55 protein-coding genes, 1 tRNA gene and 6 pseudogenes (2 of these 62 running past the window's edge) are annotated in these 56,850 nt (G+C 58.5%); 35 read left to right on the forward strand and 27 right to left on the reverse strand.

Features of this window, described 5'->3' with window-relative positions:
- From ACM561_RS17485 to ACM561_RS17495, 3 genes and pseudogenes are all read left to right on the forward strand, one after another.
- A protein-coding gene (locus tag ACM561_RS17485; protein WP_425906748.1) for a hypothetical protein crosses the window boundary here: on the forward strand, positions 1-20 show its final stretch. 346 nt of this gene lie to the left of the window's left edge; the window shows 20 of its 366 coding nt (coding positions 347-366); its start codon lies beyond the left edge, outside the window; its stop codon occupies positions 18-20.
- A 162-nt stretch (positions 21-182) separates the two neighbouring features.
- Positions 183-404, forward strand: a pseudogene (locus ACM561_RS17490) (DUF3597 domain-containing protein); the annotation flags it as partial.
- Positions 405-461: 57 nt separating this feature from the next.
- Positions 462-540, forward strand: a pseudogene (locus ACM561_RS17495) (cold-shock protein); the annotation flags it as partial.
- Between the two features lie 254 nt (positions 541-794).
- Here the strand turns inward: ACM561_RS17495 and ACM561_RS17500 are convergent.
- Positions 795-1,511 (reverse strand): DUF488 family protein, encoded by a 717-nt coding sequence (locus ACM561_RS17500; protein WP_425906750.1) that lies wholly within the window; start codon positions 1,509-1,511, stop codon positions 795-797.
- Positions 1,512-1,636: 125 nt separating this feature from the next.
- Here ACM561_RS17500 and ACM561_RS17505 point away from each other — a divergent pair, with 125 nt between their 5' ends.
- Positions 1,637-1,834: a hypothetical protein gene (locus tag ACM561_RS17505; RefSeq protein WP_425906752.1), complete on the forward strand. Its 198-nt coding sequence runs from the start codon at positions 1,637-1,639 to the stop codon at positions 1,832-1,834.
- Between the two features lie 789 nt (positions 1,835-2,623).
- On the opposite strand, the gene ACM561_RS17510 is transcribed toward ACM561_RS17505, so the two are convergent.
- From ACM561_RS17510 to ACM561_RS17530, 5 genes and pseudogenes are all read right to left on the reverse strand, one after another.
- The gene (locus ACM561_RS17510; protein WP_425906753.1) at positions 2,624-2,956 is read right to left on the reverse strand and encodes a hypothetical protein; all 333 of its coding nucleotides are present in this window, start codon (positions 2,954-2,956) and stop codon (positions 2,624-2,626) included.
- 233 nt (positions 2,957-3,189) lie between these two features.
- Positions 3,190-3,450, reverse strand: coding sequence for a hypothetical protein (locus tag ACM561_RS17515; RefSeq protein ID WP_309776039.1), 261 nt, complete (start codon positions 3,448-3,450; stop codon positions 3,190-3,192).
- 20 nt (positions 3,451-3,470) lie between these two features.
- Positions 3,471-3,713, reverse strand: a complete 243-nt coding sequence (locus tag ACM561_RS17520) for a hypothetical protein (protein WP_425906755.1) — start codon at positions 3,711-3,713, stop codon at positions 3,471-3,473.
- 396 nt (positions 3,714-4,109) lie between these two features.
- A pseudogene (locus ACM561_RS17525) lies at positions 4,110-4,325 on the reverse strand (IS21 family transposase); the annotation flags it as partial.
- A 629-nt stretch (positions 4,326-4,954) separates the two neighbouring features.
- The gene (locus ACM561_RS17530; protein WP_425906757.1) at positions 4,955-5,197 is read right to left on the reverse strand and encodes a hypothetical protein; all 243 of its coding nucleotides are present in this window, start codon (positions 5,195-5,197) and stop codon (positions 4,955-4,957) included.
- A gap of 174 nt (positions 5,198-5,371) precedes the next feature.
- On the opposite strand from ACM561_RS17530, the gene ACM561_RS17535 reads away from it, so the two are divergent.
- The 4 genes from ACM561_RS17535 (at position 5,372) to ACM561_RS17550 (ending at position 9,345) form a co-directional block, all read left to right on the forward strand.
- Complete coding sequence (locus ACM561_RS17535; protein ID WP_425906759.1) at positions 5,372-6,835, forward strand: RES family NAD+ phosphorylase; 1,464 nt, start codon at positions 5,372-5,374, stop codon at positions 6,833-6,835.
- 79 nt (positions 6,836-6,914) lie between these two features.
- Positions 6,915-7,847, forward strand: a complete 933-nt coding sequence (locus tag ACM561_RS17540) for a restriction endonuclease (protein ID WP_425906761.1) — start codon at positions 6,915-6,917, stop codon at positions 7,845-7,847.
- Positions 7,848-7,892: 45 nt separating this feature from the next.
- Positions 7,893-8,995 (forward strand): IS3 family transposase gene (locus ACM561_RS17545; RefSeq protein WP_425905403.1). Its coding sequence is split into 2 segments (ribosomal slippage): positions 7,893-8,154 and positions 8,154-8,995, totalling 1,104 coding nucleotides; the frame shifts between segments, so codons are not numbered across the junction.
- A gap of 77 nt (positions 8,996-9,072) precedes the next feature.
- A complete protein-coding gene (locus ACM561_RS17550) occupies positions 9,073-9,345 on the forward strand; it encodes a hypothetical protein (RefSeq protein ID WP_425906763.1) in 273 nt (90 codons plus the stop codon).
- 222 nt (positions 9,346-9,567) lie between these two features.
- On the opposite strand, the gene ACM561_RS17555 is transcribed toward ACM561_RS17550, so the two are convergent.
- From ACM561_RS17555 to ACM561_RS17565, 3 genes are all read right to left on the reverse strand, one after another.
- The gene (locus ACM561_RS17555) at positions 9,568-10,332 is read right to left on the reverse strand and encodes a hypothetical protein (RefSeq protein ID WP_425906764.1); all 765 of its coding nucleotides are present in this window, start codon (positions 10,330-10,332) and stop codon (positions 9,568-9,570) included.
- Positions 10,333-10,349: 17 nt separating this feature from the next.
- Positions 10,350-13,427 (reverse strand): HsdM family class I SAM-dependent methyltransferase, encoded by a 3,078-nt coding sequence (locus tag ACM561_RS17560; protein ID WP_425906766.1) that lies wholly within the window; start codon positions 13,425-13,427, stop codon positions 10,350-10,352.
- A 63-nt stretch (positions 13,428-13,490) separates the two neighbouring features.
- Positions 13,491-13,943, reverse strand: coding sequence for a MerR family transcriptional regulator (locus ACM561_RS17565; protein WP_425909817.1), 453 nt, complete (start codon positions 13,941-13,943; stop codon positions 13,491-13,493).
- A 787-nt stretch (positions 13,944-14,730) separates the two neighbouring features.
- Between ACM561_RS17565 and ACM561_RS17570 the strand changes: the two genes are divergently transcribed.
- The 3 genes from ACM561_RS17570 (at position 14,731) to ACM561_RS17580 (ending at position 17,169) form a co-directional block, all read left to right on the forward strand.
- On the forward strand, positions 14,731-14,997 hold the full coding sequence (locus tag ACM561_RS17570) for a DUF3489 domain-containing protein (RefSeq protein ID WP_425906768.1): 267 nt from the start codon (positions 14,731-14,733) through the stop codon (positions 14,995-14,997).
- Between the two features lie 61 nt (positions 14,998-15,058).
- Positions 15,059-15,514, forward strand: a complete 456-nt coding sequence (locus tag ACM561_RS17575; RefSeq protein ID WP_425906770.1) for a DUF2924 domain-containing protein — start codon at positions 15,059-15,061, stop codon at positions 15,512-15,514.
- On the forward strand, positions 15,511-17,169 hold the full coding sequence (locus ACM561_RS17580; RefSeq protein ID WP_425906772.1) for a recombinase family protein: 1,659 nt from the start codon (positions 15,511-15,513) through the stop codon (positions 17,167-17,169). The genes ACM561_RS17575 and ACM561_RS17580 overlap by 4 nt, the downstream gene beginning before the upstream one ends.
- 422 nt (positions 17,170-17,591) lie before the next feature.
- On the opposite strand, the gene ACM561_RS17585 is transcribed toward ACM561_RS17580, so the two are convergent.
- The 3 genes from ACM561_RS17585 to ACM561_RS17595 are packed head-to-tail and all read right to left on the reverse strand — an operon-like array spanning position 17,592 to position 20,996.
- Positions 17,592-18,533 carry a plasmid partitioning protein RepB C-terminal domain-containing protein gene (locus tag ACM561_RS17585; protein WP_425906774.1) on the reverse strand — a complete coding sequence of 314 codons (942 nt, stop codon included), beginning with the start codon at positions 18,531-18,533 and terminating at the stop codon, positions 17,592-17,594.
- Positions 18,526-19,425, reverse strand: coding sequence for a plasmid partitioning protein RepB C-terminal domain-containing protein (locus ACM561_RS17590; RefSeq protein ID WP_425906776.1), 900 nt, complete (start codon positions 19,423-19,425; stop codon positions 18,526-18,528). The genes ACM561_RS17585 and ACM561_RS17590 overlap by 8 nt, the downstream gene beginning before the upstream one ends.
- Positions 19,425-20,996 carry a recombinase family protein gene (locus tag ACM561_RS17595; protein WP_425906778.1) on the reverse strand — a complete coding sequence of 524 codons (1,572 nt, stop codon included), beginning with the start codon at positions 20,994-20,996 and terminating at the stop codon, positions 19,425-19,427. The genes ACM561_RS17590 and ACM561_RS17595 overlap by 1 nt, the downstream gene beginning before the upstream one ends.
- 114 nt (positions 20,997-21,110) lie before the next feature.
- Between ACM561_RS17595 and ACM561_RS17600 the strand changes: the two genes are divergently transcribed.
- Complete coding sequence (locus ACM561_RS17600; protein WP_425906780.1) at positions 21,111-21,743, forward strand: hypothetical protein; 633 nt, start codon at positions 21,111-21,113, stop codon at positions 21,741-21,743.
- Positions 21,744-22,246: 503 nt separating this feature from the next.
- On the opposite strand, the gene ACM561_RS17605 is transcribed toward ACM561_RS17600, so the two are convergent.
- Both ACM561_RS17605 and ACM561_RS17610 read right to left on the reverse strand, forming a co-directional pair.
- A complete protein-coding gene (locus ACM561_RS17605; RefSeq protein WP_425906782.1) occupies positions 22,247-23,233 on the reverse strand; it encodes a DUF5996 family protein in 987 nt (328 codons plus the stop codon).
- Positions 23,234-23,336: 103 nt separating this feature from the next.
- Complete coding sequence (locus ACM561_RS17610) at positions 23,337-23,540, reverse strand: DUF2171 domain-containing protein (protein WP_425906784.1); 204 nt, start codon at positions 23,538-23,540, stop codon at positions 23,337-23,339.
- An 811-nt stretch (positions 23,541-24,351) separates the two neighbouring features.
- On the opposite strand from ACM561_RS17610, the pseudogene ACM561_RS17615 reads away from it, so the two are divergent.
- Positions 24,352-24,693 (forward strand): annotated as a pseudogene (locus ACM561_RS17615) (integrase core domain-containing protein); the annotation flags it as partial.
- A gap of 43 nt (positions 24,694-24,736) precedes the next feature.
- Here the strand turns inward: ACM561_RS17615 and ACM561_RS17620 are convergent.
- Positions 24,737-24,844, reverse strand: a pseudogene (locus ACM561_RS17620) (IS630-like element ISWpi10 family transposase); the annotation flags it as partial.
- 26 nt (positions 24,845-24,870) lie between these two features.
- On the opposite strand from ACM561_RS17620, the gene ACM561_RS17625 reads away from it, so the two are divergent.
- Positions 24,871-26,205: a hypothetical protein gene (locus ACM561_RS17625; RefSeq protein ID WP_425906786.1), complete on the forward strand. Its 1,335-nt coding sequence runs from the start codon at positions 24,871-24,873 to the stop codon at positions 26,203-26,205.
- Between the two features lie 43 nt (positions 26,206-26,248).
- On the forward strand, positions 26,249-27,286 hold the full coding sequence (locus tag ACM561_RS17630; protein WP_425906787.1) for an NAD-dependent epimerase/dehydratase family protein: 1,038 nt from the start codon (positions 26,249-26,251) through the stop codon (positions 27,284-27,286).
- Between the two features lie 266 nt (positions 27,287-27,552).
- On the opposite strand, the gene ACM561_RS17635 is transcribed toward ACM561_RS17630, so the two are convergent.
- Positions 27,553-28,398, reverse strand: a complete 846-nt coding sequence (locus tag ACM561_RS17635) for a DUF3050 domain-containing protein (RefSeq protein WP_425906788.1) — start codon at positions 28,396-28,398, stop codon at positions 27,553-27,555.
- Between the two features lie 535 nt (positions 28,399-28,933).
- Here ACM561_RS17635 and ACM561_RS17640 point away from each other — a divergent pair.
- Positions 28,934-29,080, forward strand: a complete 147-nt coding sequence (locus ACM561_RS17640; protein ID WP_425906790.1) for a hypothetical protein — start codon at positions 28,934-28,936, stop codon at positions 29,078-29,080.
- A gap of 369 nt (positions 29,081-29,449) precedes the next feature.
- Here the strand turns inward: ACM561_RS17640 and ACM561_RS17645 are convergent, their stop codons facing one another.
- The 5 genes from ACM561_RS17645 to ACM561_RS17665 all read right to left on the reverse strand — a co-directional run bounded on the left by ACM561_RS17645 (position 29,450) and on the right by ACM561_RS17665 (position 34,721).
- Entirely contained in the window at positions 29,450-29,869 is a 420-nt protein-coding gene (locus ACM561_RS17645) for a hypothetical protein (protein ID WP_425906792.1), read from the reverse strand.
- Between the two features lie 109 nt (positions 29,870-29,978).
- A protein-coding gene (locus ACM561_RS17650; RefSeq protein ID WP_425906793.1) for an IS5 family transposase occupies positions 29,979-30,709 on the reverse strand; the annotation gives its coding sequence in 2 pieces (ribosomal slippage) (positions 29,979-30,400 and positions 30,400-30,709; 732 coding nt in all).
- Positions 30,710-30,788: 79 nt separating this feature from the next.
- The gene (locus tag ACM561_RS17655) at positions 30,789-32,270 is read right to left on the reverse strand and encodes an NAD-dependent succinate-semialdehyde dehydrogenase (protein WP_425906794.1); all 1,482 of its coding nucleotides are present in this window, start codon (positions 32,268-32,270) and stop codon (positions 30,789-30,791) included.
- A gap of 1,074 nt (positions 32,271-33,344) precedes the next feature.
- The gene (locus tag ACM561_RS17660) at positions 33,345-34,238 is read right to left on the reverse strand and encodes a complex I NDUFA9 subunit family protein (RefSeq protein ID WP_425905407.1); all 894 of its coding nucleotides are present in this window, start codon (positions 34,236-34,238) and stop codon (positions 33,345-33,347) included.
- A 114-nt stretch (positions 34,239-34,352) separates the two neighbouring features.
- Positions 34,353-34,721 carry a VOC family protein gene (locus ACM561_RS17665; protein WP_425905408.1) on the reverse strand — a complete coding sequence of 123 codons (369 nt, stop codon included), beginning with the start codon at positions 34,719-34,721 and terminating at the stop codon, positions 34,353-34,355.
- Between the two features lie 531 nt (positions 34,722-35,252).
- Between ACM561_RS17665 and ACM561_RS17670 the strand changes: the two are divergent.
- Positions 35,253-35,398: pseudogene (locus ACM561_RS17670) on the forward strand (recombinase family protein); the annotation flags it as partial.
- An 82-nt stretch (positions 35,399-35,480) separates the two neighbouring features.
- A protein-coding gene (locus tag ACM561_RS17675; protein WP_425905397.1) for an IS3 family transposase occupies positions 35,481-36,832 on the forward strand; the annotation gives its coding sequence in 2 pieces (ribosomal slippage) (positions 35,481-35,817 and positions 35,817-36,832; 1,353 coding nt in all).
- 2 nt (positions 36,833-36,834) lie between these two features.
- On the opposite strand, the gene ACM561_RS17680 is transcribed toward ACM561_RS17675, so the two are convergent.
- Positions 36,835-37,224: a recombinase family protein gene (locus ACM561_RS17680; RefSeq protein ID WP_425906796.1), complete on the reverse strand. Its 390-nt coding sequence runs from the start codon at positions 37,222-37,224 to the stop codon at positions 36,835-36,837.
- Positions 37,225-37,338: 114 nt separating this feature from the next.
- On the opposite strand from ACM561_RS17680, the gene ACM561_RS17685 reads away from it, so the two are divergent.
- From ACM561_RS17685 to ACM561_RS17740, 12 genes are all read left to right on the forward strand, one after another.
- A complete protein-coding gene (locus tag ACM561_RS17685) occupies positions 37,339-37,971 on the forward strand; it encodes a hypothetical protein (RefSeq protein ID WP_425906780.1) in 633 nt (210 codons plus the stop codon).
- 537 nt (positions 37,972-38,508) lie between these two features.
- The gene (locus tag ACM561_RS17690; protein WP_425906797.1) at positions 38,509-39,843 is read left to right on the forward strand and encodes a tyrosine-type recombinase/integrase; all 1,335 of its coding nucleotides are present in this window, start codon (positions 38,509-38,511) and stop codon (positions 39,841-39,843) included.
- A complete protein-coding gene (locus ACM561_RS17695; protein ID WP_425906799.1) occupies positions 39,840-40,370 on the forward strand; it encodes a hypothetical protein in 531 nt (176 codons plus the stop codon). Before ACM561_RS17690 ends, ACM561_RS17695 begins: the two co-directional genes overlap by 4 nt.
- 78 nt (positions 40,371-40,448) lie before the next feature.
- Positions 40,449-40,694 carry a helix-turn-helix transcriptional regulator gene (locus ACM561_RS17700; protein ID WP_425906800.1) on the forward strand — a complete coding sequence of 82 codons (246 nt, stop codon included), beginning with the start codon at positions 40,449-40,451 and terminating at the stop codon, positions 40,692-40,694.
- 122 nt (positions 40,695-40,816) lie between these two features.
- Positions 40,817-41,356 carry a hypothetical protein gene (locus ACM561_RS17705; protein WP_425906802.1) on the forward strand — a complete coding sequence of 180 codons (540 nt, stop codon included), beginning with the start codon at positions 40,817-40,819 and terminating at the stop codon, positions 41,354-41,356.
- Complete coding sequence (locus tag ACM561_RS17710) at positions 41,356-42,633, forward strand: helicase RepA family protein (RefSeq protein WP_425906804.1); 1,278 nt, start codon at positions 41,356-41,358, stop codon at positions 42,631-42,633. Before ACM561_RS17705 ends, ACM561_RS17710 begins: the two co-directional genes overlap by 1 nt.
- Before the next feature lie 182 nt (positions 42,634-42,815).
- The gene (locus tag ACM561_RS17715) at positions 42,816-43,244 is read left to right on the forward strand and encodes a hypothetical protein (protein WP_425906806.1); all 429 of its coding nucleotides are present in this window, start codon (positions 42,816-42,818) and stop codon (positions 43,242-43,244) included.
- 177 nt (positions 43,245-43,421) lie between these two features.
- Positions 43,422-44,093, forward strand: a complete 672-nt coding sequence (locus ACM561_RS17720; RefSeq protein WP_425906807.1) for a hypothetical protein — start codon at positions 43,422-43,424, stop codon at positions 44,091-44,093.
- Between the two features lie 69 nt (positions 44,094-44,162).
- Positions 44,163-44,378, forward strand: coding sequence for a hypothetical protein (locus ACM561_RS17725; protein WP_425906809.1), 216 nt, complete (start codon positions 44,163-44,165; stop codon positions 44,376-44,378).
- A gap of 1 nt (position 44,379) precedes the next feature.
- Entirely contained in the window at positions 44,380-44,961 is a 582-nt protein-coding gene (locus ACM561_RS17730) for a hypothetical protein (protein ID WP_425906811.1), read from the forward strand.
- Positions 44,954-45,643, forward strand: coding sequence for a hypothetical protein (locus ACM561_RS17735; protein ID WP_425906813.1), 690 nt, complete (start codon positions 44,954-44,956; stop codon positions 45,641-45,643). Before ACM561_RS17730 ends, ACM561_RS17735 begins: the two co-directional genes overlap by 8 nt.
- Complete coding sequence (locus ACM561_RS17740) at positions 45,640-46,065, forward strand: hypothetical protein (protein WP_425906815.1); 426 nt, start codon at positions 45,640-45,642, stop codon at positions 46,063-46,065. The genes ACM561_RS17735 and ACM561_RS17740 overlap by 4 nt, the downstream gene beginning before the upstream one ends.
- Positions 46,066-46,217: 152 nt before the next feature.
- On the opposite strand, the gene ACM561_RS17745 is transcribed toward ACM561_RS17740, so the two are convergent.
- Together ACM561_RS17745 and ACM561_RS17750 are read right to left on the reverse strand one after the other, a co-directional pair.
- The gene (locus tag ACM561_RS17745; protein ID WP_425906817.1) at positions 46,218-46,721 is read right to left on the reverse strand and encodes a DUF4411 family protein; all 504 of its coding nucleotides are present in this window, start codon (positions 46,719-46,721) and stop codon (positions 46,218-46,220) included.
- Positions 46,718-47,911, reverse strand: coding sequence for an ImmA/IrrE family metallo-endopeptidase (locus ACM561_RS17750; RefSeq protein ID WP_425906818.1), 1,194 nt, complete (start codon positions 47,909-47,911; stop codon positions 46,718-46,720). Before ACM561_RS17750 ends, ACM561_RS17745 begins: the two co-directional genes overlap by 4 nt.
- Before the next feature lie 477 nt (positions 47,912-48,388).
- On the opposite strand from ACM561_RS17750, the gene ACM561_RS17755 reads away from it, so the two are divergent.
- On the forward strand, positions 48,389-48,682 hold the full coding sequence (locus tag ACM561_RS17755; RefSeq protein ID WP_425906820.1) for a hypothetical protein: 294 nt from the start codon (positions 48,389-48,391) through the stop codon (positions 48,680-48,682).
- Between the two features lie 453 nt (positions 48,683-49,135).
- Here ACM561_RS17755 and ACM561_RS17760 read toward each other — a convergent pair.
- A tRNA-Val gene (locus tag ACM561_RS17760) sits at positions 49,136-49,210 on the reverse strand.
- A 76-nt stretch (positions 49,211-49,286) separates the two neighbouring features.
- Positions 49,287-49,649 (reverse strand): cell cycle two-component system response regulator CpdR, encoded by a 363-nt coding sequence (gene cpdR / locus ACM561_RS17765; protein ID WP_425909818.1) that lies wholly within the window; start codon positions 49,647-49,649, stop codon positions 49,287-49,289.
- A 171-nt stretch (positions 49,650-49,820) separates the two neighbouring features.
- Between cpdR and ACM561_RS17770 the strand changes: the two genes are divergently transcribed.
- Both ACM561_RS17770 and hisN read left to right on the forward strand, forming a co-directional pair.
- Positions 49,821-50,705, forward strand: coding sequence for an N-formylglutamate amidohydrolase (locus ACM561_RS17770; RefSeq protein ID WP_425906822.1), 885 nt, complete (start codon positions 49,821-49,823; stop codon positions 50,703-50,705).
- A gap of 616 nt (positions 50,706-51,321) precedes the next feature.
- Positions 51,322-52,107, forward strand: a complete 786-nt coding sequence (gene hisN / locus ACM561_RS17775; RefSeq protein WP_425906824.1) for a histidinol-phosphatase — start codon at positions 51,322-51,324, stop codon at positions 52,105-52,107.
- Positions 52,108-52,141: 34 nt separating this feature from the next.
- Here hisN and ACM561_RS17780 read toward each other — a convergent pair whose 3' ends face one another.
- A complete protein-coding gene (locus ACM561_RS17780; protein ID WP_425906826.1) occupies positions 52,142-53,086 on the reverse strand; it encodes an alpha/beta hydrolase in 945 nt (314 codons plus the stop codon).
- 206 nt (positions 53,087-53,292) lie between these two features.
- Between ACM561_RS17780 and ACM561_RS17785 the strand changes: the two genes are divergently transcribed.
- Both ACM561_RS17785 and gltB read left to right on the forward strand, forming a co-directional pair.
- Complete coding sequence (locus ACM561_RS17785) at positions 53,293-53,754, forward strand: Hsp20 family protein (RefSeq protein ID WP_425906828.1); 462 nt, start codon at positions 53,293-53,295, stop codon at positions 53,752-53,754.
- Positions 53,755-54,287: 533 nt separating this feature from the next.
- A protein-coding gene (gltB, locus tag ACM561_RS17790) for a glutamate synthase large subunit (protein WP_425906830.1) crosses the window boundary here: on the forward strand, positions 54,288-56,850 show its 5' portion. 2,186 nt of this gene lie beyond the right edge of the window; only the first 2,563 of its 4,749 coding nucleotides appear in the window; it begins with the start codon at positions 54,288-54,290; the stop codon falls past the right edge of the window.

The following is a 56,850-nucleotide window of genomic DNA, read 5'->3' on the forward strand; positions in this document are numbered from 1 at the left end:
GCTGGTCGCCTCGCCTTTAGATGAAGAGATGGCGACTTGGCCTGCAGTCACTGTTGTTGCCCTGAACAGCCGTTATTTCGACGAGAGCTCAAGACAGATCGGGGTCTGTTGAGAATGGCTGCAACGTCAATATTGCTGCCGGCGGCCGCTGCATTTGAGGTAGAAGCGGTATTGCCTTCGCCAAGGCTGTAGCCAAGAAAAGCGAACAGCTAGCCTGGCGGACTTCGATCGTTGATCTCATGAAGGCACTTGATGTCGATTCTGGCCTGAGCGCTCGCAAGGAACTGGCGAAGGATCTGGGCTATCCAGGCGACATGAATGACTCCGCGACGATGAACATTTGGCTTCATAAGCAAATGATGGCACAGCTGGCGGCTAACGGCGGCAAATTACCGCCCGATCTCACCCGCGCAGCTTGGCGAGGGTTCGCATCGTTATTCATTCCAACAGGAGTTCGGCAAGTGGCGATCGGTACTGTGAAGTGGGTTCAACGGGCAGAAGGGCTATGGGTTCATCGAGCCTGAGAGCGGCGGCAAGGACAAGAACCTTCGGGTCGGTTGATCATTGACCCGGCGAGCTGAGCCGGATGTACGCTCGCTCGCGATGTGGATGGCCCGGGCAATGCTTCGGGCCATTTGCATGTTCGGGTGACGTGATGGCGGCGCTCTCCCGCTTCCAAACCATTTTTTAACGGATCTCGTTGGCCGCTTTGCGAGGGGTCGGATTCGTTCTTAAGAACGAAGGGGAGTCAAACGGAGAACTCTCGGCATAACCACCAGCATCGCGCCGGGGTCCTACGCAGGGTAGCTTATGACCGCTCCTCGGCGCTCCGCAGAGAGCGTCATCTGAGCCTCAACAATCTTGCCGGGTCCGAGTATATGCCGCACCGGAATCTGACGTGAGATGAGGTAGTCGGCGATAATTCGGCGGTGACATCGCCACCAAACGGCTTCCGCACACATGATCGCGGTCAATTCGTGCTGACTCGTTGCAATGATACGTTCCAGGCCGGCTAGGAAGGCCTCGCTCATCGCGTAATCGGCGTAGTTGTGAAAGCTTTGATTTTCCCAGAACGCGTTGATCTCTTGAGCAATCATCTTGCTCTTTCCTCGGTGGCCGCCCAGCGCGGCGCAATAGACATATCCGATCTGGAGGCTTTCCAGAGCATCCGAGAGAGGCTCGCGGTTGAAATGCGGAAACCTACGCGACGACGGCAAGCTTCGGACGTCAACCAATGTGCAAATTTCCGCAGCAATCAAGAGCTCGGCAAACTCGTCGATGGTTCGGGTGGAATGTCCAACGGTGTAAACGGGATTCGTCACGCTTGCCAACCGCGCCCCGCTGAGGAAAGTTCCTCGCCTTCTGCGCCGACGTTGCTGTCGAACCAAGGGGGCCGCGTCGGCGCGCATGCGAGAAGTTGCGTCTTCGCCGTCACGGTCCGGGCTGGTCGTGCTGATCGAGCTGTTGCTTGTGGCAATTCTTCCGGGAGCCGTCTGAAGTTTCAGCTGCACGAGCCCACATCAGCGAAGCGCGCGTACGCAAGACTCCTATTTTACCCGACTGACCATTACATTTTCCGCGTCGCATGTGGAGTATCGCGATGGCCTGCCGCAGTCCGAAAGATTTGGCCGATCGGATGGCTACTCGGCGCCGGCAAGCGAAGGCTGATGATGGCTACACGCGAGATACCTTCACCCAACTGCGGGGAGCAGGTTCGGAGGACGGCGAGAGCCTCGATCGATGGCCTGCTGCCGCTTACATGACCGCGGTCAAGACTTGGCGAGAGCTGTCGCCGGCGAGATCGAGTTCACGATGGCTGCTGAGCGCGGATTAAGAGCGTTCGGCCCCAAAAAGGCCCACCGGCGAAGGAACAGCGGGCCAATTCGGGTTCGGGATTATTGGGTGCAGGAGCTCCCGTTCCAGTGGTTCAACACGCAGGGCAGAGCGATGTTCCTAAATGAACAGCCCACTTTGACCCACGCGAAAGGCCCGCTGGAATCGGGGGTGAAGCGGGCCTTTCGGGACCAGGATCGGCTGTACCAAGCGATCAACCGGTCCGGATGAATAACGCGGGCGGCGGGGATGTGTTTCAAAGAAAGCCCCGCCACGGAGGCGGGGGCTAATGTGGAGTGAAGAGACGGCCCGGACCAAGGAACCGTCCGGGTCCTATAATGCGAAGAGGCTGCAGGGGTTCCGCGTTAGGAAAAACCCGCCGACGAGGGGCGCGCCCGACGGGCTCCAGGGGTTGGACGAAGGAACGTGGGGGACGTTTTCGCCCATGTAGATCAATGCGCGGCAGAGGAAGGCGTTCCGTGCAAGGGGCATACAAAAAAGACCCGCCAGTTTCCCGGCGGGTCAAGTCTTGGGTCGAGCTCCGGACGGACTGATCACCCGTCCGGGGCGGATAATGCCTGCGGGAGATGACCCCAGTCAGACCAAACTGTGTGCACAAAAATCCCGCTGAACATAGCGAGATGAGGTTTGATGCTGATCGAAAGGATCGGCAGCAGCGGCTTCTTCGGTAATCGCGTAAACTAAACCCCGCTCTGGCGGGGTTTTCTTATGAGAAAAAGGCCGCCCATTGGGCGGCCTTCTGTAAGGTGGATGGGACTGCACGACGCTATTAAGTGCCGCCGCTGTAACCAACTTTTTCCTGACCCTGCGATTTGTTGTCCGGATTATCTTCCTTTACGGCCTTCCTGATTTCGGCCTTTCGGATGTCTTCATTCTGCTGTTGCTGAACTCGCGGCCTCTCGCCTCTGTTCTGTCGTTGGTCGGGATTTTTTTGGTTTATGGTCATTTGGTCCGGATATCCAGGATCCGGATTTGGCCCACCGGCGGGAGCCGAGTTGCTGGACGGCCGCATATTATCGGGAGCGGGCGGTGGATGGCGACCGTGCGGGTCCTGGTATACGTCTTTGCCCACACTGGGACGCGTTTCAGGATCGTAGCTCATCGAGAGCTCCTTTCATTCTGTTTTCCGCGGGATGTAAGACCAACCGACGTGCTTCGGACGCGTTCCGAAAGAACTGCTGTTCCTTCGTTACAGTTGGTTCACCTTTCGTATTGTGGCGCAGCTGCGTTGCCGGCTCAGTTGATCGCTTCGACATTCTGAAGCTTCGCCACGGAATGAGCGCATGAAAAAGCCCCGCCGGCGAGAGAACCGGCAGGGCTCAAAATGGATGCAGCTCAATCGTCGTCGTGGTCGTTCACCGGCTCGTCCGTCTCGCAGACTTCCATGGTCTTCATGCCGGCCTCGGCTTCGGTCCGGGTACCGAAGATGCCGTGGTCGACGATGCTCGTCGTAACGGTTGGCTTCTGGTCCACGATGGTGCACCGCTTGGTCGCCGGATCGCGCACCACGTAGTATTCCTCACGAACCGTCGCCGTTTGCGCCAGCGCCGACGTGGTTGCCAATGCGATGAGCGCGGTCATGGCAAATTTCTTCATAGGTGCGGTTCCTCGATTGTTCAACGGAGAACCAAACGCGGTTTGCTTTGGGTTTGTTCCTCACTCGAAACTGTGAACTCCAACCCTCTGATCGTGCCAACCACCTTCTTTTGCGGAACTGCATTGAACGCTTCGCGGAGTTTAAGCCTCATCTGTTGGATAGCGACCATTTCAAGCTCCAGATTGTGCTGTTGATTGGCGAGATGCGTAAGGGAACAAGCGAGAGATGCCTGTCTAGCTTGATCGATCGAGAAGCTGCTCATTGGGTTGCTCAGGACACGAATGCGGGACGCATATAACTTCAGTAATCGGGAGTTGTTCCTGGCAAGGATCGGTCGCGCGGGATTTGCGCCGTGCACGGCCCGGCAAAAGTAGATCCGCGCGATAAATATGAATGGTCTGCCATATGGAAGGCCCGGGCAATGCTTCGGGCCATTTGCTTTTCCGCCGGCACGCTTGCCTGCAAACTCGACCCCGCTCCGGCGGGTTTTCTAGTTCGGGTCTCGGGGCCGGCCGCTTAGAATTATGCTCCGAAGTTCGCTTCGGAGGGGTTTTCTGGCCCGCTCGGCAAAGCCTTACCCACGATCGTCAGGATCATCTCTAAATCGCGCTTCATGACGGCGGTGTCCTCACTCTCTATGGCAACACGGGCCAGTGTTCGGATAAGCCCGTACGAACAACATGCGGCTGTGACACAGCCGGACATGAGCGACCTTCACGAGTACCGTCACGCCGTTGAGGAGAACGATCTCGTGGCTCCAGTCGAACTGGTAAGCTTCTCCCGGCGCAAAGCTTAACGGAACATAGGCCGCCGCGGTCGATTGTCCGCGCTCCTTGCTCCAGCGCCTGGCGTAACGCCGCACGGCACCTGTGCCTACCGCAAATTAAATCCGAACATAATGATGGTGCAGTCCGCCCAGGATCGGTCGACAGAGAATGCGTCCGGCTGTCTCGACGGCACGTGATATCGGCGCGTCCTTGTTCAATGACAAATGGGTGCGCGTGCCGTTGTAGTAGCTCATGTACGAGAGCAGCACGTGGCGCAGATGGCGTTCGCCGGCTACCACCCCTGCGGATCGATCCGATCAGCCGTTCAGCATACGCATTTTGCCACGGTAAGCGAGGAGACGTCGGACGATCTCGAATGCCGATGGATCGAACGCGGCGGATAAATATCTCGCCATAAGCTCCATCGCGGTCCCGGATCAGGTAACGAGGGGCCTGCTCCCAGCCACACGCCTCCGTCAGTTGATTGGCAATCCATTCGGCCGTCGGATGCGCGGTCACCCCAAACCACAGGATCTGCCGCCGGCCGTGGCCCATGATCAGCAACCCATAATGCAGTCGGAACGAGATTGTCGGAACCACGAAAAGGTCCATCGCCGCGATACCGTCAGCATGGTTACGAAGGAACGCCTGCCATCCTTGTGACGGAGGGGCCCTCCTCCGCGCCATATACGTGGCGACGCTGGTCTGGCCGATCTCGATACCAAGCTTGAGAAGCTCACCATGGATTCTCGGCGCACCCCACAACGGGTTGGCGAGGCTCATCTCGCGGATCAGCCGGCGAATTTCCAACGGCACCGTTGGTCGGCCGCAGCGGCGTCGCGATTTCCAGCGCCAATACGATCGGAAGCCCGCCCCGGTGCCATCTTATAACAGTGTGATAATCGTTGTCTCGGTTGACCGGGCTGTCGCGCAGCTCATTGCCCTGGATGTTGTTGGATGCCGTCGGAATCAGCGGCATCGGCGCGCAAGCCGTTGCGTTCCAGCGTCATGGGATGGAAGCCCCGAAGGGGTGAAGACCCGAAGCGCGGGGCTTCAGCGCAGCCGACAGCTCGGTCCAGAGGGAGACGCCAGACCGTGCTTCCGATAGACGTAGTCGCTGTTATCGCCGCCAAAAAGAAAGCGACGTGTTCAAATGCTCACCGATGACGAAATCGAGCAACTCAAGCGACGGAAGCTATGCTTCCATTGTGTGGGAGAAGCCTTTCTCCGCGAGGAAATCAGCACGACAGGAAAAAAGGTGAAGTGCTCTTACTGCAAGAGAACAGCCCGTTGTTACAGCATCGGCGATATGGCTGGGCGCATCGAATTCGTCTTCGACCAGCACTACACCCGAACGGCCAACGAGCCGAACTACATGCAATCGGCCATACTATCCGACAAGGAGTCGAGCTACGAGTGGGAGCGCGCCGGCGAGGAAACTGTCGATGCAATCATGAATGCTGCAGATATTCCCGGGAGGGCTGCCCAGGACATCCAGAGCATTCTCGAAGAGCAGTTTTCCGACTTTGATTCCGCTGCGATGGGCGAGGAAACCGAATTTTCGTCGGAATGTCATTACAAAGAGAAGGGAACGAACGACGCCCGTTTGCAGGCCGAATGGCAGGAGTTTGAGCGTTCGCTCAAGACGGAAGCGCGCTTCTTCAGCCGCACTGGCGCCCGTCTTCTCGCCTCTGTGTTCGACGGCATCGATGCGATGCAGACACGCGACGGACGATCGATGATCGTCAATGCTGGACCAAACACCTCCCTCGCCGCCGTGTACCGCGCCCGAGCGTTCCAGTCCGACGACAAGCTCGAGGTAGCTCTCACTCGGCCAAACAAGGATCTTGGATCGCCGCCATCAGTTCACGCCAGTGCCGGCCGGATGAATGCTCGCGGAATCTCCATCTTCTACGGCGCCAATGATCCAGACGTTGCGCTCGCCGAGGTACGACCGCCGGTCGGCAGTCAGGTCGCGGTCGCGCGCTTTGAGATTATTCGGCCAGTCCGCCTTCTCGACCTGACGGCGCTAAGCGATGTCAGCACGCACGGCAGCATCTTCGACCCGAGCCTCAATGATCGACTTGAACGCACGATGTTTCTGAGAAACCTCGGCCAGCGGATTACAATGCCTGTGATGCCTGACGACGAGGTGTTCGAATATCTGCCGACGCAGGCGATCGCGGATTTTCTCGCAACGGAGACAGCAACGCCTGTCGATGGAATCATTTTTCCATCCGTCCAGGTTGCCGGCGAGGCGTTGAACGTCGCTCTGTTTCACACAGCCGCGCGGGTGGAAGAAGTTGCGCTGCCAAAGGGGACGGAGGTCACCGCACGCCTCGGATGGATGGAACGAGAAGGTTGGGAGCAAGACTACACGGTGATTGAGCGCGTGCCGCCGGCAATAGAGACGCCACCGCCGCCGCCGAAGGGGTTCGCGCATATCCCAATGGATTTTGAGGCCCCCTGGGAATCGCCGGACCCGGATGGGCGCCCGGTCACCCTCAAGATCGATCTGGAATCCCTTAGGGTCCACATCGTTGAGGCGGTGAAATTCAAGACCGTGGAATATGAGGTCAAGCGTCACCGCTGGGAGAAGCGCGAGCCGGATTTTTAGCGAGGTAGAACGCGTGCGCGGCGATGTATAGATAATTTTAGGAAACTGAAGGCCACCCTCGGGAGGTATACGTTCAACTATGCCAACACTATTCGCTGAGAGTGACGCGCCGATACGGGCGTATAGCGATCAAGAACTCACCGCGGCGATCGCGACATTGCAAGCGACTATTGAAAAATGGGCGCGCACAAAAGATCTATGGTTCGATTGTGGCTTTAAGACCTATGACGAACATGTCGATGGCGAACCGAGATCTCCGGCTGCCGTGTCGTTGATGTGGTTCGAAGGCCCGTTGCACAACGTATTTAATGGCACGTATGATGACGGGTCGCATGACGAATTTCATGCCCTAGTCGATGGCCTGGGTTTTGAGTGGGAGAACCGAGACGGAACCACTATCGCTTTCTATGCGCTGGACGCTGCCCTCTCCTCAGCATTCGATTCGTATTTTCAATGGCAGTGGATCTGCAAACTTATTCAACCAGACTGCGATGACGTCTATGAGGAGATGTATGCTCATTTCGCTCGACGGCCAGACGACCTTCATCGCCTTTCGTGGCGGGAATATGAGACTCTACTCCATCGCATTTTTCAGAACCAGGGGTTCCAATCCGAGTTAGGATCGGGCCGAGGTGATGGCGGCGTGGACGTCCGACTGCTGCAGCGCGATCCGATCGGCGATGTAATGACCTTAGTGCAGGCAAAGAAATATGCGCCGCATCGCAAGATCAGGCTCGAGGCCGTACAAGCGCTGCACGGCGCTGCTACTGTCGATGGTGCGCAAAAGAGCATCTTCGTAACGACATCTGCATACGAACCGGTCGCCAAGCGGTTCGCGGCGAGAACTTCTGGATCAATGACACTGGCGACTTCAGACGATGTCGCCAAGTGGTGCGAGACAGCATCGGCCGGAATCGTTACCGACAAATCGGCCCTGGTATCGAAGGCTCATGTGGGTCGTATCATCGACGACGTATCCCTGATCCTGACCCAGGAAGCTGGTCCATGTTGAAGGCAATTTTTTCGGGCATTCTGAACCCCACGGAGGGCGGATGCCATGAAACGGAAGCGGTTTTCGGAGGAACAGATTGCCTTTGCGTTGAGGCAGGCAGAGAGCGGGACGACGATCGAGGAGATCTGCCGGAAGATGGGGGTCTCGGAGCCGACATTTTATCGATGGAAGAAAGTCTATGCCGGCATGGGCGTGAGCGAGATCCGGCGGCTGAAGCAGCTTGAGGACGAGAACGCGAAGCTGAAGCGTGTGGTGGCGGATCTGACGCTGGACAAGGCGATGTTGCAGGACGTCCTGCGAAAAAAATGGTGAGGCCCGCCGTCCGACGTGAGGTCGTATTCCATCTGCAGAAGGTCTACGATATTGGCGAACGACGGGCCTGCAAAGCGACCGGCTTTCATCGCTCTTCACAACGCTACAAGTCGCGCGGCGATCCGCAAACCGAGCTGCGCATTCGGCTGAAGGACCTGGCAGCCAGCCGGGTGCGTTACGGTTATCGGCGTCTCCACGTCCTGCTGCTGCGCGAGGGCTATCGCTTGAACCACAAACGCACTTACCGGCTGTATCGCGAAGAAGGCCTGTCGATCAGGACAAAAACGCCGAAGCGCAAACGGGCCTGGCGCTATCGTTCCGATCGGCCGAAGATCGCCGCCGTGAACCACTGCTGGGCGATGGACTTCATGTCGGATGCGTTGTTCAACGGTCGCCCGTTCCGACTTTTGACCGTTGTCGATTGCCACACCCGAGAATCACTTGCGATCGTTCCGAGAACGAACTTCAGGGCCTTCCAGGTCGTCGAGGTTCTTGAGCGGCTGGCAAGGGAGCGCGGCAAGCCAAAGACCATTCGCTGCGACAATGGCCCCGAGTTCGCCGGCAAGATGCTCGACCAGTGGGCCTATCACAATGGCGTCGAGATCGACTTCTCGAGACCCGGAAAGCCAACGGACAATGCGTTTTGCGAGGCCTTCAACGGTCGCGTCCGGGCGGAGTGCCTGAATGCCTCATGGTTCCTGTCGATGGCCGACGCTATCGAACGGATCGAGGAATGGAGGTGCCACTACAACAATGATCGGCCCCACACCTCGCTCGGCAACTTGACGCCGAACGAGTTCGCACGACAAACTCAAACAGCTCGAGAAATTGCCTGACATCTGGACCACAAAACGGGGCAGCTCCATCCCGATCTCTGGATCACCGTGTTGTTCACGCTCACTTCGGATACAACATGGTGCTCAACAGCTTTGCGCTGGTTATCAAGGAGACAAAACACGCAGCTCTCTTGATGGCTCTGCCGAGTCAGATCGTTTCTCACGACGGTTACGAACAGGCCGGCCATGAAGTTCCGGTATTGAACGACACCGCTCTTGCTATGCAACGGCCCGATTTAGTCTGGCGCGCTCGACGTCGGTTTCTGGATGGAACGGTATCCTATTGGGACGGATCGAAGTTGTATTCTCCCTGGGACGGGCGTCCCGCTCATTTCAACCGTGCGGATTAATCGGGCGCAGCTTTCGGGACGAATCCTGTAACCTCTGACCTTTCGAGAGGTAGATTCGATGTAAACGGGCAGGCTGGGGAAGCGTATGGATATTACCAGAGGACGATCCGGATGCCGGATGTCACGTATTCTGCAAGCGCCACGATTGAGCGATCGGCAGGATTAACGCGAATGAGACGGCAACCCGCGCAGCAGGTATCGGAACTCGAATCCGGAGCGAGTCTATTCCGCGTTTTTCTCTTCGCTATCGGGATGAAAAATCATCTCAAGATGCAAGATCAGAATTGGGTCCAGACTCAAGGCCGTCCTGTCGTGGCGGGAATAAGCCATGGGTTCCAACTCGCCTCGAACCATTACATCGGCCAAGGCTATCACGGGGGGTGTATAGGCGCTAACCGCGGCGCGCACTTCAGCACGCCAAGTGCGTCCCCCAGCGTTTATTGTGTAAGCTAACATGCCCCCGAGCGGGCGCCGTGTATACGGGGAATCTGTCGTCAGGAAACAGCCGATTCCATCCGCCGCAAGATAACGTGCGGCGATGTCTGCCTGGGAAACGATCGGCTTGGCTTCGATAGCGAATTCAGGCTCATCGACGCCGCTGGCAGCGTAGATAAAAAAATCAACTTTCCGCGAGTGCCGCCCGGCGCGGGCGTCGCTTTGCACCAGATCTTCGACGTGAAACTCGACTTCGTTCAAGCGCAGAAAGTGACCTGGTGGCAGTGACCGCCGTATATGACGAATGTAATGACCTAGTTCTGAGGTGATCGCATCCTCGATCGGGACACGCTCGATAACTTTGCTTCGTTTTCGGGCGCGAGGTGCGCCCAGCGCACCTCTCTTCTTCTTGAAGGCATCCCAATTTTCGGATTGCCGCAATTCCTCTGCGGCTGCCCGCAAAATTCCAAGTACCTGTTCGATGAACTCCGACCACAACTCCGCCTTGACCGGCGTGAAGCCATGCTGCTGAAAGAGCTCCTTGAGTTCCACCCACCCCGGTGCACCCGTCATGAGCGTCCCGCGAGGAAGATAGCCATCATCTGACGACTGTCAGCGAATGCACTGTCAACGGTCCAACGGAAGAACTCCAGCGGCTTGATGAACGTCACACTGGAGGTTTGATTATCGTATTCGGCTGCGAGGCTGTCAGAAAAGCTGTTCGATGATGATTTCAGATAACGTGCAAGTGCCGCTTGGCAGAGGTCGGCGGACATTTCCGTTGTGCTTGTTCGCTTGGAGGATTCGCGAAAATGCGCCGCAACCGCTCCTACGCCGGCCTCTAGATTGATATGGCTCGCCACTATGAACGCGCCGTTACGACCAATCGAACCGTCTAAGTTACGCTTCAGAACACTCTCGTATTTGCGGATCGACCTGCTGAGTGGCTTGGACAATGCCTGTTCTGGGACATCGCCATCCTGGAATCCCATACGGAATTGAAGGAACTCGTGAATGGCGCCTTCGAAATCGCCATCGATCCTAAGCGACTTCAGCACATATGAATCGAGCTCCGACTCCCTCTTTGCAAGGATCTCGTCGATGCGCGGGTCATTCAAGCTGGTAAATGGCACCGGAAACGCTGCCAGGTCGCTTGGCTCGATGTTCCGGCGATCCATCAACCAGCGCCGACCAATCGTCGCAACAAGATAGAGGGCTGCCGGCGACCGGAGGTAGATGCCGAGTGCTTTTTGTAGCTGCTTCTCTCGAGCGGTAACACGCCTTGCTGGCTTGTCGTAGAACACGCCTAGCGTGCTGGAGGTGTATCCAATGGGATGCTTGACGAAGCGAATGTTGCTGAAATTTCGCGGAACAAGCAGCACATTTCCGCCAAAGCGGTGCTGATAGGACTTGGTTACTTTTGCCAGCTGAGTGGCGGGAAGGACAAGGTCGTGTCGGTTGCCGTCGAGCGCGAACAGGTCGCCGCTGTGATCGCGCAACAGCTCTGTCGCTGAAACCGGATCGTCCGGAGCGTCAATGAGGAACGCTCGGTCGACTCCTGTTTCACTCGGATTGCCCCCTCGCCTTATGGCCGCGCCCACGGCATCGCAGAGTGTCTCCAATCGAGCAATTCGACCTGTTGCAGCGGAATCGTCCAAAAATTGATGAATTTGCCGATCGACTGGGCGCAACATAAACGCCTCGAACCAACCGCGGGGATCGCGCGCGACATAATCATGGTGAAATTTCTGCACTTCCGCGCGATCGAGCAGAATTGTCCAAGGCCACGCTTTGCGGGCCATGGGTTGGACGACGGAAAGCGGAGAATAAGTCCAAAGCCGTTCGCTTGGAGCGGGAGCACGTTTGCGCACGAATGCCGCCACCACTGCTTGGCGTGCGCTGGCAAACAGGCGGTACCGCAGGTGCGCGAAATTCGCAGCGCCTATCACGGTGAACTCACTCGCGAGCTCGCGTCGGAAGGTCCACGAAGTTGGATTGATGAACGATTTTGCGGGCAAGAGAAATCCGAGAACCCCACCATCTACGAGATGCTCACGAAGGGCTTTCCAAGCGAAGAGCTCCGCGGCCTGATTTTTTCCGATGGGAGCGTCTGCGTGGTGATTACTCCGCCACGCGTCAGCATCTTCCGATCCTAGCTTATCGAGAGTCTGCCACGGCGGATTACCGACAACACATTCGACTTGCGCCGGCAGTCCCTTGAATTCGGAGCGATCGGCAAAGAAGTCCGCATCGTAGATGTTCTTGCCGACTAGTTCCGGAAATAACTTCTCGGGCGCCATTCCGGCCGCGACGCGGGTTAGGTCACGCGGATCGGCATAGTCCAGCAGCGTCAGATAGAGGCTGAACGCGGCAACGTGGCAGGCATCCTGATTGCGTTCGATGCCGTAGATATTACGTGTCAACATTCCTCGAAGGGTGTCGAGGTCCATATTTTGAGTTTGATGCGAGGCGCGCTCACGTTCAACGATGCGCCTGTAGACGCCGACGAGAAAGACGCCAGAACCTGCCGCTGGATCGAGTGTGGTGACACCGTCCTGAAGCGGACGCTCCTCCTCGATCCGATCCAACATAAAGTCGACTAAGAAGGGTGGCGTGTAAAAAGCTCCGACACGTCGGCGTTCGCCTGTCCGAATGTTTTCCAAGAACTGTTCATAGACAGAGGACAATGTCTCGGTTCGCAGTGCCCCGAAATAGAAGTCGAGGAAACTGAGCTGGATCGCGCCCGAGTGATCGGGCTGCGCGCCATGTTTCATCACACAGCGAACGAGATTGATATGGCTTTTGTCAATTTCGGCACGCTCTTTGCGCCCAAGCGGAAAGATGCTCCCGTTGAAAATCGAATCTAGGTCGTCGAAGAAGGCCCACGTTGCGGCGGCCGACCAATCGCTATTTTGGTCACCAAGATTGATGGCAGCGTGGTCGCGGCTGACCACCCATTGCTGATCGATAATTCCGCGATCGGCCAGAAAGTAGACGTAGAGGAAACGACCAATCAGCCCGTTGGCTGCCGCCGGCGAAAGCGTCCGTGAAACGCCTGCCCCACGGATCAATACGCCACTGAGAGCATCAAGGTTGGCAAGAAGCCGTTGATCAACCCGCCCATCAACATCGATTACATGATCGCGCCAAAACAAGGACGTCCTCAGGCGGATGGCACGGAGGTCCCATAGTTCTGTAACGACATCGTCCAGCGCGCCCGGCTGTGCTCCGTCACCAAGCAAGTCTTCGATCGCCGACCACGTGTGCCAATGGACTAGACGGCTCCAATCCTGCTGCGAATATGAGAACCCGGGGCACAGCGCCACGCCGGAGGGCGTCGCCACTAGCAAAAATGGAGCAAGCCCCTGACTCCATACTTTTCGATGAATTTCTTGCGCAGCACTGGCGTCAGCGGCCTGCGCAACATAGACCAGCGGCGTCGCGATCATATCAGACAGACCGGCCCGACGTCTGAGACAAAATGCACCGATCACCGACATCTCTTGCCGGGCTTGATGCATGGGGAAGCGATGCGTTGTCAACGCGCCGAAATCGGCCGCAGGGACCCAACCAGCTGCAACTGAGTATCCCAAGCAGCTAAGCAGCAGCTGAATCTGGGAGTCGGGATCGGCGGAGCTAGCAGGCATCGCGACCTCCTAACACGCTCTGGGGGCCTAGCAGTCGATGATCGTCGATATTTACCAACGCCCTCATCTGAAGCCGATGGCGCGAAACAGCGGCATTTGCTGTGTTGGCATCGGAACACCGAAGCCTGTCATGAGTGCACGTAAATGTGGTGCTAGCGGCATCACGATCACGGTCTCATCTGCTGGGAATGTCATTTCTGAAGGTTTAGCGATCGCTAATTGCGCTCGCTCACGGAGCAAAACCACACGATCCCATAGCCCTGGGAAGGCTTTGCCATGGAAGAGCTTTTGCAACTCAGAGAAGGATTCGCGATGAGGGTGAAGCTCGATATGAAAGTCTTGCTTCATCACCAGCGCTAAGCGGAGCACCAACACGGTTTGCCAGGAGAAGCGGGCCTGGGTCCCTTTGCCTTGCGCGGGGCGGTCGGGACGAATGAGACCACGACGGCCCGTCCATTCCCGCAATTGATCGGCGGAAAGACCGGTCAGGGCCTGAACCTCGCGCGAACCGATCATTCTCACGTCGCACCTCGATCAGAGCTTACCTCTGTGTCCACGGAATGGGTATCATACCCATTTTAGGCGGTAAAGCAGCAGCAGCTCGGCCGCCGTCGAGAGTCTCCCGTTTTTCACCTTGATTTTGTCGATGTGATCAAGCCGCTCGGCCATTACAAAACAATTCACCGCCGCCCGGAGGGGGTGCCGGTGATGATCTCGTCCCAACTGAATGATCGCCTTTCGCCGGCAGCGTACAAGACGGAGGAAGGTTCGCGCCTTATGAGGACGACGTAGGCCCGCAAGGGCGCGGCGGTCCTCATCCGACAAGCCAGGGCGCGAATGCGTGTCGGAGAGCGTGATGCTACCTTCGGATTCCACCCGCGTCAGGCGCTGGTCGGCGGTCTCGGTATATGGCGCGCCCGAAGAGATTCAAACTCCTGACCCCCAGATTCGCCTGTGACCTTCACACGCGGGACTGATCCGAGTAGCGAGCAACAAGATTGCTCAGAAAAGGACTGGCTTTGCTGCTGCAACGGAGCGTTAGTGTGGCTGTTATAGCGAGCTAACAGGCTCGTGAGGATCGTGCCCCGCCGGCCTTTGGCCACTGCGGGGCTGCGGCGGTGGGCGCGATGGGTGCCCCGCAACCACGGAGATCCTTATGACCAAAGCCAAAGCAAAGCGGCCTCCGGCGACCAGACCTGCTTCAAAATCAGCTACGACCGGACCCGTTAAAGCCAGATACGTTAGCATAAAGAGAAATAGGCTAGCGGTTTCGAAGGTCTTGCTGACGGCCAATTCATCCGCCTTGCCAGCGAAAGCATCAGGCGCTCGCGCTAATTCTAAGCAGGCTCGGGTGCTCGCTTTGCTACGAGCGCCGGATGGCTGCACGATCGAAACCATCGTCAAGGCGACGGGTTGGCAGCAGCATTCGGTGCGCGGCTTCTTCGCCGGTATCATCCGGAAGAAGCTCAAGCTAACGTTGACATCGGAAGCTGCTGAAGGCGGTCGGATCTACAAAATAACTGGTAACGCCGCGTCGACCGGATCGAAGTCTGACAAGGCCGCGGCCTGATGCCATGGCGCGAAGTCCAGGATCGAGAAAGCCTGTCAGTCGACGGCTTACAAAGTTATCAATGGAAGAGGAGATTGCGCATCTGCGCAGTCTCGACTTGATTGGCCTACAGTGTCGCTGGCAGAGTGTGATGGGGCGGCCAGCCCCGGAGCACCTACCCAAGCACCTGCTGTTCGGCATCCTCGCCTATCACATCCAGGCCGATGCGCTTGGGGATCTCGATGCTGCGACGGTTCAACTTCTGAAGCGTGCGGCTACGGTGCAGTCTTTGAATGAGGTTTTGCCGCTCGTAGCGGCTCAGGATCAGCGCAAGCAAGCCATGGTGCTCGGCACTGTGCTGACTCGGGAATGGAACGGGCAGCTTCATCGGGTGATGGTCGTTGAAGGCGGCTTTGCTTTTGAGGGCAAAACCTTTGACAGCCTGTCCGGAATTGCATTCGCCATCACCGGCACGAATTGGAATGGACCTCGCTTCTTTGGTCTGCGCGCCGGAAACGGCAAGGGTGTGCGAACATGAAGCCGGCCGACAACCGGGTCGTCCGATGCGCGATCTATACGAGGGTATCCACCGACTCCGGCCTTGATCAGGAGTTCAACTCGCTGGATGCTCAGTATGACGCGTCCCAGGCCTATATCCGAAGTCAGGCGCATGCAGGCTGGTCGCTGGTCAAGGCGCGCTACGACGATGGCGGCTTCTCTGGCGGATCGACCGACCGTCCTGGCTTGCAGCGGCTGCTCGCGGATGTCGTGGCCCACAGGATCCACATCATAGTTGTCTATAAGGTGGACCGGCTGACCAGGTCTCTGGCTGACTTCGCCAAGCTGGTCGAACTGTTCGATGCCCATGGTGTGTCGTTTGTCTCGGTGACCCAGCAGTTCAATACCACCACATCAATGGGACGATTGACGCTGAACGTCCTTTTGTCCTTTGCGCAATTTGAGCGGGAGGTCACCTCGGAGCGCATCCGCGACAAGATCGCGGCCTCGAAACGCAAGGGACTATGGGTCGGTGGTATGGTTCCTCTAGGCTACGTCCTCAAGGACGGTCAGCTTCACATTCACGAGGAAGAGGCCAATACCGTTCGGCTGATTTTCCAGCGCTATCTGGAACTCAGCAGCGTCAACCGTCTCGTCAAGGACCTGAAGGAGCGAGGCTTTAAGTCCAAGGTCCGGAAACTGGCGTCAGGCGGAACGCGAGGAGGTGTGCCGTTCACGCAGGGACCGTTGTTTTACATGCTGCGGAACCGCTTCTATCTCGGCGAGGTCAAATTTAAGGGCGAGATCCTGCCTGGACCTCAGCCGGCCTTGCTCGACCGCACACTGTTTGATGCCGTTCAGCAAAGGCTGACTGAACAGTGGTCACATCGCACGACGACACGTATCCGAACCCGTGCCCTCCTTGCAGGACTTCTGTTTGATGACGCAGGTCATCGCATGATCTTGACCTACTCCAGTCGGGACCGCGTTCGACATCGCTATTATGTCTCTGCGCCTTGCATCCGGGGTCAAACGGATGCGCCGGTTGGCTCTGTCACCCGTGTGCCTGCCTCAGAGCTCGAAGCCACGATCTCCAAGGCGGTCATCGCCAACACGGACATAGATGAACCATTCTCGAACGAGAACCTATCTCGAGACACCCTTGAGCGGTTTGTCACCCGAATTGAGGTCCGTAAGAACCAGTTGGCGATCAATCTAAGGTCTGGCGAAAAAGATATTCAGCGGACCCATAACCACCACGATCCGGATTCGGCTGAAAACCGCGCCTCCAGCTCGCGCACCATAGTCGTAGCCTGGAAGAAGCCATCAAAGCCCGCGCGGGAGATCTTGCTGCCGGCGAATACACCAGAGCATCGCGCTCGGCCCATGAAGGCCGAACGCCGGTCGGCTGTGATCCGAGCGATCGGCCGCGGCCGTCTCTGGCTTCAGGAGATCGTCGAGGGCCGCGAGACGATCGAAAGCCTCGCCACCCGGCAACATTGCAGCACCCGACATATTAATATGACCATCTCCCTCGCCTTCCTTGCACCGTCACTCGTGACAGCAGCCGTTGAAGGACGATTCCCACGCGGGATCGGGGTTGCTGCCCTCCGCGATGCGCCGGCTGAATGGTCACAGCAGATGCGGTGCCTCGGCTTGGCACCCGAAGGCGCTGCCGGTTCTACCAGCCTATAACCGCATCTTATTTAGTCTATCAAATCCCAGGAACGGGGAATTGCGCCGCAGAGACAGAGCCCCAAAACCGGCCCAGACGGGTCACAGAGACCGTGCCTCCGCAGATCAAAGTTCGGAAAAGCCCGCCAGCAGCGGGCCTTTTTCGTCAGTCTCTGGAAATGCGGGAAATAACAGATTGGGTGGTGGAGCTGACAGAGATCGAACTGGCTGCCCACCACGCAGTCTGTCAAACGAGTCTCTGCGTTCCCCAGGAACGGGAATTTTCCAACGAGGCTGACGCTGAAAATAGCGACTTAGAAACATAGATGGAGACCACAAAATACGCTCGCGCCTGCTTGACGCCTACGCTCGGCCATCGGGCACGTCTACCCTAGGCATCAGTGTCGAGCAGTTGCTGCAATCTGTCACTCGGATGAGACCGTCTACGCGTTTGACGATTCGGTAAGCGAACCAAGCCTATCGATTTCGGCGATTCTCTGAAACTCACCGAAATATTCCGGCCGGTGATTTGCAAGCCAGCGAGCAATACGATTGTTGACAAGAAGCTTCGCTATATATCCGCGCGCCACAGTCAGATGCAGATTGTCAATACCGTAAGTTTCCTCAACCGACTTCACCTGGGTCTGAAGCACTGCCAATTCTCGCTCCATGCGCGCGATCTGTTGACCAGAGGGCGTGGCTGCATCTGCTCCCTTTGTCTTCTTAATAACAACGAGCTGGCTCTCAGGAGTTGCGGAGCGAAGCGCGCGGGCGAACATAACTGTGAAGTTGTTCTGGCCCCTCATCAGATCGGCAGCCTCTATCTGTCGAACAGCGGACATCTGACGCAAGATGTCAAATACCTTCATCGAACAGGGCGTGTCCTTCAATATCTCAGCAGTTTCAGGACTGATCCCTTCCAGCAGACGGAGCCTCCGTTTGATAGACCCGACCTGAAGACTCAGGGCCTCCGCAATTTCGGCCGATGAGACACCACGCTCCATGGCGCGCGCGATCATTCGGTGTTCCTGGATGGGTGGTAGTCGGTTGACGCGCTTATTGTAGGTATACGTCTCGTCGTCGGTCGCCAACAGGCAATCGACCTCTGCAATGTCGAGTTTCTTCAGGGCCTCAAGTCGCAAATGGCCATCGAGTAGGAAATACGTTCCGGCATTCTTTGTGTCGCCGATGACAACAGGCGCCTCGACCAAGCCGATCGCCTTGATGGAGCTCAGAATCTGCGCGAATTTCCGGCCTTCGCGAGCACCATCCGGCAAGGTTTTCAATGGAATTATCGCTGATAGGGGGATGGTCAATACATTGCGTTGGAAGGCTAGATGAATGCGACCATCCCCTTTGCTCGGGGTTTGCGGGGTGTCAGTCATCACTCGCTCCCGATATCCGGTTGGCGAGTGCCCGTGGTATGGTTGCCAGCCCCTCCGCTCGCAACAGGTTGAGGAAGCCCTCATCGGCAAGTAGATCTTTTAGAGCCTCGACGATGAACAAGAGCCGGGTCTGGGTGAAATCGGACTTCTTTACTAGCAATCGCTGTTTTTCTGCCTCGCGCTGAAAGACCTGCATGAGGTCATTGGCCGTCATCTGACGATTCACGCCTTTCCGACCTCGACGTCCCGGAGGCAGTCCTTTGCCTTTGGTGCGCATGCGCATGTCGAGCATGCGCCGTACAGCAGCGAGCTTCTTTCCCCGTAGTTTGCCAGCCTCATAGGCATCGAGAAGCAGTTTCTGTGTCTCATCCGTTTCTGCTCGGGAAATTTCCATGGCTAGCGTGATCGGAATGAGGCCGCCCTCGACCGCAGACACTAAGCGCTCTTCGCCTCGTTCGAGAAGCGATGCGATCATGTTGACCCAGGACAATCCGACGCCGATTTTCTCGGCGATGGCCGTGTCATTGTATCCACGTGCCCGCAAAGCGCCGATTTCTCGCATGAGGTCGATGGGACGTGGGGTGCGCCGCGCGATGTTCTCGACTAGGCTCATCACGAGGCATTTGCTCTCGCTGGCTTCGATCACCACGGCAGGGATCACGGTCTGACCGAGCATCTGGAAGGCTTCTAGCCGTCCTTCACCGCAGACCAAATCATATTTGGGACCGTCCGGCCCGTCGTGACGGCTCACCGTGATGGGACGTTTAAGGCCAATGGCTCCGATATTATTTACGATTTCCCGGTGCTGACGCTTGTTGCGTGTGCGCGGATTCAGGACCGTGATCCGCGAGATAGGGATCATTTCGATCCGGTTTGGATGAACGGCAGGCATCAGGCAACCTCAAGGAGGGGAATGGGTGTGGCAATGTTGTAGAGAAGGTCGAGGTCGTCGAAGCGATAGGCATCGAGACCAAAGGCGTTATCCTCTGTCAGCCGTACCTTCTCTGACAGAACGTCGATGCGCGGAAAAAGGTAGTAGTCGAACGGCGCGCGATTGGCGCTGTCCATGCGCACGACAATCGTGATGTCTGGGGCGAGCGACGTGTCGAAGCGAAGTTTCCAGCGCAAGAGCCCGCTTGAGGTCTGGATGCAGCGGGCGATAACCACGGACAGACTGAACTCGCCATTGACGATCACCCGGTCGGTTTGCAGATCCTGCCGGGCAGCGCTGCCCCTACTCCCCAGCCCCGCCAGTACCTCACTCAGGATCTCGGGGTGGAGTTTGCGCAGCTTCCGGTTAATCTCGACATAGCGATAATCCCGGTCCGGCGTAAAACCCACGAGGCTGTAGGCTCTGAGCAAGCTGCCGAAGCGAGAACTGTAGGCGCTGCTCGATGGCATAGTCTCAGATTCATCAATGACGATTCCCGACAATAATCCCTTCTGCTGATAGAGTTTCCTCAGTGATTGCAGCATCTCTTCATCGCTCAAGCGGAACGAGCGCCCATCGATGATTGTCCTTGCCGCCTCGAAAAGCTCGCGCTCGACGATTGCCTCGAATGCGCCCTGTGCCCTGATCCACATGTCGGGGGCATTGCGGACGCGCTTTTTCTTCAGCTTGAAGGAACGGCGATTCCAGACATTGTCGCCAACATATTTCTCGTTGATGAGCAATTGGTGGACCGTACCCCTGGTCCATGGACGTCCCAGATCAGTTGGAATGCCCCGTTCGTTGAGATCGGCGGCGATCTCGTTCTCGCTACGCCCATGATGCACGAAGGCCTGGTAGATTTCCCGAACCAGATTGACTTCTTCTGCTGGGCCCAGGGTCAGGATTACCCGATCGGTCTGGATACTCTTGTGTTCGCCACGCTCAAGAATGCCCTTGATTATTCCATGATCGTCGATCAGCGTTCGCCGCAGGCCAAAGCCCGCTGGCCCTCCCTGACGATAACCCTTTTCGATCAGTCGACCTTGGCCCCCGAACACTTTGGTTGAGAGTTCGCGGCTGTATTCGCCGGCCATAGCGCGCTTGATGCCTTTGACGATAGTCGAAACTGGGCTGCCGTCATTCTCGAACTGCTCGGCGCAATACTGAATCGAAATGCCCGACCGCCGGCAGATATGTTCATAATATGCGCTCTCGTCGGCATCCTGAAATCGACCCCAGCGGCTAACGTCATAGACGAGGACCACTTTGAAATCCGTGTTGCCGGCCTGCACATCATCGATGAGTTGCCGGAGCGCATCGCGTCCTTCGATCTTGAGGCCGCTTTTGCCGGCGTCAGCATAGGTTCGGACGATCTCGATCCCACGGGCCTCCGCATACCGCCGGATCGCATCGGATTGGTTTTCCGTCGAGTATTTCTGATGATCTGTCGACATACGGACGTATTCGGCAGCTCGAACAGGACGTTCCGGCGGCTGTGAGCGATCGTCATCGTAAGGTTTCCGGAGCGTCAAACCTCACCCCTTCCTGATTCCTGGCGGTGGCGCGAGCAACCAACCACGCCGCGCATGACAGGTCTCTGCCGCTGATCCGCACTGGTGCCAGTCTAACTGCGGAGGAAATGGCGGATGTTGCCGAAAAAGGGCAGGAAATTACCGATATGGAAAGGTGTCCTCGATGGGCGAGAAGCGTATGCACGGACCATTGCCGAACTGCTGCGCAAGGAGCACGGAGATAGTCATCGGGCGGTCAAGCACCTTATGCGTCAGACCGATGCTAGCGAGAGGACGGTAAAGCATTGGCTTTCCGCACAGCATGGCCCGGATACGGTGTTTTTCTTACGCCTCGTGGTATCGTCGCCCGTCATCAGAGCCTTCGTTCTGGGTCTCATCGAAGGCCCTGCCTCGAATCCATTACGCGATCCGGTGGATCGCTTTTCTCTTGCGGCGGCAAGGCAAGCCTATGTCGTTGGCGAGGCGGCCCTTAGTCCGTCGGCCAAGGGTTATCGGCAAAATGACCCTGAAGATGACCCTGATCGCGACCCTGTAAATGACCCTGAATCGAAAGAACTCAACGAACGACAACATTGGTTCCTAGCTCGGGTCGCGGAGGGAGGCCGATACGGCGCCAAGGAAATAACGACCGTTTGGCAGGTCAGCATGAAAACCGCGCGACGGGACATTGGCGCCCTTCAGAAGGCGCAACTGCTTGAATACATCGGGTCGCGTCGGAAAGGTAGATATCGGCGAAGAGCGAAGTGAGCAGCGGCGAGTAGCCGGTCAGGAACGGGATTTTTTGATGCAGACACAGAACGCGTCCTGAGACGATCTAGCTGAGACACGACGGGGACACAAAAGCCCGCAATTTGCGGACCAAATTCGCGGAAATCGAACTGAATGCCCTACGACCCAGTCTTCGAACTAATCTCTCTTGTTCCCAGGAACGGGAATTTTTCGAGCAGAGACAGAGCCGATTTTTCAGCAGAAATCCGACATGGAGACGGGGGCTTTGAATTTAACAACGCGAGAAAGCCCGCAGTTAACGGCTATTTCGCACCATATAAAATTTGCCAGATAAAACAAAGACTTGGTGGTGGAGCTGACAGAGATCAAACTGGCTGCCCACCACGCAGTCTGTCGAACGAGTCTCCACATTTCCGGAAGCGCATTGTTTATTCGAGGCCATCCCGATGTCGAACTCGTGCTAAAAATCGACTCCGAGGATGAGGCGTCCAAGGACAAAATGGAAAGTCAGCGAGCGCAAGCTAAATCTGATTTTTGGAGATCGGCGATAGATCGTGATGCGCTTCAGAATGACCAGTGGGAATCCGTGGGATGCCCAAGTCGCATTCGAACGCCTGCCGGTCCCACTTGGCCAGGTCAGCGGCCGCTTCGTACGTCGATTGCAGGAAGCTCGTGAGGTCCTCCTGAGGATCGGCACTGGTCCGCACCGCCTCATAAGGCAACAAGAACTCTCCAAGCTTCGGGTCGAAGCGAGCGGCCGCCGGCTTAACGGAGCGGTCGGCGAAGCCCCCGGGCGCCGGATAGGCGTAGGAGTAGAACATCGCCTCATCCACCCCGCCGCCGCCGGGCCAGAATCCAGCCGAGGATACTTCGTGACTATAGGCTTCCTGGGTAATCGAATCCGGAAGCGCGGGAATCCCGCCGGGATGGAGCGGTGCTTTGCGTCCCGAGAACCGTGTCACAGCCAAATCGAACGAGCCCCAGAACAAGTGCACCGGCGAGACCTTGCCAAGATACCCGGTGCGGAATCGTGCAAACACGCGATCGATCTGCACCAGCGCCCGATGGAATCGCTCGACCGCCTTACGGTCGTAGGGCCGCAATGCGGTGTCCTGCGCGAACGGTTTCGCATCGGGAATCTCGTTCGGAGCGCCATGAATGTTCATCCGCCCGCCAAGCCGTTCGACCAGCGTGGTCGTCCGGCTCAGGAAGTCGGCCACACACATTGCCTCCAGCGGAAAGCTCTCACGCATATCGGCCGTTTCGCCGATCAGCGCATGATCGTGGAAGTCAAAGGTCAAGGTGATGGCCGACTTGCCGTCGGGCACCATTCCCGTGGTCAGACCGCGCGGCGTCACATAGAGCGTGGCGTGCCAGGAGTGATTGACCCAGGGTGTGTGCGCGAGCCGGTACTTGCCGACGATCTGGGTCCACAGATGGAGCGCGGTGCATGTTTCGGCCCAATCGTCATAAGGCAAAACCGGCCAGCCCGTTTCTTCCTCGCTCATCCGATCGACTCCATGGCTTGCCGCGCGAGCGCTTGCTTCACCCCCTCGTCCGCTTCCATATGCACGCGGCTCGCCGCGCAAGTGGTCGCCCGGTCCCCCTCCGTTAGCGCCTCTTGACCTCTTCGCTTCCACAGAAAGCTTTACCGGTGCTGCCCACGACCTCTGCGACCAGCTGCTTGTCGACGTAATGGTGCTGGTTGTCAGAACCCTGCTCCAGCTTGATGCGGCCACCCTCGACCTCGTCAACGATTCCGACTTCCGCGCCATGCTTGTCGACAACCTTCATGCGCTCTCTGATTTCAGACATCGGCATTATTCTCCTTTGGACGAAAATAACTCCGATGCGCGTTGAATGGTTGCATTGACCGGCGGAGCCGCTTGGAAGGAGAGCTGAGACGTGCTCGCGACCTCGTGCGACCCTCCGGGGCTCTTTTCTTTGCAGGTTACAATGGGACGTGGAGGTGTTCCACGGCCCACATAATCCACGTGAAGCTTGAGGGCTTCATCGACGGCTTCTTCATCATCCAGCCCGCCTACAGCGAAGCGGAGTTGGCCGGCTCACGACAAGCTGGCGCCCGCGTTCCGAGACGCCTACATCGGCGTCTACCGCAACTTCAGCGGAAGCAAGAGCGGCACAATAGTCTGCGACGACAAAAACCCGTGGGTGATACGCGGCAACGCCCACGACGAGTTGATGCGGCGGTAGAAGCCGCGCTCTTGATGTTTTACCGCCGCCGCACACCTCCTAAGCCGAAGGAGGTCGCCATGCCAATAGAGAAGAAGGCCTGCGCTTACTGCCGCAAGAACCGCTTCGGCCTAGTCCGGCACTTTGTCGGCTTTCACCATCTATGCACTAGGCTCTGCAAGGAGCGGTTCCTGGAACGCCGCATCCGCGAGATAGCTGACTATAGAAAATTACTCGCATCTCTCATAACCGAACAGTTTTGAGATACCGGCACCGCTAAGGGGCCACGCTTCTCCAGCCACACAGGCGGGAAATTCTTGCGTCGCTGGCGACACCTTGGCGGCGAGCCGGATTCGATCGCTCCAAGGCAACCGGTCTGCATGGGTGCGAAAAGCCGTCCAAACTAATGCTGGCACTTGTGCCGCATCGGCCAAACGCGATCGACTTCATCAATACCATCATCGACAAATTCCCGTTCCGAGTCCGCGAGGTTCGAACCGACAATGGTCATGAATTCCAGGCTCAATTCCATTGGCATGTTGAGGACCTCGGCATTCGCCACGCCTACATCAAACCTGCGTCGCCGCAGCTGAACGGCAAGGTCGAGCGGTCGCATCGAACAGATGAGCAGGAGTTCTATCAGCTCCTCACCTACACCGACGATGTCGATCTTCGCGCAAGGCTCTCCGAGTGGGAGCAGTTCTACAACCGCTCCCGGCCTCACGGTGCATTCAACGGAAAGGCACCTTACGAGGTTCTCCGCGAACGACTATAATCCAAGGCCGGATGTCTCATAAGTGCGCTGACATTACAGTGTGGTTCGAGAGCCAGTTGTCGCGCATATGCTGCCCGATATTTTCGACCGGGTTGAGTTCAGGGCATTTCGGCGGCAGCGGGATAATGGTGATGTTGGCGGGAATGAAATTTCTGCGGGAGACTCGGACCCTACGCCATGACAGCTGAGGAGATACTGCACTTGCGTTCCGGGCCATGCCAAGAGTCTTCGCCGGGCGCGGCGCCGTCCGAGCTGCGGCGCGGCAGGGCAAAAATTTCGCCGCTGCGGATCCTGTTGTCTGAGGGATCGAGCACGTCCGCGCGGGAGGCGATCACGATTCTCGGGATGCAGGGGCATCATGTCGAGGTGTGCGATCCGGATCCGCGCTGCCTCGGGCGCTTCTCGCGGTTCGTGCGGCGATTTCATCGCTGCCCGGGCTTGGGTGTCGATCCGGCCGGCTATGTCATCTTCGTGCTGGCGCTCCTCGCGAGGCGGCGTTTGGACGTTCTGCTGCCGATCCACGAGCAGGGATATGCGCTTTCGAAAATCCGCGAGGCGGTCGAAAACCATGTCACCGTCGCGCTGCCGTCGCACGCCGCGTATCAGGAGGCGCACAGCAAAGCCTCCTTCAGCCGCCTCCTGAGCGAGCTCGACCTGCCGCAGCCGCGCACGCAGCTCGTCAAGACGCGCGAGGACGTGCTGGCGCTCGAGCGTTTCCCGCTGATGCTGAAAGCCGCGACCGGCACGGCGAGCCGGACGGTGTGGCCGGTGAAGGGGCCGCGCGAGCTTGCAGCCGCGGTCAAGGAGCTCGCGCGAGGCGGCGCGTTCACCGACGTCATCGTCGCCCAGCAGCTCATCGAAGCTCCGGTGGAGCATGCACAGGCGGTGTTCGACCGCGGGCGACTGTTGGGCATGCACGCCTACCGGCAGATCGTCCGCGGCGCGGGCGGCGGCGACGCTGTGAAGGAAAGCGTCAACCGCCCGCTCGTGCGCGAGCATCTGACGCACATCGGAAAACACCTGGACTGGCACGGTGCCCTGTCGGTGGACTATCTGGCGCCAGGCGAGAACGACGTCCGCTACATCGACTGCAACCCGCGGCTGGTCGAGCCGATGAACGCCCTGCTCGCTGGACACGACCTGTTGAGCCTGCTCCTGCAGGTGACGCGGGGCTCCTCGCCGGAGCCGCTGCCCCCTGGCCGCGCCGGCGTGCGCACGCACCTTGCTCTACAGGCCCTGCTCGGATGCGCCATGCGGACGCGGTCGCGGCTGGAACTCTTGCGCGAATGCCGGCGTTTGCTAACACGAACGGGCATTTACCGGGGCAGCGAGGAGGAGCTGACACCCCTGCGCATCGACTGGCCGAGCGTCATTCCCACCCTGTTTGCAGCCACCTGGCTACTGATCCGGCCAAGGGCGGCGGAGCAACTGGCGAGCAGGGGCTGGGGAGCTCACCTGCTGAACCCGGAAAGCATCCGGATGATCGGGGGTTGGAACGGCCCGCCAGCGTAGTCTTTTCCGTCACCGGGGGCTTGACCCTCTTGGAGCCGCGGACGTGGAACACATCACCCTGCAACCTTGCGTCGAAACGGCGCCGGCCGGCCGTCGCCGCATCCTGGTCACAGGCGGAAACGGATTCATTGGACAGCACCTTGTGGCAGCACTTCGCCGCCGGCACGACATCGTTCGGGTCCTGGATCTGCAACCGCCGCCGCCCGGACCGCTGTCAGAATTCATCGAAGGCACGATCCTGGACCCGCACGACGTGCGGCGTGCGCTAGACGGCGTGGATACCTTGTATCACCTGGCGGCGATCTCGCACCTATGGACGGCGAACCCGGCCGACTTCGAGCGCGTAAACCAACACGGCACCGAGCTCATGCTCGCGGCGGCGCGCGAGATGGGAGTACGGAACATCGTCCACTGCTCCACCGATGCGATCCTGTTTCCGTACCGCAGAGGCAAGACGAAGAGCCCGCAACGCGCCGAAGACATGCCGGGCCCCTATACACGATCGAAATTCCTGGCCGAGCAGGTCGCGCGCGATGCGGCAGCCGACGGACTGCGCGTCGTCATCGTCAATCCCACCGTCCCGATCGGGCCCGGCGATCACAATTTCACCGAGCCGACCCGGATGCTCGAATTGTTCGCGCGCAAGCCGCCGCCGATGGTGCTGGACTCGACGCTGAACCTTGTCGACGTGCGGGATGTCGCAACCGGCCTCATCCTGGCCGGAGAACGCGGCCGGGCAGGCGAACAATACATTCTCGGCGGCGAGAACGTCAGCGTGCGCGAGCTCGCGCGGCGGGTCGGCAGCCTGTGCGGCCGCAGCACCAACGTGCACGCGCTGCCGGGTCCCCTGGCACTCGCGATCGGCGCGGCGTCCGAATGGTTCGAAGGTCAGATGATCCGCCGCACGCCGCGCGTCTCAATCGAGGCGGTGCGCATCGCGCTGCGCTCGATCCCGCTGGACACGCGCAAGGCAGAGACCGAGCTCGGCTATCTGCCCCACCCGATCGACGACGCGATCGCCGACGCCGTCGCCTGGCTCACGCGCCGCGAGGCGGTGGATGCGGTTCGGGTGTCCGCTTAGTCGGGCGGCTGGAGCGTTTTGCGCATGTCATTGCCTTTCATGCCATGACAACTCATGGATGCGATAACAAACCTCATCGATTGAGCATTCGACCCTGATGCGATCGCGTCAAATCGCGGTTGTCATGCCCGCCATAGACGTTTGAAGAACGGCGTCCTTCGCCTATGGGCGGGCATCCAGTACTCCGCCGGGACAGGCCAGGCCAACCGTGAGAAGGATACCATGCTCGCAAGCTCGCGGCATCGCCATCGCGCCTCCTCTCCGATTCACTCCGCGATCACATCCGGGACGCCCAATCTTCGCAGCGCCACCTCGCTCGACACGGTGCTCCACAAGGTGAGACGCGCGGTGAGCGCGGTGAGCGCGGCATCGGCCGCCTCCTCCCAGCGCCGTTCGTCGTCTCCGCACAATTCGGCGAGCATCGTCACGGCCATGGGGCCGTGATTGTCCTCATCAAGCCCGATGTGACGATCAAGGTAAACCTGAAGAAGACCGAGCGAAGCGGACCGCTGGCACGAAAGGGAATCGATCAATTTCCTGAACATGCCGGGGATCGCGTCCTCGCGGCCGAATGTGAAGGCGGCTGCGATTTGGTGAAGATTGTCCGAGGCGATGATCTCGAAGGTCTTACCGACGAAGGCGCGGGCGCCGACCGGTGCGGAACAGTCGGCCAAAGCAGCGGGCACATCAGCTCCCGTACGCAGGGCTGTCACGAACGCGTCGATCGGCCGGGTCTCCGCACCGGCCGCCAGCATGGCCGAACGATAGAGCTCGAAATGGCTGACGGGCTCGCCGTCGATCATGTCAGACTCTTCTTCGAGCACGATCTCGTTGATCAGCCGCCGCATGCGAGCCGACCCCACCGGCAACCAGGGGACCTCGACACAACTCAGACGGCGCTGCAGGCTCTTGAGCAGCGACATGAAATCCCAGACCGCGAAGACATGGTGCTCCATGAAGACGCGGACATCCTCGATGCATTGAAGACCCGCATAGACGTTATGACGTGCAAGCTGGTTGCGTGCCGGCTCGAGTCGGCGCAAAAGGTTGTGCATTCCGGGGGCTGACATGCGTTGTCCTTTCATTCCGTGAGATTTGATGTGCTGTGGCATTGATCGCGCTTTCGGCCGGTATTTCCTTCCCGAGAAAGCGGGTCACCATCGAGCGGCAATATCCTCCCGCATGATGAACCGCGATCAGATCCCCGATTTCGGGTACGATCAGCGCGACGGAGCGGGCGAGAAAGTCGCGCGAATAAGTGGAATTCCCAGAGAGCCAGATCGGACGGTCAGCGATTAGGCGCAGCTCTCCGCAGATCACGACCACGCATGCGTGGCGGGCCTTTTCCGGATAAAGGAGCGGCCGCGGGACTTGGGAAATACATTTCATTCGAGCACCCGGGCGCCACTGATAAATCGGTAGGCGAAGACGCCTCATTTTGATCAGGCGGGCACGTCTGATTTTTTACGGTGATATTACCGATAATCTCTATCTGTATTTCCAGCCGGATTTTGCCAGTACTCCGTCTGGCTCCTGCACAGGCCATTTCGGTCAGTTAAGAGATGGCTACGCCGATATCTCCTTCGATGAGAAAAAGAGTTCCGTGTCAGGCTCGGGCAATCAAAGATTCCTTTCAGTTTTGAGAACATGCAATCGAGCCAAAATCGCCTTGCATTTGACCGTAATGACGAATTGAACGCTCGGCTGGTCGGGCGAGGACTGGCTGGCCTTTTTCGACGAGCGGGCCGGCAGATCGAGGCGAAGGACAATACGCATAGCGTGGGCCACGGCTGACGGCTTCGTGTTCCACGACCGCACCGGACAAAGCGCCACCCCATCGCCGAGTTCGATGCGGTCTGTCCCGTGAACAAGCGGAGGCCCGCGCCTTCGCGGCTTGCGTCGCCGAATGGCTGAAACGCAAGCCGGTGCTCGCCGCCCGGCCGCTGCCTCGGCTGCGGTGGAAGCGAGCACGCCCATGACAGGTTGCTGCCCTTCGGCGCCGAACCCGACCGGCCATGCCTGGCTGCACTCGCGCTGCTGGGACGCCTGGCACACAGGCCGGAAGTCCGAAGCTGGACACCACCAGAAACCTGATTTCGGCATGGCAAATATCGACGATGCTTCGTTCCGCACACGTCGAGCTTTGTACGTGGCGGTGACAAATTAGGCATGTAGCGTCGGCCCGATCCGGTGGATGGTCATCGACGCCCAGCGCTCGTCGGAACGAGATTGTCGGAACCACGAAAAGGTCCATCGCCGCGATCCCGTCAGCATGGTTACGAAGGAACGTCTTCCATCCTTGTGACGGAGGGGCCCTCCTCCGCGCGCCATATACTTGGCGACGCTGGTCTGGCCGATCTCGATACCAAGCTTGAGCAGCTCACCATGGATTCTCGGTGCTCCCCACAACGGATTGGCAAGGCTCATCTCGCGGATCAGCCGGCGAATTTCTAACGGCACCGCCGGTCGACCGCAGCGGCGTCGCGATTGCCAGCGCCAATACAATCTGAACCCGGCACGATGCCAACTGACGACAGTCTCCGGCTTCACAATCGTCAGTGCGTTGAGGGTGCTTGGCACCAAACGATACAGCCCAACGAAGATCAGACGATCGATGGCACCAAAGGTCAGTCTCTTCGGCAGATGCCGTCGCTGGATGATAAGTTGATGACGAAGGGTCAGGACTCATTGATCAGATCCAGAAGATGACGGTTGCTGCGATGCAGATAGCCGAGAAGAAGGTGTGAGCGCATCGATCGTAGCGGGTGTGGATACGCCGCCAGTTCTTGAGCCTGCCGAACGCATTTTCGATCTTGAGCCGTTGGCGATAGAGAATACGGTCATGTTCGATCGGCGTTGCGCGGTTGGACTTTGATGGGATGCAGGCCGTGATGCCCCGGGCCGCGAGTGCCTGGCGGAACCAGTTGGCGTCATAGCCCTTGTCGCCGAGCAACTGCTTGGCGGACGGCAGCGCATTGATCATCAATGCGGCCCCTTTATAATCGCTCATCTGGCCTTCGCTATGCAGCATGATAACAGGGCGTCCCTGACCATCGCAGACGGCGTGCAGCTTTGAGTTCAGACCGCCCTTCGTGCGGCCGATACGTCGGGGAACAGGCCCTTTTTTAAAAGGCTTGCGGCGGTGCGATGCGCCTTCAGATGGGTGGCGTCGATCATTAACCGCTTCGGTGCGCCGCCCTTACGAGCCAGTTCGGCAAATATCTTGTTGAACACACCAAGACGGCTCCAGCGCACGAAGCGATTGTAGACGGTCTTGCGCGGACCATACTCACGCGGCGCATCACGCCAGCGCAGACCGCTCCTGATGACAAAAATGATGCCGCTGATCACCCGCCGGTCATCAACCCTCGCAACTCCGTGCCGGCGCATCTGCGCCTCGGTGAGCAGAAACAAATCGGACATCGCGGCGTCTCCCAGCAACGCCAATGAATCAGTCCAAACACCTCTCCGCAAGAGAACTAATGGGTCCTGAACCTAGAAACTAGTAACCCCAGGAGGTCGAGATGTACTTCGTCTCGAGATATTCGGCGAGGCCGTGATGCGAGCCCTCGCGGCCGATGCCGCTCTGCTTGATGCCCCCGAACGGCGCCGCCGGATCCGACACCAGACCGCGATTGAGGCCGATCATGCCGCTGTCGATCTTCTCGGAGACGCGCAAGCCGCGCGCCAGATCTTTGGTGAAGACATAAGCGACGAGGCCATATTCGGTGTCGTTGGCGCACTTAACCGCGTCTTCTTCGTTGTCGAAGACGACGATCGGCGCCACTGGTCCAAAGATTTCCTCGGTCAGCACGCGCGAGCCCGGCGCAATGTTTGTTAGCACGGTCGGCGCATAGAAATAGCCGGCGCGCTCAAGCACCTTGCCGCCAGTGAGGACCTTGGCGCCGCGGCCAGTCGCGTCGGTCACGAGTTCGGCGACCTTGTCGAGGGTCGAGGCATTGACCAGCGGACCGAGCTTTGTCGCGGGATCGGTGCCGTTGCCGACCTGGAGCGCCGCCATGCGCTCGGCGAGCTTCTTGCTGAAGGCATCGGCTATGCCGCGCTGGGCATAAAAGCGGTTCGCCGCGGTGCAGGCCTCGCCGCCATTGCGCATTTTGGCGATCATCGCGGCTTCAACCGCGGCATCAAGATCGGCATCGTCGAAAACGACGAAGGGCGCGTTGCCGCCGAGCTCCATCGAGCAGTTAACGACATGATCGGCGGCATCCTTGAGCAGCACGCGGCCGACTTCGGTCGAACCGGTGAAGGAGAGCTTGCGCACCCGTGGATCGTGTAGCATCGCGCTGACGACCTTACCGGCGGTCGAGGTGGTGAGTACGTTGACGACGCCGTTGGGCACGCCCGCTTCTGCGAGCAATGCCGCCATCGCATAGGCGGTGAGCGGCGTCTCGGTGGCGGGCTTGAGGATCATGGTGCAGCCCGCGGCGAGAGCCGGGCCGATCTTACGCGTCGCCATCGCGGCGGGGAAGTTCCAGGGCGTCACCAGCACGGCAAGGCCGACCGGCTGCTGAATCACGATCATCTTGTTGGCGCCGCCGGGCGCGGTGCCGATCTCGCCGAAGATGCGCACCGCCTCCTCCGCATACCAGCGAAAAAATTCCGCGGCGTAGAGCGCCTCGCTCTTGGCGTCACCCAGCGCCTTGCCGTTTTCGAGAGAGATCAGCTCGGCATACCAGTCGGCGCGCGCCACCATGAGTTCGAACGCCTTGCGCAGAATCTCGCCGCGCACGCGCGGCGCGGTCGCAGCCCATGCCGCGCCCGCCTGATAGGCCGCATCCACGGCCTTAATGGCGTCGGAAACGGTGGCGTTGGCGACGCTCGCGATGCGCTTCTCTGTCGAGGGATCAACCACGTCGATGCGCTTGCCCTCCGCACCAGGCACCCATTTGCCGCCGATGAATAGATCGGTCGGGACGCGCGAGAAATCGTTACCCGTGACTTTGACGACTGCCTGTGCGGACATGATTTGGTCCTGTGTGTACCGAAAACTTACACGCAGATTGCGCCACAAAACAATCAACTGATGTCGAAGCGCCGCGTTCTCAGCTTCAAGCCGCAACTTCGACTTGAATGGCGAGGTCAGGACAGCCAAAGCGAAACAGAGCAGCCCGATCATTTCGCCAGTTTAGGGTCGTCCGGCTCGATCGCAGAGACCTCGTCTGGATCAACGTCACGAGGGCATATTTCGGCCTCGCGCCATATTGGACTCCACCAAATTTCTGGCGCAATCTCGTCTTGATGGCAGCCGCCCAAACAGAGGGATCATAGCGCTCGCCGGAGGCTGTGTTCGGGCTGCCCTCCCGCCATCCGGGCCGGAACGGATTGTACGGGGATGCTGCGCCAACGATCGCATCCCCAGAAGCGGCATTGACGACGGCGCTTGAATGAACTGCACCGATTTCACTTCGAGCAACGGTAACAGAAATGGTAAGCGCAACTACGGCACCGCAAATTGCGGCGCTCGAGCGAAATGACATCATAACTCCTCGACTGGTTTTCTAGATCGTTCGGTTCCCGATGCCGCAAAACACGGTCAAGCGAACGCGGATGCGTTTACGAACTCGCGCCAATTTTTGCGGATTTCTGCCAATCCTGGCGACGGAACCGTTGTGGGAACCAGGGTGGCCCTCGCACAAGGTGATCTTAGTTTTCACCGACTAAGACAGAAATTGCGTCAGCAGCATGACTGCATAGAATTCCCGGCGCCAGTCGCAGCAGCACGACGCGCGACCCGCGGATGCTGTTTCACCCTTGAAAGCAGGCCGCTGCGACCGCGAGCTTTTGCGGTGCAGGCACATAGCGGCTTCTTCGCTTCGTTTGATGAAAGGCCTGACTACGCGTCAGCCACAGCCGATCAAAACCCTCTTGCTACTCTGGGGGCGTCCACAGAAGACCCCAGTCCACGCGGACGAGGAAATCTCTTTCCTCCGGCCACGAGCAGATAATAGTCAGGATTCAAGCAACTATCTGCTCGATTGCCGGGTGACGCCAACGCGCCAGCCGTTGAAGCGGATTGACCGAGGAGCCTCTTTCATTCTCAGTTCGATAATACCCTCTGGAGAATTGCATCGACGGAGTGCGGCGAAATTCCAAGTTCAATAAATCCAGGCATCTCCGGTGATGACACCGTATCGATCTGCATCAGTTCCACTTGATTGCGAGTTAGGAGTGGACCCGGAAACATTTCGGAAGCCCATGCGAGTGCATGCCAAACGGCAAACGGGATCGGAATCAACAGGGGCGCAAGGCCGGCTTGGCGCGCAATGGCTCCGAGAAGTTCTTTGTAGGAGTAGACACGAGGGCCGCCGAGCTCGAAGATCATCGAAGGCGTCTCGGCGTGCTGCATGACCCGGCCAATCGCCTCCGCAACATCCTCCACATAGGCCGGCTGCAGCCTGGTCAGGCCGTGGCCAAACATCGGATAGATTGGAAGCTGGCGGAGGAGCTTGAGGATGGTGGTGAGAAACGCGTCGTCCGGTCCGAACATCACCGCCGGGCGGATGAAAAGTGCATCGGCGAACGCGGCTTGGATCGCCATTTCGCCTTCGCCGCGCTTTCGGATGTAGTGTGACTGTGAGGTCGGATTGGCGCCGATTCCTGAAACATGAATGAGTCGCTCGACTCCGACCCGGCGCGCTTGCGCTGCCACCCGTTGAGCCGACTCGACATGAACGGAATGAAAAGTCTCCTGTCCGTGCTCGACGTAAAGACTAACCGCATTTACAAGACCGTAAGCGCCAGCAAGCGCATCCGCAACTGACCGCTCGTCGTGAATGTTGGCCCGGACGGATTGAAGTTGTGGATCATCAGGACCGAACAGTCTGTTCCCCCGATCCGGATGCCTTGACGCGACCCGAACAGGAAATCCGCGATAGCGCAGATGCTGAACGATGCGGCGGCCGAGAAAGCCGGTTCCACCAAACACTGTCACGATGCGACCGCTCGTTGCTACCATGACTCGAACTCGCCAAATTGCGGCGACCACTGTTCATCGGAGCACCATACGCGCCCCCAGCACCTTGGAATGGCAGGCCGCTTCGAGCAGCTATTGGACGGAAGCTGGAAGCAAGCGCCGAGCGAAACTGAGTTCGTGGCGGTCGGGGTCAATTAGGTGGAAGAAGCGCTCACCCCACTCGGCAACGCGGGGTGCGGTGGTTGGCTGGCACCCTGCTGCGAGCGCACGTTCATAGAGTGCATCAACATCGGTGACGTAGAAGATAACGCGGCCCCACCAGGACCAGCGCCGCTCGGCAGGCTGCGCGATGAGGTTCAGATAGCCCGCCCCCGCGCGAAAGCTAGTGAATGACGACTCTTCGCCGCCATGCAGGACTTCAAATCCCAGCGCGCGGTAGAATCGAACAGCTCGCGGCATTTCGTGTGTGGCCAGCGTGATTGCGCTGATCCCCTCAATCATGGATAGGGCTCTCCTGTTTCTTCCTGTGCGTCATTTGTAGTCGACTTCTCCACCGGTCTGATTTGTGAAATTGCTTCCAAGCCTGACCCCACCCGCGAGGTAGCGCATTTCATTGATCATACGAAGGAATTCATGATTTCGGGTGGGGTCACGTTTCGCGCGAATATGACCCACCGTAATCCGCTTTTTCCTAGCGATTTCAATGCGCAGCAGGCGTCGGGGGGTGGGGTCATCGTTCGGCGCGTTTTCACACGCTCCGACCAACGCCAACCAAATTAGGCTACAGACCTCTCGCATAAGGCAGGAGCATCGCTCGATTCGATATCAGTTGCCAGCAAGATTGAGTTTCCGACAGGGACAAGTATCGCTGATGCTCCGATCTTTATTCCCCGACGACAGAATCGATGATTACTGCCGTCCCGTTCGCCACCCACTCAGATTCAGTCCCAATAATGCCGCACCATTCAGCCCGCAGTTCTGCTGCGATGTAGATGGCAGACATGAAGGTATGTGCACATCGTCGTAACGGGTATCCAGGCCCGCAAGATCGATGTCATTGTGGTCTACAAGGTCGATCGTCTGACTCGCTCGCTCGCCGACACCCCAAACTGGTCGAGCTGTTCGATGCCCATCGAGTGTCGTTTGTCTCGGTGACCCAGCAGTTCAATACCACAACTGTCCGGGATCAGCGCCTATGGCACAGAATTGAAGGTATGATTTAAGGAGAGTTCGGTTCTCGTCGATGACGAAGGAACGAACATGACTACGAAGTCTCGCAGCAGGAAAAGTTCTGCCGAACGGGTTGTCAAAGACATTCGCCGCGCCACCCGGCGCCATTTCTCGGCGGAAGATAAAATCCGGATTGTGCTTGATGGCTTGCGCGGTGAAGACAGCATCGCTGAACTGTGCCGCAAGGAAGGGATCGCTCAGAGCCTTTACTACGTCTGGTCGAAGGAGTTCATGGAGGCAGGCAAGCGGCGGCTGGCCGGTGATACGGCGCGAGCTGCGACAAGTGGTGAAGTGCAAGACCTTCGCCGTGAGGCGCATGCCCTGAAGGAGGTGGTTGCCGATCTGACGCTGGAGAACCGTCTGCTCAAAAAAAGCATGATCGCGGATGGGGGCGAAGGCGAATGAGATATCCCGCATCCGAAAAGCTTGAGATCATCAGGCTCGTCGAGCAATCGCATCTGCCGGCGAAGAAGACACTCGACAAACTGGGCATTGCACGTCGAAGCTTCTATCGCTGGTATGACCGTTACCTTGAGGGCGGGCCGGAAGCGTTGGAAGATCGTCCTTCCCGGCCAGGTCGCGTGTGGAACCGCATCGATGCCGATATCCAGGGTCAGATCATCGAGATGGCGCTGGAGCAATCCGAACTTTCATCGCGCGAACTGGCAGTGCGCTTTACCGATGAGAAGCGCTACTTCGTCTCCGAAGCCAGTGTCTATCGCCTGCTCAAGGCCCACGATCTCATCACCAGCCCAGCCTTCATTGTGGTCAAGGCGGCTGATGAGTTCAAAGACAAGACGACAGCACCCAACCAGATGTGGCAGACCGACTTCACCTACTTCAAGATCATCGGCTGGGGGTGGGTGTATCTGTCCACCGTACTCGATGACTTCTCTCGATATGTCATTGCCTGGAAGCTGTGCTCGACCATGCGCGCCGAGGACGTCACCGATACGCTCGAACTGGCCCTTGCAGCTTCAGGCTGCGACAACACCAAGGTGTTGCACAAGCCCAGACTGCTCAGCGACAATGGTCCCAGTTACATCGCCGCCGAGCTTGCCGAATGGATCGATGCCAACGGCATGAGCCATATCCGCGGCGCACCGCTGCATCCGCAAACCCAAGGCAAGATCGAGCGATGGCATCAAACCCTCAAGAACCGCATCCTGCTCGAGAACTACTTCCTGCCCGGCGATCTCGAGTGTCAGATCGAGGCATTCATCGAGCATTACAATCATCGCCGTTATCACGAGGGCATCGGCAACGTCACACCCGCCGACGTCTACTTCGGACGTGCACAATCCATCATCAAACAGCGTGAAAGGATCAAACGACAGACAATCAAATATCGGCGCTTGCTCCACCGCAAAATCGCCGCTTAACATCAACCAACAAATGAGGCCCGCTCTCCGCTAAATCTCGCCGCTCTTTGCGCCAAATGTTTTGATGACGGACAGTCGGCATCCTGAAATCGACCCCAGCGGCTAACGTCATAGACGAGGACCACTTTGAAATCCGTGTTGCCGGCCTGCACATCATCGATGAGTTGCCGGAGCGCATCGCGTCCTTCGATCTTGAGGCCGCTTTTGCCGGCGTCAGCATAGGTTCGGACGATCTCGATCCCACGGGCCTCCGCATACCGCCGGATCGCATCGGATTGGTTTTCCGTCGAGTATTTCTGATGATCTGTCGACATACGGACGTATTCGGCAGCTCGAACAGGACGTTCCGGCGGCTGTGAGCGATCGTCATCGTAAGGTTTCCGGAGCGTCAAACCTCACCCCTTCCTGATTCCTGGCGGTGGCGCGAGCAACCAACCACGCCGCGCATGACAGGTCTCTGCCGCTGATCCGCACTGGTGCCAGTCTAACTGCGGAGGAAATGGCGGATGTTGCCGAAAAAGGGCAGGAAATTACCGATATGGAAAGGTGTCCTCGATGGGCGAGAAGCGTATGCACGGACCATTGCCGAACTGCTGCGCAAGGAGCACGGAGATAGTCATCGGGCGGTCAAGCACCTTATGCGTCAGACCGATGCTAGCGAGAGGACGGTAAAGCATTGGCTTTCCGCACAGCATGGCCCGGATACGGTGTTTTTCTTACGCCTCGTGGTATCGTCGCCCGTCATCAGAGCCTTCGTTCTGGGTCTCATCGAAGGCCCTGCCTCGAATCCATTACGCGATCCGGTGGATCGCTTTTCTCTTGCGGCGGCAAGGCAAGCCTATGTCGTTGGCGAGGCGGCCCTTAGTCCGTCGGCCAAGGGTTATCGGCAAAATGACCCTGAAGATGACCCTGATCGCGACCCTGTAAATGACCCTGAATCGAAAGAACTCAACGAACGACAACATTGGTTCCTAGCTCGGGTCGCGGAGGGAGGCCGATACGGCGCCAAGGAAATAACGACCGTTTGGCAGGTCAGCATGAAAACCGCGCGACGGGACATTGGCGCCCTTCAGAAGGCGCAACTGCTTGAATACATCGGGTCGCGTCGGAAAGGTAGATATCGGCGAAGAGCGAAGTGAGCAGCGGCGAGTAGCCGGTCAGGAACGGGATTTTTTGATGCAGACACAGAACGCGTCCTGAGACGATCTAGCTGAGACACGACGGGGACACAAAAGCCCGCAATTTGCGGACCAAATTCGCGGAAATCGAACTGAATGCCCTACGACCCAGTCTTCGAACTAATCTCTCTTGTTCCCAGGAACGGGAATTTTTCGAGCAGAGACAGAGCCGATTTTTCAGCAGAAATCCGACATGGAGACGGGGGCTTTGAATTTAACAACGCGAGAAAGCCCGCAGTTAACGGCTATTTCGCACCATATAAAATTCTCTAGCTAAAACAAAGACTTGGTGGTGGGCGCGACAGGGATCGAACCTGTGACCCCTACCATGTCAAGGTAAGGGTTGCGCTTTTGACCGTGCTTACCTGAGACGGTGTAAGTTTACTACATCATTGTAAAACAGTGATTTATATCATATTCGAACGGTAGCGGTCATGTTTGGTAATGACCTGAAATTGCTTACCCGTGCTTACCCCCTGCTTACCCGAGAGTTGGATCATGCCGAAGCTGACAAAGCGCGTCGTCGATGCCGTCGCGCCCTCGCCTGCCGGTGACTTGTTCGCGTGGGACAGCGGCGACGGATCGGTGAAGGGGCTCGGCCTTCGTGTGAAGCCGTCAGGCGTGAAGTCATTTTTCGTCCAGTACCGAAATAAACACGGCCGGTCGCGGCGGCTGACGATCGGGAAACTGGGCGTGTTCACCGTCGAGCAGGCGCGCGACGAGGCTCGCCAGAAGCTCGCAGCGGCGGCGCGTGGCGACGATCCGGCCCAAGCGCGCGACGAGGCCCGCAGGGCGATAACCGTCAAAAAGCTCTGCGACGAATATCTTGCCGAGGCCGAGGCTGGGAACATCATCGGCAAGCGTGGCGAACCAAAGAAGGCGTCCACTCTCAAAATCGATCGAGGCCGGATCGCGCGACATATCCTGCCCCTTCTTGGGCATCGGCCTGTGCGTGATCTGACGCGGCCCGATATCGAAAAATTTTACCGCGACGTGAAGGCGGGCAAGACCGCCGCCGATGTGAGGACCGACAAGAAGCGCGGGCGCGCCATCGTCAAGGGCGGTGCGACGGCTGCAAAGAGAACGGTCGGCCTCCTGCAAGGCATCCTGAGCTATGCCGTTCGAACCGGGATTGTCTCCGAAAATGCAGCGCTTGGCGTTCGAATGCCGGCCGACGATAAGCGCAAGGTCGCCAATCTGCCGGTGAAATATGCCGCGCTCGGACGTGCGTTGGAAAAGGCTGAGGATGCTGGGGTCACGTGGCAGGCGAGCGAGGCCGTGAGGCTCGCTGCTCTCACGGGCCTGCGCCGAGCCGAGGCTATTGAACTGCGCTGGGCGGCGGTCGATCTTGCCGGTCGGGCCCTGCACTTGTCCGAAAGCAAGACCGGAGAAAGCCTTCGTCCGCTCGGACGCGCTGCCGCCGATCTATTGAAATTGATCAAGTCGCGCGATGTGGATGGCGATTTCGTATTCCCGGCAGAACGGAAGAATGGTGCCGCCTTTGGCGGACTGCCGAAAGCCTACGGGCGGATCATTAGGAATCCCAAACTTGAGGCTGATGATCGCGCTGCACTCTCTGACCTGACCTTGCATGGCCTGAGACACGGCTTTGCGACGATTGCTGACACGCTCGGTTTCACGCTCCCCACGGTAGCCGCCCTACTTGGCCACGTCGCTGGCGGCGTGACTGCTGGTTATGTCGGGCGCGTGGACGCTGTTCTGGTTGCTGCTGCCGACAAGGTGGCCGGTGAGGTTGCGCGGTTGATGGGCGAGGCTCGGCAGGGCGTCGTTGTCGAGTTGCCGGCAGCGGCAAAGGCGACGGCAAAGCGATGAGCGGCAAATTTGATTTCGCGGCCGGCATGTTTCGGGATGCCAATACGGCGCAAGATAGGCGCGTCGCCTGCCGCATCTGGCTCACTGACGCAATACAGTGGGCACATGATAATGGTGAGAATGTTGCCCCGGCTATGGCGCTCCTGAGCGCGCTGGAAGGGCTTGAATTCGGTCATGTGGACGCAATGCTTCGTCTGCCGGATGGGCAGAAAGCCGGAGGGAAGGAGCCACCGCCAGCGGAAACCGGTTTCTATGCGATGGCCCTGGCTGCGGTTGACCGGTTGCTGGAGCTTGGGGTGAGCGATGCGCTCAATCTTGTCGCGGGTGATCTCGCAATTAAGGCCGGAGCATTAGCCAGCAAGCGGAAACACGTCATGTCTGAGCGCGCCAAGCCGCCAACGTCTCGCCAGCGGTACGTGGCTCTGATCGAAGATTATGAGAGGGAGCGCGAGCGGATGGCAGGGCAGACAGGGCCGGAAATACTCCTTGGCCTGTCGAACGTCGCGAAACTGCTCGGGCGCAAATAGTTCACCGAACCAAATTCAGTGAACCGGTAAGCTCAATCTACCACTGGCCTCACGATCAATCGAAATCGCGAGGCGAACATGACCAACAACGACACTCTACGGCCGAGACTTAAGCGCGCCGAAGCTTCCGCATACCTGCTTGAGAAGCACGGCATCAGTCGAACCTACACCACCCTCGCCAAGCTCGCCGTGGCCGGCGGTGGACCGGCGTTTCGCAAGGTCGGAACGCGGACGGTCGTCTACGACGTTGCCGATCTTGACGCATGGGCCGCGTCGATCATGTCGAAGCCCGTTTTCTCGACCAGCGAGCTTACCGCCGCCTGACCGATCCGCCTGCCGGGCAGCAAAAACGCCCGGCCATTTCTGACCGAGCGAATCAATCGTTAAGCGTGATGTGGTGTTGCGCTTTTTACAACGATTGGCCGCCTCACGCAACGAGGCATGCCATGTCTTCAGACTTTACCCCGAAGTTCCCGCGCACGGTCGCGGGCACTGAGTGGCGCTCGCCGCTCTCCAATTCCGATCTCGAAGTGATCGCGAGGCGCGCCGATCATTTGTATCGCAACACCGGTCTCAGCGAGGAGAATCGCGCCAAACTGTTGGCGCGTTATGCTCTCATTGTTGAGGCTGACGCGTTGATCGAAGAGCTTGGTTTCGTTGCGCGCCAGTTTTCGCTTAGAAACGATCCGGGTGTGCGTCCGTCAAAGCTAATGAAAGGCGGTAGCGGCGGCGACATGATCAAGATTACCGCCGGTTTCGCGCTCCGACTATCGGAATGGATCAAGCTCCTAGAAGACCATTACGGCGTGACAGCTTGGCGGGAATTTGGGCGCGTCGACCGCGATGATTGCTTTCCGGATGATCCGCGTCATCCGAAAAACGCGCCGCTGCCGGTGCCCGATCGCAATGTGGTGTCGCTCCGTAATCCGAACTCGCAGCCGGTGATGGTCGACGACGACGCCCCTGAGCCGGGTGATGACATCTGATGCTTGACCTCGATCCACCGGCCTGGCTCGACGATATCGAACCGCCCGGTTCCCTGAGTGATTACGGACTGCCGGACAACGTCGTACCGTTTCGAAGCGATGAACCGGCAGAAGGGATGTCCGGGGAACGTCCTGAGTGCACTATCAGGCCATCCGCCTTTGTCTGGCGCGATCCGGCGACGATCACGCCACGGCAATGGATTTACGGGCATCACCTGATCCGCAAATACGTCGCAGCGACAATCGCGCCGGGCGGTGTCGGCAAATCGACGCTCACGATCGGCGACGCCGTGGCAATGGCATCAGGCAAGCCCCTGCTGGGCTTAAAGCCACACGGGCCGCTGCGTGTTTGGCTCTGGAACGGTGAGGACCCTCGTGAGGAAATAGAGCGGCGCGTGGTGGCGGCATGTCTGCATCACGACATCGAGCCGAGCGAAATCGCGGGCAGGCTGTTTCTCGACAGCGGACGCGACGTGCCGATCAGGATCGGCGAGACGGGAGCGAACGGGCCAAAGGTCGCCATGCCGGTGATCGACGCCTTGATTGCTGCCATCCGCGATCGACGGATCGACGTGCTGATCATCGATCCATTCGTATCCGTGCACAGCATGCCCGAGAACGACAATGGCGCTATGGATGCAGCGGTGAAGGCGTTTGCCCTGGTCGCGGACCGCACCGGGTGCGCCATCGACCTCGTGCACCACTCTCGCAAGCTGAACGGTGTCGATGCCGACATCGACGCGGCGCGTGGCGGTTCGGCCATCGCTGGCGCTGTCCGCTCGGCGCGCGCGCTGAACGTTATGAGCGCGGAGGCCGCCAACACCCTCGATATTCCCGAAAGCGAGCGCCGGTCGTTCGTCCGGATCGACGATGCCAAGGCTAATCTCGCGCCACCTTCCGCCGCGAAGTGGTTCAAGCTGGCGTCGGAAGCGCTCGGCAACGGCACGGCGGATCGCCCCGAAGATTTCGTTGCCGTGGCCGCAGCCTGGAAGCCGCCGGACGCCCTCGACGGGATGACCGCGGATAAGTTGCTCACGGTTCAAAGGGCTCTGCACGAGCAGTGCTTTAGAGAGAACGCGCAGGCGATTGATTGGGCCGGGCACGCCATCGGCAAGGTTCTCGCCATCGACAGCTACGGTGACGCTGGCAAGAAGAGGATCAAGAAAATGATCGCGGTCTGGATCAAATCGGGGGCGCTGAAAGTCGTTCCGATCGAGGACATTCAGCGCCGCCCGAGGCCCTGCATCGAGGTCGGGGAATGGGCTGCTCCAGTTTGAAAAAAGTGGTGGAGCAAAGGTGGAGCAAGGTGGAGCGCAAAAAGCATTTATCCACTGCTCCACTCCACCCCCATAGGGGTGGGGAGCAGTGGTTCTGCGCGGAAAGTCGGCGGGGCGGTGGAGTGGAGCAGAAGTGGGGCGGACCGAAACGTCGCTTTCATCGCGGACAAGGTGGGGGAACCGTGACCGTTCGGCCTTCACATCTGCCGGTCATGGTGCGGCGGCGCTGCACCGGCAGGTTCAGTGATCGGGCCTGTATGCTCCGGGGGGCTGCATCGGATCTGATCTCGACCCAGGCACCTACTGGCGGCATGATCACAAATGTCAGCCACCGCGAGTTTGCCGTGATCGATACCGTCGTTGATTTTCGCCAACGTGCTCGTGAACGTTTCGCGGATCAGGATTGGGTCTGGGGACCGCGCGGGGAATGGGCGCTGATCGGCGTCGATAGCTACAAACTCGTGATCTACCGGTTTGGTGATGGATGGAGGGTTGCTGTCGTGACGTTATCGAGCCGTGAACGAACCTATTGGCCGGAACTATGCGCGACTGCCCGTGACGCAATGCTCGCCGCATACGATGCCTTGGAATACGCCAGGCGTCACGGCTGAGGCACGATCTCGGCCTCGCACTCATCCTGCCGGCCTGACCATCCGCGCGCCTCATCGCCGTTTGTGCGCTCGCGATTAAAAGGCATATAGCGACATAGCCGCCGCTGATCGCAGTGGTGGCGGCAACCATTGCACCCGTAGTGCTCTTGATAAGCAATCGAGTTTTCAAGATCACACATGTCATCGACGCAACATGGCGGAAAACGGCAGGGCGCAGGGCGACCGAAAGGAAGCCTCGGCAAGCGTTCGATCGAAGCCATTGAAGCCGTAGCGGAAGAATTCCCGGACTGGACGCCGCTCAAGCATCTGGCTCGTGTTGCGAATGACGCAACACTCGACGCTGAAATTCGGCTTGATGCAGCGAAGGCCGCTGCGCCCTACGTGCATCCGAAGCCAAAGGGAATTGAGATTGATCCGGAGGCACTGATTGATCTCGAAAAGCGCATCGCCAAGGTGCGCGCCGAAAACAACGTGAAGGCGTTCAAGGACGGTTTCGGTCTCGATGGTCTGGGTGATCGTATTGATCGCGCCAAGGCTCGCGCCAGCGCGAAACAAGCCGCCGTCAGCCTTTCGAGTTCCGGCGATATCGAGATAACCGCGACCATTCCGGTTAAGCCCGCCGCTGTCATTGAAGCCGAGGTTGCTCCAGCGCCGCAGTCACCGCCGCCCGCACCCGGCGCGCCGGCTCCCGCACCACAAGCAGCTGTTGCACCGCCACCGCCACCGGCCGATTGGGACGTGCCCCCGCGTCCGTACTCACCGATCCTTCCGTGGCCCGAGCGGCCGGCCTTCGCAGATTGCGAGTATGAAAACTTCGAAAGCGGGCTCCTCGGCTCGCGCAAATCCTGAAAACGAAAGGCCACCGACATGGCAACCGTGTCTGAGAACATTGCGACGATAATCGCCAAAGCAGCAGAAATGGACACACTCGTTAGCGATTTCCGCGCGGCGAGAGCAATCATCGATGCTGCCGAAACCGAAATCAGGAAGGCTCAGCCGGCAGGAGGACACGACGCGCACAGTGGCCGTATCCGTCTCGCCAACTACGCTCACGCTCTGATGGTCGAACCGATCCTTGAAGGCAGCAAGACTGTTGCGACGCTGGCAACGGACGCGTGGGCAGGGGTGTCCTGACATGTCAGCATCGGCACTAACCGTCGCGCAGATCGACGCGAACATCGCGCTGGTCCGCGAGCAAATCTCGATGATGGAGGACGAGGCGCGCGAGCTATCGCTTCCGGCCGTCGCTGGTGATGAGCAGGCCCGCACCTTGCTTGCGAACGTCAGGACGAAAATTCAGCAAGCCGAGGCCGATTTTGAAGTCTTGGCTGACGCCAGGATTTCTGCCCTGGGCAGGGACCACGAGGCCGCCGAGGCCAAGGACGCGGACTATCGCGCTCGCCAACTTCAGATCGCCAGAGAACGCGCTGCCGCAATCGTTCAACTCGCCAGCCGCGCAGATGGGCTGGTCGCCGAGTTCAAAGCGCTGATCTCTGACATGCGTGGTGTTGAGCTTGGAATCTGGAAAGCGGCGCGCGAGGCCGGCCAGCCGGCGGACGGTGCCATTGTCGGCCGGAAGAACATTGATCAGTTCGCCATCGATCAGTTGCTCAGGTTCGCGAACGGAACCGATCGTTTCGGCAAGGAGCGTCCTGTCGCAGAATGGGCGCGCCAGGCTTGGCGTCACTTACTCACCGACGAGGCCCACAATGACTGATCCGGCTCACATCCTATTCCCGAGTGATGCCCCCGCGTCATCGCAACCGCCGGAGTATTTCAAGGTACAGCAGAACGCTGCGACCGCGCGACTCATGGGCGGCCAGAAGCCGGCCACCGATGATGCGGCGGCGCGGATGTTTCCGAATAACGCGGCGAAGAGCGGCACACTCCCCGCGCCGTCTGCCGGCCTTACTGATCCAGCCCAAACCGACGCTGCCGCGACCCTGTTCAAGGATGACGCCACCAGTCAGTTCGACGAGAAGCCGATCGCCGGTTTCTTCAACACATTCGCCCTCTCTGCGCGATCCGATGGTGATGTTGAGCGAGCGGAAGCACTTAGTTCAGCCGGCGAGGCTTTAATCGCCGATGCGCGCGCGGCGGGGATGGACGCGGCCGAGCTCACGTCCGCGCTCGATATCGTCAGTGAGCGGCAAGGGGACACCCTCTCGCCAATCGCACCGGAGAAGATCGAGGCGGAGTTCGCGTCCGGCATGGCCGCGATCCAGCAAGAGTTCGGCGACACATACATGGCCGATCTCAGCGCCGCGCGGGCGTTCATTCGTGATCTGGAAATCATCGCGCCGGGAACGATCGATAGTCTGGAGCGCACAGGCGCTGGCAACGACATGCGCCTGATCAGATCGGCCATCAAGGAAGCGAAAAGGCGAGGCTACCGATGACGGCGATAGCGAGCGCGGCCGCCATAAGAAAGAGCCCTGCACTTCGGGGCCTACCGGTGCAGCCCACGAAAATGCCGCGCCTCAAGTCGTTCACGCCGATCGAATGCCCGATGTGTAGGCGGCGAACGAAGACGCCCGAAATCGATATCGTGATTGAGTACTACCGCGTCCCGCCGTGCGAGGAAAACGTGCTGCGCGCGGTGTGGAAGGGCAAGGGTAGGGCGGTCCAGACGGAGCAGATTTTTTGCGCGATGTACGCGAGCGATCCTGACGGAGGCCCATCGCCCGATCGTATGTACCGTGCTTTCAAGGCGCTGCTTCACAATCTGCGGGTCCGCTTGGCCGGGTCCGGAATCACCATTGAAAATGTTGGGTATCGGGCCGGGTACCGGCTTGTGATCGGAGAGATGGTCAATGGTTAGGGTACCTGATCGCGAGCCGCGTCCTGCTGCCGAAAGGTCCGGTCCAATGAACGATCGCGAAAGCCAGGTCAAACGCGCCGGCAGGGATCGCATGAATTGGTTGGAGTGAAGATGAGCGCGACGATTTGCGGTGGATAGCGAAGCGTTGCCACTTAGAATGTGAGATTTTCTCTTCGAAGGAAGTCATTAAAGACTAGGTGCTCGACGCCTTCTGCCTTGCAGATGTTGGGAATGCGTCTTTTCTTGGTACCAGGGTCTTCCGGCACCAACCTCTCCATGCTCACGAGTGGTAGACTCAATGTTTTTGCTAGTGCGATAATAGTGAGATCGTTCAGGCAAATCGTCTTTGCCGACCCGCCAGTAAATTCAGAGATGAAATCCTTGTGGTCGACCTGCATCCGCTGAGCGTGATCAACGTAGGTTTGCCAGTCCCACTCCTCACCGACTTCCAGCACGAGCAACGATTTGCTGGAAATTAGGCGTTTTCCAACATCACCTGGTATATAGCAAAATTCGCTGTGTATCTCAGTGGTTGTGGCGATCGATCCACTCTCGACTCGCTCGCAGAACCCAGCCCACATAGTCTTGTGAATATCTTCTGGCATTGTTTCCAGAGGATTCGAAATTCCTGACGTGTCGAAACAATACTTCTTCACGACACACCGAAATGATCGCGTATGTCGTAAAGATGTTGAAGATTCTTTATGCCCATATACTGGGCTGCATTATGGTTGGTGATGCGGCCGTTGGCCCACGCTTCCATAACCAGTCCGGTGTAAAGATCGCCTAGCGCGTTCTTGTAGCGTGTCCCGTAATATGGCGCTCGACCAAAAGAACGGAAATCGGCGTCCTCTTCATCAAACTGAGGCTTCTTGATTTCCCAATAGTAGCGACGGTCCACGTAGCCGAGATGAACGAGACGGATCAGCATGGCGTGGGGGCTGACCCGCAGCGCATTAGCTACAGAAGACAGACGATCATCGGAGATTGAATCGAGGCGCAGCGGGGGCATCTCACCCAGAAGGCGGGAGACCGTTTCTTTTGGCATGAGAAACGATGCGGCGAATTGATCACACCACGCCTCGGTGTGGGTCTTGCCGCCCTCATTGTTATAGGCAAGTGGCGCTATGATGCCGCTCTGCCGCAGGATGATGTGTGCCAGCTCATGCACAAGGGTAAACGCCTGTGCGCTGGGCGCCTCATTCCCGAAAACCACTGTCGGTAGAGGGAACTCAACCAGACACATGCCTCGCGCACGCAACTCGCCAAGTGCTGTGTTCTTCAGCGTCAGGATTCCGATTTGTTCAAGCTTCCTGCGAATAATATTCGGAAGTTGGTCCCTCTGCTGGGAAGTAAGAGCGAGTTGTGCATCGATCGTAAAATCCATCGCTTTGCGTGCTTCAGCCGCAGCGTCGTCAACTTGTGTCTTGGCGGTAGCGATGAGATGTTCAGGGAACGCAGGTGGAGTTTCACTAAGTTCTTGGAGGAGATCGAGTGCGTTTATCCTCTGAGCCTCGGCCCAAGATTGAATGTCTTTCAGTGCTCGATGGTTTTTAGCGAGATCAACGCCTCGGTGGGTACGGAAATCAGGAACCATCGCCGACTCTGGAAGCTGAAGCGGCTCCTTCAGAAAGAATTCGATGAACGATCGATTATACAGATTGGCGAGAGCCCGCGCCTGGTTCACAGTGGGGACTTCTCGCGCCTCTTCCCATGCGGTGATTCGTTCGGGCTTCTGGTTGAGGCGATGCGCAACTTCTTCAATCGACTGGCCACGATACTCCCTCGCCCAGCGAAGCATCGCCGGGTTATAGGGCGGTCTCTCTCTCTTTGCGGCGGCAGCCATCGTGGTTCGACATTATTCTGTGGTGGTCAACCTCGGTAGGTCATTGTGGATCTGAGTTGTTAATATCGGCCTTGCGGCGTCACGATGCCAGTGCACCTTGGTTGCGCGTTCGCTCCACATCATAAGTCGGTTCGGTGCGACTGAGAGCGAGACGAATGAGGGGACGCACGGTCCGTTAGTGGCTTTGTCATGGCCAACGCTCCTGTCGTCTGCCTCCTATTTGCTTCCTGTGACGCTTAAGGTCGCGCAGAGAATTGGAACCGCCAAGATTGCTGCAAGTACGATTTGAACAGGAAAGTCCTCATCCATAATCTGCCTCTCAATCCATGTTGCGATTATCGCATCATGTTGTGATTTTCACAGCAGAAAACAACAAAAATCACAACAAAATCAATAACTTAGATCTTGCGATTGGCGATAATCGATGAGAGGATTCAGATCAGCGGCGCGGCGCCGCCGACGGAAAGGATAAACACCATGCAAACCAGGGCTCAGTCGATCGATAGCTCTAATGCTCGCCTCACCTACGATTACGGCCGATTTAGAAAAGCAATGGCGTTTGCTCGAAAGACCATTGCAGACATTCCGGAAAACACGTCTGTCGATGAGCTGGTACAGTCGTATCAACGCGCGACTTACCGGCTCCATAGGATCGCACTCTCGGTGCAGATCGCCGAAGCGGTTACCGCCGCCGACGCATCGATCAAAAAATTCGTCGAGGATCAAATTGCCGTAGTCGAATCTTATGGTCTGCTGCCGGTGACCGCGTAGTTGCTTCGGCTCGTTGAAGGCAGCCTGCCTCGCAGAATGCCCGGCCGGCACCCGGGCATTTGCTTACTCGCGGCAATAAACCTGATGATCAGATACCGCGCTTTCAAAATCGCTCTGAGCTGATTTGAGCCGCCGAAATTCGGACGAGCAATCATCGCTGCCGTTGCTGGAGCTCACGCATTGGACATACCGCTTGAGGTAGGTCGAGATATCATCGACGGCTGAATTGTACGACGACGTAGCGTCAGAACAATCCGCGAAGGCTCTGTCAGGGCAAGCAGCAGTCATCCATACAATAGCGACGATCCCAAATCCCCGAAGCATTCTCTCCTCCCGGACAGTCAAAATGCCCGCGCGTATTAGGCGCGGCTGCTTACCCCATGCTTACCCCATCGCAGCACCGCGCAACCGCCGAAACGGCGACGATGCATCTATCTGAAATTACTAGTGAAATGGTGGGCGCGACAGGGATCGAACCTGTGACCCCTACCATGTCAAGGTAGTGCTCTCCCGCTGAGCTACGCGCCCGGAAACTTCCGAAAGGGGTCGCCGGTCCTATATCGGCTCCCGCGCGGACAGGCAAGGATCAGCGGACAATAATGAATCAAGCCGCCAGCATCTTGTTCACTTCGCTGACCAATTCACGCAGATGCACCGGTTTGGACAACACCTTGGCGTTCTTCGGCGCCTGGGAATCGGAATTCAGCGCGACGGCCGCAAAGCCAGTAATGAACATGATCTTGATGTCGGGATCGAGTTCCGAAGCGCGGCGCGCCAGCTCGATGCCGTCCATTTCCGGCATTACGATATCGGTGAGAAGCATTTCAAATGGCTCCTCACGCAGCCTCTGATATGCTGACAGGCCGTTGTCATAGGACGATACCTTGAAACCGGCATTCTCCAGCGCCTTGACCAGAAATCGGCGCATGTCGTTGTCGTCTTCGGCAAGGAGGATTTTGTGCATGATGGAGGTCATTGGAGCCCGGCTGGAGGAGCAGTCACTATAAGCCAAATCTGGTAAATTTGGAGTGAAAACGAACTTTGGCTTGGCAGAAGGGTCGTGATTATCGACAATGCAAATTCAGGAACGCCTGTCCAGACAAGTTCGACAGGCGGCTGCGCAAGGACGACGCCGGCGATGAACCAGTTTGACGGTGACCAACCGCCTTTCGAGATCGCTGAGCCGGCGATATGGCGATCCCCCATCATCTTTAACTCTCCTCATTCCGGTTCGGTCTATCCGGAGCAATTCCTGTCCGCTTCGCGGATCGATCTCGCCGGCCTGCGCCGGTCAGAAGATTCATTCATGGATGAATTGATCGGCGGCTTGACCGATGCCGGCTTTCCAGTGGTCCGGGTTAACTTCCCCCGCTCCTACGTGGACGTAAACCGCGAACCTTACGAGCTCGATCCTCGAATGTTCACCGGGCGGCTGCCGAGCTTCGCCAACACGCGATCGATGCGGGTCGCCGGTGGTCTCGGCACTATCCCACGCGTGGTCGGCGACGGCGAGGAAATCTATCGCGAACGTCTCGCCGTGGATGATGCGCTCGGCCGGATCGAACTGCTCTACAAACCCTATCATCGCGCGCTGCGGCGGCTGATCCACAAGGCCCATCAGACGTTCGGAACGGTCATCCTTGTGGATTGCCACTCGATGCCATCGACCGGAATCTCGTTTGATGAACCGAAGCGACCGGACATCGTGATCGGTGATCGCTATGAGACCAGTTGTGCGCCGCAGCTTCCCAACGTCATCGATGACGTGATGAGAGGCCTCGGCTACTCGCTCGCCCGCAACAAGCCCTATGCGGGCGGATTTATCACCGAACATTACGGAAATCCGGCCAGCGGGCTGCACGCGGTTCAGCTCGAACTCAACCGAGCGGTCTACATGGACGAACGGCGGCGTGAGCGCGGCCCCCGCTTCCATCAGGTTGCAACGGATTTCCTGACGCTCGCCGATGCCCTGGCCGCCATCCCGCTCGGCGATCTCGGCTCCTTCCGGTCCGCCGCAGAGTAGATTCCCGGCGTTCAATCAATGTTCGGAAGTGCCGCAAGGAAAGATTGCCTTGGCGACCCGAACCGACGGCAGTCCATAAAGATGCAAGTTTTCTGAAGTTCAGATCGACGAGGACGGCGAAAGCCTGGATGGTCCTTTGCAAAGCCGCGCAAAGAAGCAAAGAAAAAGGGCCGCTCGTCGAACAAGCGACCCAAGTCTAGGGAGGAAACGCCCAAGGAGGGCAAGCGATAGCTATGGCTACCGCACCGCAACAATATGTAACCGCGCTGCACAAAATGCAAGGGATTTCGAGCGATTTCCTTTCAAATAGCTCTAGTTTCATCATCCATGTGGTCTTCTCCGGTTCATTGAGTCTCGACTCAAACTTTTAATTTATTAAGTATTTCAATATCTTAATCTGATTTCGGCGCGATCCTCCCGGATCAACCCAGAGCGTTCAAGGCGGCAACATCCGATCCACGATCGATGCAGTCCCGGACCCCGCAGCGATAATGCGAGAGCGGGAAAACTGTGCCGCGATGGAATGGCAGACGATGCGATATCCGATCCGGACATGTATTAGGAGGCGACTTAGCTAGGGGTCGTAGCGCCCGAACATTGCCCGGTGAGGTATAGCGTGACGGTGATTGACTTTACCGCCTTTATTGACCGTCTCGCGACGGCCTCGGGCGAAACCATCCTGCCATTTTTCAGAACGACTCTTCTCGGCGTCGAAAACAAGAGCGCCAGTCGCGACTTCGATCCGGTAACGGAGGCCGATCGGGCGGCCGAAGCCGTAATGCGCCGGATGATCCAAGCGAACTTTCCGGAGCACGGCGTCGTCGGCGAGGAATTCGGCAATCAAAACGAAGACGCCGAATATGTCTGGATGCTGGATCCCATCGACGGCACAAAATCCTTTATCGCAGGTTTTCCGATTTGGGGCACGCTGATCGCACTGCTTCATCGTGGAATGCCGGTGTTCGGCATGATGCATCAACCCTACATCGGCGAGCGGTTCAGCGGCGACAACCGCTCCTCTCGCTATCGAGGACCGTCGGACGGGCGCAAACTTGCGGTGCGGCGATGCCCGTCACTTCAAGAGGCAACTTCGTTCACGACAAGTCCCCTCCTGATGAATCCCGACGATCGCGCAGCATTCAACAAAGTCGAAGCCGAGGTGCGGCTGACCCGCTATGGCGGCGACTGCTATTCCTACTGCATGCTAGCCGCGGGCCATCTCGATCTCGTCATTGAGACGGAACTGAAACCCTATGACATCGCGGCGTTGATACCGATCATTACCGGGGCTGGCGGCGTGATCACAACATGGGAAGGGAAGCCGGCACAGGGCGGCGGCCGCGTCGTCGCCGCTGGCGACCGCCGCGTCCACGAGGCCGCGCTGAAGTTGCTGAATTGCTAGAGTTTGATTCACGCAGTTGAATCGGACACGAAAACTAGAACAGCGGCGTGCCAGGCACGAAGGCGTCGAAGGCGGCCCAGAACTGGGCACGGTAGCGACCCTGTTCCTGCAGGATTTCATGCTTCGATCCGGCGATGACGAGGTGCAACCCGCTGCGTAGGTGATAGGCAAACTCCTCGATAGCCGGAGTGGAGACGATGGCGTCGTTGCCGGCCGCGATCAACAGCAACGGCTGACGGATCTGTGACGGGTAACTTGCGACGCGAAAATCGTGCATCGTCTGGAAGGCTGTGTCGGCCCACGCCACTGTCGGAGAAGCAATTCCCAGCGTGGGGTCCTCCTCAAGAATTGCGACATTGCGGGCGAACCGCACGGGATCGCTGGTCAAGGGATTGCCGACGAAACTGGCAACGCCGGTGAGTTGGTCGCTTCCGCCGGGAACGTAGCGGCCGCCCTGCCCGAATAGTCGCATCGCACGCAGCAGCGCACGCGCTGGGAGCGAATTGCGATGTCCTGGCAGGTCGATCATTGGCGCCGACAGCACGATGCGGTCGAACCAGCGCTTGCCGGCATGCGCCACCCGCAGCAGCACTGCGCCCCCCATCGAATGCCCCAGTGCAAAGTATGGCGGCGGACAATCCGGCAGCACCACCTGTTTTACGAAGGCACGAACGTCGATTTCGTAGTCGGAGAAACGGCGCACGTATCCCTTGCGCGGATCGAGCAACTGCCGCGACGAAAGCCCCTGCCCGCGCCAGTCGATCATCGCCACCGCGAATCCCCGGTCGCGCAGGTCGCGTACGGTCTCGAAGTATTTTTCGATCTGCTCGCCGCGTCCGGCAAACACGCAGACGGTCCCCTTACGCCCTTGCGTCGGCGGCCAGCGCGCGAAGCGCAACTCGACCCCGTCAGAGGTTCTTACGGTGCCGCTAACGCAATTCTCCGGAACCGGATTTGCAGGGATTGAAACAAGCCTCATGACCGAACCGGCTGGAGGAGTAAAGAGCGGGGCGCCTGGAAGCAGGCGTATCCCCGCTCTTGAACGTGCCTGAATTCCCTCCCATATCACTTTCGTGCAGGCCGCTACCAGTGGTCCGAAAACGGATCATCAGGCTGCACACAGACGAAAGCCCGGCCCGATTGGCGGGCGGGTTCTTTACATGTCGCTCAATGGAGGACTGAACCATGCGTACTTTCGATCTCGCCCCGTTTTACCGTTCCACTGTCGGATTTGACCGGCTCTTCAATCTGCTCGATCAGGTCAATGGCGACGCGCCAGGCTATCCGCCCTACAACATCGAGCGTACCGGCGAGAATGCGTACCGTATCAGCGTCGCTGTCTCCGGCTTTGCCCCGAACGAGCTCTCCATCGTCGCGAAGGAAAACACGCTGACGATCAAAGGCGAGAAGGTCACCAATGAGAATGGCAAGGAAAAATCCGAGGTGCTGTATCGCGGCATCGCGGCCCGCGCCTTCGAACGCGCATTCCAGCTGGCCGATTACGTTCAGGTGAAGAACGCCTCGCTGGAGAACGGGTTGCTGCATGTCGATCTCGTTCGCGAGATTCCGGAAGCCAAGAAGCCCCGTAGCATTCCGATCTCGACCAGCACACCCGCCGCACCGGCGGTCGAAAAGGCGGCAGCCTGATCTGATCGTTTCGACCCTCGGGTCATTAAAAACCGCAGCGCCCCGGCAAGACCGGGGCGTTTTTTTTGCGCGGCCCCGGCATTTGCCGATGGCGGGACAACCCGGTTTTGGTCATCGGCGCCTGGTCGGGCAGTCCTTGAGCTGGATCAGGGCGTGCTTGCTTCAAAACCCGGGATCTTGCCGCACATCTGCCACGCAATCAGGGACTTTGAGACGCTTGTGTGTTAGAGAAAAATTTGGCAATGTCACAGTTAGGACAGCAACACTGTCTTAATTCTTGACTGTCGGCGTTTCGGCGATCGGCTTGGCAGTGTTCTCGCGGCGAGATGCGGTCCTCCGAAGCTGGTTAGGCATGACGGGCCATAGTCTGCCGGGAATTTGAGCGCCCTGGTTTGAACTCTAAAACTTCGGCTCGCGGCGTATGAGTGGTGCCCAAAACTGTCGATCGGTGCCACGACCGTCGACGGGGCGCCAAGACGCGGATGACGTTTCGGAATGGAAAATCCCGGCCGGGAAAGGGTACTGGAGTTAAGATGAGCGCGCCATCGTTCGAGCGGGAGAACACCGGACTGGAACCATTGACAGCGGCTTCGGTCACGAAACCGCTTGAACCTGCGGATCAGCAGGCAGTCTATGAACATACCTGGCGGCCGCCGGCAGAAGGCTTCTACGACCTCGCCCTGGAAAAGGATTCCTGCGGCGTCGGTTTCATCGCCAACATCAAAGGCAGGAAGTCGCATCAGATCATCTCCGACGCGATCAGTATTCTCTGCAACCTCGAACATCGCGGCGCAGTCGGCGCCGATCCGCGCGCCGGAGATGGAGCGGGCATACTCGTACAGATTCCGCACGTCTTTTTTGCACGAAAGGCAACGGAGCTTGGTTTCACGCTGCCAAGGGCCGGAGAATACGCCGTCGGCGCGCTGTTCATGCCGCGCGAGACCGCCTGGCGCGAGATCATCCGGAGCATCATCGCCGATCAGATCAAGGCCGAAGGCCTGACCCTGCTCGGCTGGCGCGAGGTGCCCACCGACAACTCCTCGCTCGGTGACACCGTGAAGCCGACCGAACCTGCCAACATGCAGGTGTTCATTGGCCGCAACGGCACCGCCGCGACCGAGGACGAGTTCGAACGACGGCTGTACATCCTACGCAAGTCAATCTCGCAGGCGATCTTCGAACGCCGCGAGCGCGGTCTCGCCGGCTATTATCCGGTGTCGATGTCGTGCCGCACCGTGATCTACAAGGGAATGTTTCTCGCCGACCAGCTCGGCAGCTACTATCCCGACCTGCACGAGCCGGATTTCGAATCAGCATTGGCGCTTGTACATCAGCGCTTCTCCACCAACACCTTCCCCACATGGTCGTTGGCCCATCCCTATCGCATGGTCGCGCACAACGGCGAGATCAACACGTTGCGCGGCAACGTCAACTGGATGGCGGCGCGGCAGGCGTCGGTACATTCCGATTTGTACGGCAAGGACATCAGCCGACTGTGGCCGATCTCCTACGAAGGCCAGTCCGACACGGCCTGTTTCGACAATAGCCTCGAATTCCTGGTGCAGGGCGGCTATTCGCTCGTGCATGCGGTCATGATGATGATCCCCGAGGCGTGGGCGGGCAATCCCCTGATGGATGAAGAGCGACGCGCCTTCTACGAATATCATGCGGCACTGATGGAGCCGTGGGACGGTCCGGCGGCGATCGCCTTCACCGACGGCCGCCAGATCGGCGCGACGCTCGACCGCAATGGCCTGCGTCCGGCGCGCTATCTGGTCACCAGCGATGACCGCATCGTGATGGCGTCCGAGATGGGCGTGCTCAAGATTCCGGAAGATCAGATCATCACCAAGTGGCGGCTACAGCCGGGCAAAATGCTGCTGGTAGACCTCGAGCAGGGACGCCTTATTCCTGACGATGAGATCAAGGCCACATTGGCGAACAGCCATCCATACAGGGCTTGGCTTGGCCGCACCCAAATACAGGTCGAGAACCTGCCGGACGCGCCAGCAAAAACCGCCCGTTCGAACCTGCCGTTGCTGGATCGTCAGCAGGCATTCGGCTATTCGCAGGAAGACATCAACATCCTTTTGACGCCGATGGCATCCATCGGCGAGGAAGCGTCAGGCTCGATGGGCAACGACACGCCGATCTCGGCGCTGTCCGACCGTCCCAAGCAGCTTTTTACCTACTTCAAGCAGAACTTTGCACAGGTCACCAACCCTCCGATCGACCCCATTCGCGAGGAACTGGTGATGAGTCTCGTCTCGATCATCGGACCGCGGCCGAACCTGTTCGATATCGAAGGTCTCGCCTCGACCAAACGGCTCGAGGTGCGGCAGCCGATCCTCACTGACGCCGACCTTGAGAAGATCCGCTCGATCTCCGATGTCGCGGAATCGCACTTCGTCTCGCGCACCCTCGATATCACCTTCCACGCCAGCGTTGGCGCCGACGGCCTGGAGCAGGTGCTGGACGCGCTTTGCGCGTGCGCAGAAGCCGCGGTCCGCGAAGGCGTCAACATCATCATCCTGTCCGACCGCCTGATTGGCATCGAACGGATTCCGATTCCCTCGCTGCTCGCCTGCGCCGCCGTGCATCATCATCTGATCCGCGTCGGCTTGCGCACCTCGGTCGGCCTCGTCATCGAATCCGGCGAGCCGCGCGAAGTTCACCACTTCGCCTGTCTCGCCGGTTACGGCGCGGAGGCGATCAATCCCTATTTGGCGTTCGAGACCATCATAGCGATGAAGGAACGCCTGCCAGGCAGCCTTGACGACAAGGAAATCGTCAAGCGTTACATCAAGTCCATCGGCAAGGGCATGCTCAAAGTGATGTCAAAGATGGGCATCTCGACCTATCAATCCTATTGCGGCGCGCAGATCTTCGACGCCGTGGGGTTGAAGGCCGAATTCATCGCAAAGTATTTCGCCGGCACGCACAGCCGCATCGAAGGCGTAGGCCTCAGCGAAATCGCGGAAGAAACCGTGCGCCGTCATGCCGATGCGTTCGGTGACGTGCAAATCTATAAGACCGCACTCGATGTCGGTGGCGAATATGCCTATCGCACCCGGGGCGAGGATCACGCATGGACCG

This window comes from Nitrobacter sp. TKz-YC02 (assembly GCF_049852135.1).
Taxonomy (GTDB): Bacteria; Pseudomonadota; Alphaproteobacteria; order Rhizobiales; family Xanthobacteraceae; genus Nitrobacter; species Nitrobacter vulgaris.

Bases quoted from the DNA above. Each gene is read 5' to 3' on its own strand.
- ACM561_RS17640 (WP_425906790.1), top strand. From the start codon at position 28,934: ATGCAATCGAGCCAAAATCGCCTTGCATTTGACCGTAATGACGAATTG.
- ACM561_RS17780 (WP_425906826.1), bottom strand. From the start codon at position 53,086: ATGAGGCTTGTTTCAATCCCTGCAAATCCGGTTCCGGAGAATTGCGTT.
- ACM561_RS17740 (WP_425906815.1), top strand. From the start codon at position 45,640: ATGACGGCGATAGCGAGCGCGGCCGCCATAAGAAAGAGCCCTGCACTT.
- ACM561_RS17655 (WP_425906794.1), bottom strand. From the start codon at position 32,270: ATGTCCGCACAGGCAGTCGTCAAAGTCACGGGTAACGATTTCTCGCGC.
- ACM561_RS17610 (WP_425906784.1), bottom strand. From the start codon at position 23,540: ATGTCTGAAATCAGAGAGCGCATGAAGGTTGTCGACAAGCATGGCGCG.
- ACM561_RS17565 (WP_425909817.1), bottom strand. From the start codon at position 13,943: ATGATCGGTTCGCGCGAGGTTCAGGCCCTGACCGGTCTTTCCGCCGAT.
- ACM561_RS17515 (WP_309776039.1), bottom strand. From the start codon at position 3,450: ATGAAGAAATTTGCCATGACCGCGCTCATCGCATTGGCAACCACGTCG.
- ACM561_RS17520 (WP_425906755.1), bottom strand. From the start codon at position 3,713: ATGAGCAGCTTCTCGATCGATCAAGCTAGACAGGCATCTCTCGCTTGT.
- ACM561_RS17700 (WP_425906800.1), top strand. From the start codon at position 40,449: ATGACCAACAACGACACTCTACGGCCGAGACTTAAGCGCGCCGAAGCT.
- ACM561_RS17785 (WP_425906828.1), top strand. From the start codon at position 53,293: ATGCGTACTTTCGATCTCGCCCCGTTTTACCGTTCCACTGTCGGATTT.
- ACM561_RS17710 (WP_425906804.1), top strand. From the start codon at position 41,356: ATGCTTGACCTCGATCCACCGGCCTGGCTCGACGATATCGAACCGCCC.
- ACM561_RS17720 (WP_425906807.1), top strand. From the start codon at position 43,422: ATGTCATCGACGCAACATGGCGGAAAACGGCAGGGCGCAGGGCGACCG.
- ACM561_RS17690 (WP_425906797.1), top strand. From the start codon at position 38,509: ATGCCGAAGCTGACAAAGCGCGTCGTCGATGCCGTCGCGCCCTCGCCT.
- ACM561_RS17575 (WP_425906770.1), top strand. From the start codon at position 15,059: ATGGAAGAGGAGATTGCGCATCTGCGCAGTCTCGACTTGATTGGCCTA.
- ACM561_RS17685 (WP_425906780.1), top strand. From the start codon at position 37,339: ATGTTGCCGAAAAAGGGCAGGAAATTACCGATATGGAAAGGTGTCCTC.
- ACM561_RS17665 (WP_425905408.1), bottom strand. From the start codon at position 34,721: ATGATTGAGGGGATCAGCGCAATCACGCTGGCCACACACGAAATGCCG.
- ACM561_RS17530 (WP_425906757.1), bottom strand. From the start codon at position 5,197: ATGCCGCTGATTCCGACGGCATCCAACAACATCCAGGGCAATGAGCTG.
- ACM561_RS17590 (WP_425906776.1), bottom strand. From the start codon at position 19,425: ATGCCTGCCGTTCATCCAAACCGGATCGAAATGATCCCTATCTCGCGG.
- ACM561_RS17510 (WP_425906753.1), bottom strand. From the start codon at position 2,956: ATGAGCTACGATCCTGAAACGCGTCCCAGTGTGGGCAAAGACGTATAC.
- ACM561_RS17635 (WP_425906788.1), bottom strand. From the start codon at position 28,398: ATGCCACAGCACATCAAATCTCACGGAATGAAAGGACAACGCATGTCA.
- ACM561_RS17695 (WP_425906799.1), top strand. From the start codon at position 39,840: ATGAGCGGCAAATTTGATTTCGCGGCCGGCATGTTTCGGGATGCCAAT.
- ACM561_RS17755 (WP_425906820.1), top strand. From the start codon at position 48,389: ATGCAAACCAGGGCTCAGTCGATCGATAGCTCTAATGCTCGCCTCACC.
- ACM561_RS17605 (WP_425906782.1), bottom strand. From the start codon at position 23,233: ATGAGCGAGGAAGAAACGGGCTGGCCGGTTTTGCCTTATGACGATTGG.
- ACM561_RS17750 (WP_425906818.1), bottom strand. From the start codon at position 47,911: ATGGCTGCCGCCGCAAAGAGAGAGAGACCGCCCTATAACCCGGCGATG.
- ACM561_RS17535 (WP_425906759.1), top strand. From the start codon at position 5,372: ATGCTCACCGATGACGAAATCGAGCAACTCAAGCGACGGAAGCTATGC.
- ACM561_RS17585 (WP_425906774.1), bottom strand. From the start codon at position 18,533: ATGACTGACACCCCGCAAACCCCGAGCAAAGGGGATGGTCGCATTCAT.
- ACM561_RS17560 (WP_425906766.1), bottom strand. From the start codon at position 13,427: ATGCCTGCTAGCTCCGCCGATCCCGACTCCCAGATTCAGCTGCTGCTT.
- ACM561_RS17735 (WP_425906813.1), top strand. From the start codon at position 44,954: ATGACTGATCCGGCTCACATCCTATTCCCGAGTGATGCCCCCGCGTCA.
- ACM561_RS17730 (WP_425906811.1), top strand. From the start codon at position 44,380: ATGTCAGCATCGGCACTAACCGTCGCGCAGATCGACGCGAACATCGCG.
- ACM561_RS17625 (WP_425906786.1), top strand. From the start codon at position 24,871: ATGACAGCTGAGGAGATACTGCACTTGCGTTCCGGGCCATGCCAAGAG.
- ACM561_RS17600 (WP_425906780.1), top strand. From the start codon at position 21,111: ATGTTGCCGAAAAAGGGCAGGAAATTACCGATATGGAAAGGTGTCCTC.
- ACM561_RS17770 (WP_425906822.1), top strand. From the start codon at position 49,821: ATGAACCAGTTTGACGGTGACCAACCGCCTTTCGAGATCGCTGAGCCG.
- ACM561_RS17540 (WP_425906761.1), top strand. From the start codon at position 6,915: ATGCCAACACTATTCGCTGAGAGTGACGCGCCGATACGGGCGTATAGC.
- ACM561_RS17550 (WP_425906763.1), top strand. From the start codon at position 9,073: ATGGTGCTCAACAGCTTTGCGCTGGTTATCAAGGAGACAAAACACGCA.
- ACM561_RS17580 (WP_425906772.1), top strand. From the start codon at position 15,511: ATGAAGCCGGCCGACAACCGGGTCGTCCGATGCGCGATCTATACGAGG.
- ACM561_RS17705 (WP_425906802.1), top strand. From the start codon at position 40,817: ATGTCTTCAGACTTTACCCCGAAGTTCCCGCGCACGGTCGCGGGCACT.
- ACM561_RS17505 (WP_425906752.1), top strand. From the start codon at position 1,637: ATGGCTACTCGGCGCCGGCAAGCGAAGGCTGATGATGGCTACACGCGA.
- ACM561_RS17725 (WP_425906809.1), top strand. From the start codon at position 44,163: ATGGACACACTCGTTAGCGATTTCCGCGCGGCGAGAGCAATCATCGAT.